Genomic DNA, 56,101 nt, shown 5'->3' with positions numbered 1-56,101 from the left:
AAGGTCTCCGGCAGGCTGGCCGGCCCGATCTCCACGACACTCTTGATGCCCGGACCCATCAGCGCCAGCCTGCGTCCGCCGTCGAGTTCGGGAAGTTCGATGACAACAGTCGTCGAACGGTCGGGATATTCCTGTGTGCCTGATGCAAACAGGCCGAAGGAGCAAAGCGTAATGCCCGCCTCAATGAAGGCAAAATGCGCATCGGCCTTCTCGGCGGTCAGCGGCGCGCCAGTGTGGAAGCCGAGCCACTCCGGCATGGCGGATTTCGCCAGTCCCGTGGTAAGCCAGACCGGCGTGTCGTGGTCGCAAAGCGTGAGCGCGATCGCGCCGGCGGCAATGCCGAGCGGCGCCGGCGGAGCGATATCGGGCTCAATGGTCTGAATGGCGCCGGGACGGGCCATGCCGTCCATCAGCATCTTGAAGACGCTCTGTGCATGGAAAACCGGGTCGGCAAAACCGCCGATCAAAGCTTCTGTCGCAAGACCCATCAGTTGTCTCCCCGCACCATGGTGAAGAAATCGACGCGGGTTGCCGCCGTCTCATCCGCCTTGCGGCGCTCAGTGGCGGCGATGCGCGCGGCAATCGGCAAAAGCAGTGCCTGTTCGACAAAATTCTTGCTCGTCTCCTCCTGCCAGAGCGCGTCGAAGATCGCCGCAAGACGGGCCTTCTCCCGGTCGGTGCCGAGCGCCTGCGCATGACCGATGGAACCGGACTCGAGCCGCACCGTCGCGCGTGTCATCGTCACCTCGCCGAGATTGAAAGGAGCTCCGCCGCCGCCGATGCGGCCGCGCACCATTACAAGTCCGGTCTCCGGTCCGCGCACCGGATAAGCCACGGGCTTTTGCGGCAATGCGTCCCAGACTGCCTGGAGTTCGCTCCGTTCCGCTCGCGCCAACAGATCGGCGGCGCGTTTGCGCTCCGAGACCGTTTGCGACGCGGCGTCTTCCTTGTCCGCTGATATCATCGCTGCTTTCCTCGAAATGTCTATTGATATAGACAACCATACAAGTTATACCTAGCCTTAAATCGGTGTCGTGACAAGCGTGTGACATCGTGGGGCAAGGCAGGGGCAGAATGGCAGGACTGAAGCAGGTGCAGAGGCAGACAGGTGTGGCGCTCTGGCGTCAGATCGCCGATCGAATTCGCGAGGCGATCGGCAACGGAGCCTATGACGAAACGAGAATGGTGCCGCCGGAAACGGTGCTGGCGCTGCAATTCGGCGTTAACAGGCATACGGTGCGCAGTGCGCTGGCGGCGCTGGCGCAGGAGGGGATCGTGCGCGCGGTGCAAGGCCGCGGCACGCTGATCGAGCGCAAGCAGCGGCTGAACTTCCCGATCACCCGGCGCACGCGCTTCACTGCCGGCATCGGCGATCAGGCGCGCGAGACGCGTGGTCTTCTGCTCGATGAGGCGCAGGAGGAGGCGAGCGCCGAGGTTGCCCGCTGGTTGGGTGTGAAACAGGGCGAGCAAGTGATCCGGCTGGAAACATTGCGCCATGCCGACAGGCGGCCGGTTTCAAAAGCGACGAGCTGGTTTCCCGCCGAACGTTTCGCCGGGATCGGCGAGGCCTACCGCAAGCATGAATCGATCACCAAGGCTTTCGCCGAGCTTGGCGTGGCGGATTATGTCCGCGCGACAACCGAGGTGACGGCTGCCCATGCCGGGACAGCCGACCTTGCCGACCTGGAACTCACCCCCGGCGCGATCCTGCTGATCGCCAAGGCAATGAACACCGATCTCGACGGCGTGCCGGTGCAATATTCGATCAGCCGTTTCGCCGCCGACCGGGTGCAGTTCACGATCGAGAACTGAGGCCAATAGTTGAGGCAGGCGTGCCGACCGCTTCCGGCGGCACGCCTCACCGAATTAGTGTGCACCGGACATATCGCCCAGAACTTCCTTTGAAGCCACGGTTGAATCCGCCTTCAGCTTGTAGACCATTGGAACGCCGGTCGCGAGATTGAGGGCGAGCACGCCTTCTTTGGTCAGCTTGTCGAGCACCATGACCAGCGAGCGCAGCGAATTGCCGTGGGCGGCGACCAGCACCTTTTCGCCGCGCAGCACGCGCGGCAGGATTTCCGTGAGGTAGTAAGGCCAGACACGGGCGCCGGTGTCGCGCAGGCTCTCGCCGCCCGGCGGCGGCACGTCATAGGAACGGCGCCAGATATGAACCTGTTCCTCGCCCCATTTGGCACGCGCGTCATCCTTGTTGAGGCCGGAGAGATCGCCGTAGTCGCGCTCGTTCAGCGCCTGGTCGCGGATCGTCTCGAGGTCGGGCTGGCCGACCTTGTCGAGGATGAGCTTCAGCGTGTGCTGCGCGCGCACCAGCGCCGAGGTATAGGCGACGTCGAATTTGATCCCGTATTCGGCAAGTGCGGCGCCGCCGGCGTTGGCTTCCTGGATGCCGAGCTCCGTCAGATCCGGGTCCTTCCAGCCGGTGAAGAGATTCTTCAGGTTCCAGTCACTCTGGCCGTGGCGAACGAGGACGAGGGTACCGCTCATGAATATGCCTCCGATATGTCGTTATTGGGAAGAAAGCCCGAGCACGTCGAGCATGGAATAGAAACCTGGCTTCTTGTCGCGCGCCCAGAGCGCCGCCTTGATCGCGCCGCGCGCGAAGATCGAGCGGTCTGCCGCGCTGTGCGACAGGGTGACGATTTCGCCTTCTCCGGCAAAAAGCACGGAATGCTCGCCGATGACCGAGCCGCCGCGCAGCGTCGCAAAACCGATCGTGCCGACTTCGCGCGCGCCGGTGTGGCCGTCGCGGACCCTCACCGATTTTGAGGCAAGATCGATACTGCGGCCCTTGGCTGCCGCTTCGCCGAAGAGAAGGGCGGTGCCGGAAGGAGCATCGACTTTGTGCTTGTGGTGCATTTCCAGGATTTCGATGTCCCAGTCCGCCGGATCGAGCGCTCGTGCCGCCTGCTCGGCCAGAACGCTGAGCAGATTGACGCCGAGGCTCATATTGCCAGACTTGACGACGCGGGCATGGCGTGCCGCGGCGGCGATCTTCGCGTTGTCCTCGGTCGAGCAGCCTGTCGTGCCGATGACATGGACGATGCGGGCCTGAGCGGCGAGACCGGAAAACTCCACCGTGGCGGCAGGCGCGGTGAAATCGAGCACGCCTTCGGCATGCAGGAAAGCCTGGAGCGGATCGTCGCCGATGATGACGCCGGTCGGGCCGAGCCCGGCAATTTCACCGGCATCCTTGCCGACGAAGGGCGAGCCGGCACGTTCGACGGCGGCATGCAGCATCACGCCTTCCATGGAATGAATGAGCCGGATCAGCGTCTGCCCCATGCGTCCCGCTGCGCCGACCACCACCAGTTTCATCGCAGCATCGCTCATGTCAGTCTCGCCAGCTTAGTATGAATCCGAGGCCGAGGGCCTCTGCAGATTGTTGAGGCGAGCGTAAAGACCGTCGCTGACCTTCGCAAGCGTCTCATGATTGCCCTCCTCGACGACCCGGCCCTGCTGCATGACGACGATCTTGTCGGCGCGCACCACGGTCGATAGCCGATGGGCGATCACCACCACGGTGCGCCCGGTCATCGCCTCGTCGAGCGCCTTCTGCACGGCGGCCTCGGATTCGGTGTCGAGGGCGGAGGTCGCCTCGTCGAGCAGCAGGATCGGTGCATTGCGCACCAAAGCGCGCGCGATGGAAAGTCGCTGGCGCTGGCCGCCTGAAAGCGTCACGCCGTTTTCGCCGACAGGCGTATCGTAACCCTGCGGCTGCGCTGAGATGAAGTCATGCGCATAGGCAAGCCGGGCGGCCTCTTCCACCTCGGCATCGGTCGCTTCCGGCCGGCCGTAGCGGATATTGTCGCGGATCGTGCCCTCGAACAGGTAGGGCTGCTGCGAGACATAGGCGAGCTGCTGGCGCAGCGACTTCTTGGTGATGTGGGCGATATCCTGCCCGTCGATCAGGATCTCGCCTTCGCGAGGGTCGTAGAAGCGCGGAATGAGGCTGATGACGGTGGATTTGCCCGCTCCAGAGGGGCCGACAAGCGCCGTGGTCGTCCCGCCCTCGGCGACGAAGCTGACACTGTTCAGCACGCTTTCACTGCCGTAGGCGAAGGAAACATTGCGGAATTCGATGCGCGCCTGCGTCACCGTCAGCGGCCGGGCATCCGGCAGGTCGCGCTGGCGCGGCTCCATGTCCAGCAATTCGTAGATCATCCGTGCATTGACGACGGCGCGTTCCATCTGCACCTGCAGGCGGGCAAGGCGGCGGGCCGGGTCATAGGCAAGCAGCAGCGCCGTCACGAAGGAGAAGAAGGCGCCCGGGGCCACATTGTAATAGATCGAGCGATAGGCGGCATAGGCAAGCACGCTGGCGACGGCAAAGCCTGCGAAGCTCTCCGTCAGCGGCGAGGTGCGCTCGGAAAGCCGGGCAATCCGGTTCGCCCGGTTTTCGGCGGCGGTGATGAGCTTGTTGACCTTGTTCTCCAGCTCCTCTTCCATCGTGAAGGCTTTGACGATGGCAATACCCTGGATCGTCTCCTGCATGGCCCCCAGCACGTGGCTGTTCAGATGCACGGCCTCGCGGGTTGCCGAGCGAAGACGTTTGGAAACATAACGCAGCGCATAGAGCAGTGGCGGCGCCATGATGAACACGGCGAGGCTCAGCAGCGGGTCCTGGAGGACCATCACGCCGATCAGCGAAACGAATGTCAGGAGGTCGCGCACCGTCGAGGTGATCGTCAGGTTGAGCACGTCACGGATGCCGCTAACGTTCTGGCTGACTTGCGCGGCGATATGAGCCGAGCGCGCCTCGCTGAAAAAGCCGACTGAAAGCGTCATCAGATGGGCATAGAGGCGGCGCTGATAGCGGGCGACGATATTGTTGCCGACCTTGGAAAGCGCCACCGCCTGGCCGTAGCTGGCAAAGCCGCGCAGCACGAAGGCAATGAAGATCGAAAGACAGATGATCCAGACGACGTCGGCGCGGCGGTTGGCGAAGGCCTCGTCGATGATCGCCCGCATGATCCAGGCGGTGAACGCCGTCGAAAGTGCCACGACCACGAGGCAGACGATAGCGAAGACATAACCCCAGAGATGGTCGCGGCCGTTTTCAGCGATGATGCGCTTCAGGATGCCGGTGACGGTATCGCTGCTGACGCTCTGCTTTCTGCTTTCCACGGCTTCCAAATATCAAGCTTCCTGTCCGAGACTGAGCGCGTCGTGAATGTGGCGCGCACTTTGGCCGGCTCTATAAAGAGTTGGGACTGGTTTGGCTAGACCGCGGCGCGTCCCGGAGGGACGCGCCCTGGGCTCAGCGCCGCCAGCGGCGGCCTTCCGTCGATACGCCGAAATTGGCCGGCATCCGCGCATAGGACGAAAGTCCGGCGAGCGCCGCCAGCGGATGCGTCACCACATAGGTCGGGATGGTGCGAAGCAGCGCACTATGTGGCGCCTTGTCCTCGAAAGCCTGCCGGAATTCCGGTTTCTTCAGCGCCGGGAGGATCTTCTGCGAGATGCCGCCGGAGAGGTAGACGCCGCCACGCGCCATGAACACCATCGCCATGTCGCCGGCCACGCGGCCGAGATAGGTGGCAAACAGCGAAACGGTCTCGACGGCGGTCTTATCGCTGCCGGCAAGCGCATGCGAGGTGATCTCGGCCGGATCCTTCATCGTCGGCTGGCTCCCGTCGACTACGCAAATGGCGTTGTAGAGATTGACGAGGCCGCGTCCGCAGAGGATCTGTTCGGCCGAAATACGACCTTCGATCGTCTCGATATGCGGAAAGATTTCATAGTCGCGCTTGCTGCGCGGCCCGAGATCGACATGGCCGCCTTCGCCGGGAACCGGAATCCAAGTATGCTGGGCATGCACGAGTCCGCCGACGCCGAGGCCGGTGCCGGGTCCGAGCACGACGCGCGAGGCGACCATGTCGCCGGTGGCGCTGCCGATACGTTCGCGGTTTTCATCAGACAGGGCGGCAATCGCCAGCGCCTGCGCCTCGAAATCGTTGACGACGAGCACGTCCTCGATGCCGAGGCCCTCGATCATCGTCTTTGGCCGCACCACCCAGTCGCAATTGGTCAGGGAGATCTCGTCGTCGTTGATCGGGCCGGCGACGGCGAGGATCGCCGAGCGCGGCTGCACCGCTGTCTTGTCGCGCACGCCCTTTTGGATCGCTTCGTCAATCGTGGCGAAATCCGCCGTGCGCACGTTCGGAAACTGCTTCGGTTCGGCATAGGCGTCGGTCAGGATGGAGAAGCGGGCATTGGTGCCGCCAATATCGCCGATCAGGATCGGGAAGGGAAGCGGAGCGGTGCTGTGATTGGATTTGGGCATGGCCGGTTCCGTGCTGATCAGGCTTCGAGTGTGGGAAGGAGCTTTATAGCGGTCGCGTGGTTGAGCGCCATCGGAATGTCGTAGACAATCGCCAGCCGCATCAGCGCCTTCACGTCGACATCATGCGGCATCGGTGTCAGCGGGTCGACGAAGAAAATCAGCGCGTCGACTTCGCCGGTCGAGATCAGCGCGCCGATCTGCTGGTCGCCGCCGAGCGGCCCGCTTTTCAGTCTGGTGACGTCGAGACCGGGAGCGGCGTCGAGCACGCGACCGCCGGTGGTACCTGTCGCGACGATCTTCCAGCGCGAGAGAAGGTCCTGATTGGCGCGGGCGAAAGCCGCCATGTCGTCCTTCTTCTGGTCATGCGCGATCAGCGCAAGGCACTTGCTGCCGGCCATGAAAGGAATCTCCGCCCCAACAATTCAATCGATTTGATCGCTTTATACCAAGAATTTGCGATTTGAAAGACAACGCGTCCGCCCATTCATTGGATCGCCGGCTTGTCGTTCGGAACCGGGCCGACATCCGGCAACCCCTCGTCATCATCAGCCGGCGCGGCTGCCGGAGCGGCGGCGAACGCGCTTACGGCGGAAGGCCCGCCATAGGTGGCGGCCTGCATCGAAGCGACAGAAGCGGCATCGAGCACGGCAGAGCAGGCCTTCGGCAGGTCGGTGATCATCATCTCACGCGGCGGCTTCGGGGGCTTGGCGCCGGGTTTGGGCGGTTTGGGCGGTGCCCAAGGCGCCGGGGTGAACCAATAAGCGAGCGACTTGTCGCAGCCGTCTCCTGAGGCGACGGGAGCTTGCGGCGTGCATCCGGCAGCACCGGGCGGGCATTTGATGCGGATGTGGAAATGCGAGTCATGGCCGTATATCGGCCGCAGCTTACCAAGGTTGGTGCGGTCGCCGGTCCAGGTGTCGCACATCTTCTTCTTGATCGCCGGATTGACGAAGATGCGCTCCACTTCGGGATAGCTCGCCGCCAGCATCAAAAGCCGCGCCCGCGATTCCGTCCACACCTTCGGGTCGACGGTGAGGAACTTGTCCTTCTGCAGCATGCTGGTGAAGGGCAGGTCCTCGCGCTCCTCAGCCGTCATGCGGCGCGCCGGCATCGGGGTGAACCAGATATCGGCATCGAGACCGATCTGATGTGAGGAATGGCCGTTGAGCATCGGCCCGCCGCGCGGCTGCGCGACATCGCCGACCAGGATGCCCGGCCAGCCGGCATATTTGACCGCATCCTGCGAAAACCGTTCCAGAAGCGCAATCATCGCCGGGTTGCCCCAGCGGCGGTTGCGTGAAAGCCGCATTGCCTGCCAAGTCGGCCCGTCGGTCGGCAGCGCCACCGCGCCGGTCATGCAGCCCTTTGCATAGAAGCCGATCGGCTGCGCCGGCCCCTGCGTCGGCAGGCTGGCGCCTGCGAATAGCGCCTTGGCGCTGCCCGGGCTTGGCGTTTTCTGCTCTGCGCCGACGTCGCCGGCGGCAAGGCTTGCCCCGATTGCGCCGGCAAGCGTCAATTTGCCAAAAGTCCTGAAAGCCTGGGCGAAGCCGAAAGCCATGCTGTTCCCTTACGTCGATGCCGAAGTGATTTGCACTCGAATCTATCGTGAAAAGCAATTTTGGTGAATCGATGATTTGGCGGAGCGGCGCAGGAGGAGCCGGCGACGGATCGCCGCAGCATCACCGCAGCTGCCCTTTGACAGAAAAGCTCAAAATTCCGCGAGCTCGGCAAAAACCAAACTCTCTCCTGTTTTTCGCCCCTATTTCTCGTATTGTCGAATCCGCAATATTCAGGGGAAATGGGAATGACGGCATCGTGGTCGAAAATCGGTGTTATTCTGGCACTTGCTGGTGTTTTGATGCCATTGACGGCAATGGGTGAAGAGCAGCCGTTTCAGATCGGAAGCTCGGTCATCAGCGAAATGAAATACAAGCCGGGCTTTGCGCATTTCGATTACGTCAATCCCGATGCTCCCAAGGGCGGGGATCTGCGCCTTTCCGCAAGTGGCGCCTTCGACACCTTCAACCCGCTGCTTGCCAAGGGACAGACGGCGGTCGGCCTGACGCTCGTGTACGACACCTTGATGAAGCCCGCCGATGACGAGCTCCTTGTCTCCTACGGCCTGCTTGCCGAAGGACTTTCCTTTCCTTCTGACGTTTCCAGCGCGACCTTCCGCCTGCGCAAAGAGGCGAAATGGGCGGACGGTCAGCCGGTAACTCCGGAAGACGTCATTTTCAGCCTGGACAAGACTAAGGAATTGAACCCCGTCGCCGGGAACTACTACCATCACGTCGTCAAAGCGGAAAAGACCGGCGATCGGGATGTGACCTTCACCTTTGATGAGAAGAACAACCGCGAATTGCCCAACATTCTCGGCCAGTTAATGATTGTGCCGAAACATTGGTGGGAAGCACCCGGAGCGGATGGCAAGCCGCGTGACATTACCAAAACGACGCTGGAGCCCGTAATGGGGTCCGGGCCTTACAAGATTGCTTCTTTCTCGCCCGGCGCAACCATCCGTTATGAACTGCGTGACGATTACTGGGGCAAGAATCTCAATGTGAATGTCGGCCAGAACAATTTCCGCAATGTCATCTACACCTATTTCGGTGACCGCGATGTTGAGTTCGAAGCCTTTCGCGCCGGCAATAGCGACTATTGGCAGGAGACAACGGCTGCCCGCTGGGCGACGGGATACGATTTTCCTGCAGTGAAGGAAGGACGCGTCAAGAAGGAAGAGGTTGCAAATCCTCTGCGCTCCACCGGCATTCTGCAGGCTCTTGTGCCGAATATGCGGCGTGACCTCTTCAAGGATATAAGGGTCCGCGAGGCGCTGAACTACGGCCTCGATTTCGAGGAGTTGAACCGCACCGTTGCCTTTAACAGTTACAAGCGCATCGACAGCTATTTCTGGAATACCGAGCTCGCCTCCTCCGGTCTGCCGCAGGGGCGGGAGCTGGAAATTCTGCAAGGCCTGAAGGACAAGGTTCCGCCCGAGGTCTTCACGACGCCGTACACCAATCCTGTTGGCGGCGATCCGCAGAAGAGCCGCGACAACCTCCGAAAGGCGATTGCTCTTCTGAAAGAAGCCGGTTGGGAGCTGAAGGGCAGTCGCATGGTCAATACCAAGACCGGCCAGCCAATGAGTTTCGAGATATTATTGTCGAGCCCCATGTTGGAGCGCTGGGCAGTGCCTTATGCCAGCAATCTCAAGAAAATCGGCATAGATGCGCGAGTTCGGACAGTCGACGCTTCGCAAGCTGTCAACCGCGAACGCAGCTTTGACTTCGACATGATCTGGAATGTCTGGGCGGAGACAATGAATCCGGGCAACGAGCAAGCCGACTACTGGGGATCCGGCTCGGTCAACCAGCAGGGTTCTCGCAACTACGCCGGCATTGCCAACCCAGCCGTCGATGAGCTCATCCGCATGATTATCTTCGCGCCGAACCGCGATGAACAGGTCGCTGCGATCAAGGCAATGGACCGGGTCTTGCTGGCAAATCACTATGTTATCCCGCTGTTCTACCGCGATACCGTTAATATCGCCTATTGGAACACAGTCACGCATCCTGCCGAATTTCCGGCCTACAGCCTTGGTTTCCCCGATGCCTGGTGGTCGACCTCGGCAAAATGAGCGGGCTTGCATTAGCGGGGCCCTGGGCTCCAAATGGCACGAGCGAATCACGACAAGCCGGCGGGGCCGGCAAGGGAAGGCTGACGGCTTGAGCGGCATTGGACTGAACGGCGTGCAGACAAGAAATACTTTCCCGGAGGCTGAAGGCTGATGGGTGCCTATGTCATTCGCCGCCTGCTTTTGATGATTCCGACCATTGTCGGCATCATGGCAATTTCCTTCATCGTTGTTCAATTTGCACCCGGCGGCCCGGTCGAGCAGGTGATTGCCCAGCTGACCGGCCAGGCCGACAGCGCCGATCAGCGCCTGTCCGGCGGCGGCGATCTCCTCGGTGGCGGCGGCAGCGACGAAGGTTCGAAATATCGCGGCGCTCAGGGGCTCGATCCGGAGCTGATCGCCAAGCTCGAAAAACAGTTCGGCTTTGACAAGCCGCCGCTGACGCGCTTTGGTGAGATGATGTGGAATTACATCCGCTTCGATTTCGGCGAGAGTTTCTTCCGCAACACCTCCGTGCTCGACCTCATCAAGGAGAAGCTGCCGGTGTCGATTTCGCTCGGCATCTGGATCCTGATCTTCTCCTATGCGATCTCCATCCCGCTCGGCATCCGCAAGGCGGTCAAGGACGGGTCGACCTTCGACGTCTGGACCTCGGGCGTCATCGTTATCGGTTATGCCGTTCCGAGCTTTCTCTTCGGCATCCTGCTGATCGTGCTTTTCGCCGGCGGCTCCTTCTACGACTGGTTCCCGCTGCGCGGCCTCGTTTCCGACAATTTCGGTGAGCTCGCCTGGTGGCAGAAGCCGCTCGACTATTTCTGGCACCTCACTTTGCCGCTGATCTCGCTTTCGCTAGCCGCCTTCGCCACCACGACGCTCTTGACCAAGAATTCCTTCATCGAGGAGATCAAGAAGCAATATGTCGTCACCGCCCGCGCCAAGGGTCTGAATGACCGGCAGGTGCTCTACGGCCATGTGTTCCGCAACGCCATGCTGATCATCATCGCCGGTTTTCCCGGCGCCTTCATATCCGCCTTCTTCACCGGCTCGCTGCTGATCGAGAACATCTTTTCGCTCGATGGCCTCGGCCGCCTCGGCTATCTCTCGGTGGTCAACCGGGATTATCCGATCGTCTTCGCGACACTCTATATCTTCTCGCTGCTCGGTCTCTTCGTCAGCCTGATTTCCGACCTGATCTACACCTGGATCGATCCGCGCATCGATTTTGAGCGGAGGGATGTCTGATGGACGCCGCCGCAAATCCCGCCACCGCAACCCCGGTCAAGCCGCCGCGCAAGGGCCTGCTGTCGCCGACCAACATCCGTCGCTGGCAGAATTTCCGGGCGAACGGCCGCGGCTACTGGTCGCTGTGGCTGTTCCTGCTGCTGTTCTTGCTCAGCCTCTTTGCCGAGTTCCTCGCCAACGACCGGCCGATCATCGCCTCCTACAAGGGCGAAATCCTGTTTCCCGTGCTGATCGACTATCCCGAGGAGAAATTCGGCGGCTTCCTCGCCGAAACCGACTACCGCTCCTCGGTGATATCGGACGAGATCAACGCCAATGGCTGGATGATCTGGCCGCCGATCCGCTATTCCTACCGCTCGGTCAACTCGAACATTCCGCATTCGGCGCCAACCGCGCCCTTCTGGCTGATGACGAAAGAGGAGCGTTGCTCCGGCTATCCGCAAGGGGTGAATGATCCCGGCTGCACGCTTGGCAATCTCAACTGGCTCGGCACTGATGACCAGGCGCGCGATGTGCTGGCGCGTGTCATCTATGGCTTTCGCATATCGGTGCTGTTCGGCCTGGCGCTGACCATCTGCTCGGCAATCATCGGCGTCACGGCAGGGGCGGTGCAGGGCTATTTCGGCGGCTTGACCGATCTCCTGCTGCAGCGCTTCATCGAGATCTGGTCGTCGATGCCGGTGCTCTACATCCTGCTGATCATCGCCGCGATCCTGCCGCCCGGCTTCTTCGTGCTGCTCGGCATCATGCTGCTCTTCTCCTGGGTCAGCTTCGTCGGCGTGGTGCGAGCCGAATTCCTGCGCGCCCGCAATTTCGAATATGTCCGCGCCGCTCGCGCGCTCGGCGTCAACAACCGCACCATCATGTGGCGCCACCTGCTGCCGAACGCCATGGTGGCAACACTCACCTTCCTGCCCTTCATCCTCTCCGGCTCGATCACGACGCTGACCTCGCTCGATTTCCTCGGCTTCGGCATGCCGCCCGGCTCCCCTTCGCTCGGCGAAATGATCGCGCAGGGCAAGACCAACCTGCAGGCGCCCTGGCTGGGGCTGACGGCCTTCTTCGCCATGTCGATCATGCTTTCCCTATTGATCTTCATCGGCGAAGCCGTGCGCGACGCCTTCGACCCGAGGAAGACCTTTCAATGAGTGACATGACAGAACCGCTCCTTTCCGTCCGCGATCTCTCGGTTGCCTTTCACCAGGGCGGCGAAGCCTCCCTTGCCGTCGATCGCGTCGCCTTCGATATCGCCAGAGGCGAGGTCGTGGCGCTCGTCGGCGAATCCGGCTCCGGCAAATCGGTCTCGGCCAATTCGATCCTGAAGCTTCTGCCCTATCCGACCGCAAGCCATCCCTCTGGCGAGATCCTGTTCAAGGGCAAGGATCTCCTGAAAGCCTCGGAGCGGGCGCTGCGCGAGGTGCGCGGCAACGACATCACCATGATCTTCCAGGAGCCGATGACCTCGCTCAATCCGCTTCATACGATCGAGAAGCAGATCGCCGAGATCCTCGCCCTGCACCAGGGCATCACCGGCCAGCCGGCGCGCCAGCGCGTGTTGGAATTGTTGAACCAGGTCGGCATCCGCGAGCCGGAAAAGCGGTTGAAGGCCTATCCGCACGAACTGTCCGGCGGCCAGCGCCAGCGCGTCATGATCGCCATGGCGCTCGCCAACCGGCCGGAATTGCTGATCGCCGACGAGCCGACCACGGCGCTCGACGTCACCGTGCAGGCGCAGATCCTCGAACTGCTGCGGCAATTGAAGGCAGCGCACGGCATGTCGATGCTGTTCATCACCCATGATCTCGGCATTGTGCGCAAATTCGCCGACCGCGTCTGCGTCATGACCAAGGGCAGGATCGTCGAGGCAGGAACGGTCGAGGAGGTCTTCGCCAATCCGAAGCACGATTATACCCGCCACCTCCTGGCCTCCGAGCCGCGCGGCGAGCCACCGCTCGCCGATCCGTCGAAGCCGGTGGTGATGGAAGGTTCGGATATCCGCGTCTGGTTCCCGATCAAGGCGGGGCTGATGCGCCGCGTCGTCGATCATGTGAAGGCGGTCGACGGCATCGATCTTTCGCTGCGCGCCGGCCAGACGCTCGGCGTCGTCGGCGAGTCCGGTTCGGGCAAGACCACGCTCGGCCTGGCGCTCACCCGGCTGATCTCTTCACAGGGACGGATCGCCTTCGTCGGCAAGGATATAGCCGGCTATTCGTTCAATGAGATGCGACCGCTGCGCAATCAGCTGCAGATCGTCTTCCAGGATCCCTATGGTTCGCTCAGCCCCCGCATGTCGGTGGGCGATATCATCGCCGAAGGGCTGAAGGTGCATGAGCGCGCATTGACGGCAGAGGAGCGCGACCAGCGCGTCTGCTGGGCGCTGGAGGAGGTCGGCCTCGATCCGCTGACCCGCTGGCGCTATCCGCATGAATTCTCCGGCGGCCAGCGCCAGCGCATCGCCATCGCCCGGGCCATGGTGCTGAAGCCGCGTTTCGTCATGCTCGACGAACCGACCTCCGCGCTCGACATGAGCGTACAGGCGCAGGTGGTCGACCTGCTGCGCGACCTGCAGAGGAAACACGACCTCGCCTATCTCTTCATCAGCCACGACCTGAAGGTGGTGAAGGCGCTTGCCAACGACGTCATCGTCATGCGGTTCGGCAAGGTGGTGGAGCAGGGACCGTCCGCGGAAATCTTCCGTGCGCCCAAGGACGATTACACCAAGGCGCTGATGGCGGCCGCCTTCAACATCGAGGCGGTGCCGACGCCCGCCGTGCAGCAGTAAAAGAAGATCATGTCCGCACTTTCTCCCGTTCTCGTCGATCTCAAATTCAACCCCGAAGGCATTGCCAATGCGCTGAAGACGGCTTTTGCCGATCGCGGCTGCATCAATCTCGCCGATCCGGCTGATGCCGCGCATGATCTGCGTGCCGTCGAGTATGCTCTTCTCTGGAGGCCGGATGCCGATCTTTTCAGCCGGGCGCCAAATCTCAAGGTCATCTTCTCGGGCGGCGCCGGTGTCGATCACATCATCGGCATGGCCGGTCTGCCCGACATTCCGATCGTCCGTTTCGTCGACCGCAGCCTGACAACCCGCATGAGCGAATGGGTCGTCATGCAGTGCCTGATGCATCTGCGGGGGCAATATGCCCATGACATCAAGCAGCGGCGGCGCGAATGGGCCAAGTTGATCGCGCCGGAAGCGGCGGAGGTGACCGTCGGCGTCATGGGGCTCGGCATTCTGGGCCAGGATGCGGTCGCCAAGCTGAAAGTGATGGGTTTCAACGTCATCGGCTGGTCGCGCACCCGCAAAACAATCGAGGGCGTCGAGACCTTCGACGCGGGCGAACTGGACCGGTTCCTCGCCAAGACCGACATTCTGGTCGGCCTCTTGCCGCTGACGCCTGAGACGACCGGCTTCTATGATAGCGGGCTATTTAAGAAGCTCCGCCGCGACGGTGCGCTCGGGCAGCCTGTCTTCATCAATGCCGGCCGCGGCAAGAGCCAGATCGAGAGCGACATCGTCTCGGCGGTCAGGGAGGGGATCCTCGGCGGCGCTTCTCTCGACGTTTTCGAAGTGGAGCCGCTCGCCACCGACAGCCCGTTGTGGGAATTGGAGAATGTCTTCATCACCCCGCATGACGCGGCGGTCTCCGAAGAGAACGCGCTGTTCCGCCATGTCGAGATGCAGATCGCCCGTTTTGAGCGCGGCGAGCCGCTGCAGTTCGTGATCGATCGCGACGCCGGCTATTAGCGGAATCTCGCGCCAAAACCACTGCCGAGGTTTGGTTATTCCCAAGACCGCGGCAGGTATGAGCCCGGAACCTTCCAGACGGCCACCCGTTTTCCTTGCGAAGTTCTTTGCGGCCAAATCGGCCGCCAAGGCAGCGAAGGAGACGATGATGGCGCATCAGACCGAAACACGCTGGGAAAAATCCGACGGAAAGCTTCACAAGGAACAGCAAATCCCGCCGGTCGAGGCAAAGCAGGGGCGTATGGGTTATCGTATCCTCACCGTGCTGCTCGTGGCGCTGATCCTCGCTTTCGTGGTCTGGATTCCAGTCGAGATCTGGGGCCGCCGCGAGGCGAACGAGGTGGCGCCGCATCAGCCCGGCCAACAGCTCCAGCAGCAGCAGTCGGACGCAGCACCCGCGCCGACGATCCAGAATGGCAATGCGGTCCCGACCGAGACGCCGCAAACGGCGCGGGCCCCGGATACCGCTCCTGCGACCCCGGCTCAACCTCCGGCCCAATAGGCGTTCGACGGATGATCTCCCGCATCCCGTCGCCACGATCCGGCGGGATGTTTATGTTTTGTCTGGACTTTCTCCGCCGATTTTTCGATAAGAAGGCGCACGAGCCGGTTTCGTGCGCCGGCCCGGAACTTGGCAGCACCTGGGAATTTGGCAGCACCTGACCGGAGTGGACAGGGGCAGGAATCTCATGGCCAAGACCGATATCGCGAGACGCGTCTACAATCACGCCTGGAAACTCGACCCGATCATCCGGAGCCTGATCGATACCGACTTCTATAAGCTGCTGATGCTGCAGATGATCTGGAAGCTCTATCCTGATGTGAACGCCTCCTTCACCCTGATCAACCGCACCAAGCGCGTCCATCTCGCCGAAGAGATCGATGAGGGCGAATTGCGCGAACAGCTCGATCACGCCCGCACGCTGCGGCTCTCCAAGAAGGAGATGATCTGGCTGGCGGGTAACAGTTTCTACGGCCGTGCGCAGATCTTCGAGCCGGAATTCCTCGCCTGGCTGTCCAATTTCCAGCTCCCTGAATATGAGCTGTCGAAGAAGGACGGGCAATATGTGCTGGACTTCCATGGGTCCTGGAAGGAAACCACGATGTGGGAGATCCCGGCGCTCGCCATCGTCAACGAGCTGCGTTCGCGCTCGGCGATGAGGGCGCTCGGTCCCTTCACGCTGGATGTGCTCTACGCCCGCGCCAAGGCAAAGATGTGGTCGAAGGTCGAGCGGCTGAGGGAGTTGCCGGGCCTGCGCATCTCCGATTTCGGCACCCGCCGCCGCCACAGCTTTCTCTGGCAGCGCTGGTGCGTCGAGGCGCTGAAGGAAGGCATCGGTCCGGCCTTCACCGGCACCAGCAATGTATTGCTGGCGATGGATTCCGATCTCGAGGCGGTCGGCACCAATGCCCACGAGCTGCCGATGGTGGCAGCCGCCCTGGCGCAGACCGATGAGCAACTGCGCAATGCCCCTTACAAGATCCTGCGCGACTGGAACAAGCTCTATGGCGGCAACCTGCTGATCGTCCTGCCGGACGCCTTCGGCACCGCGGCCTTCCTGCGTGACGCCCCCGAATGGGTCGCCGACTGGACCGGCTTCCGTCCGGACAGCGCGCCGCCGATCGAAGGCGGAGAAAAGATCATCGACTGGTGGAAGAAGATGGGCCGCGATCCGCGCCAGAAGCTGTTGATCTTCTCCGACGGCCTCGATGTCGACGCCATCATCGACACTTACCGGCATTTCGAAGGCCGTGTGCGCATGAGCTTCGGCTGGGGCACCAACCTGACGAATGATTTTGCCGGCTGCGCGCCGACGGAAATATCAGGCCTCAATCCGATCTCGATCGTCTGCAAGGTCAGCGACGCCAACGGCCGTCCAGCGGTAAAACTCTCTGACAATCCGCAGAAGGCGACGGGAGACCCGGCGGAGGTCGAGCGTTACCTGAAATTCTTCGGCGCCGAGGATCGGGTCGATCAGACTGTCCTGGTATAGGCACGAGGTGAGGCGCGGCCATGACGGGGCGCATCGATATGCCCCGCCATCGCATCCTCGATCGACCAGCCGAAGCGCCAGGCGTCGAACATCGAGTACCATTCCTGAAAATCGGTGATCGGCAGCACATCCGGCTTCGACATCGGATTGTCCGCCAAGCTGCGGCCACGAGCACGGTCGCGCACGCCACGCTCCTGCATCTCAAGCAGATTCTCGAACATCATCACCCCGGCCTCCCGTTCCATGGGTTTATGCAATCATGCTAATGAAGCATTGTCGAGTCTAGATGTGAGCATTCCGGTTTTTCACAGGATTAGCCCCATTTCGCTATTTCAAGGCAATCGCAGCCGACCTCGGATTGATCTGGCGAAACGGATTGGGCGTGACGGGGAGGCCCGGCTTCGTGGCTGGGGTCCGCCACCGAGCCTCCCGGCTGACCGAATCTCTGAAAGCGGCAGCGCTGACAATTGCCGCGTTCTGCTCCGGCCGATCCAACTGTGATGAAGGTGAGGGTTAGCCCGTGGTTAATATCCACCGGCCCCGTCTCAATCCGGCGCAATTTCCAGCCGGGCCCACGGGTTTCAGGCGGCCAGTCTGCGAAACCGCGTCCTGATCCGGTCGAGATAATAATGTCCGGGAGACGGCGCCGCCGTCATCGCATGCGCTTCCGAGGAGGGCACGCCTTCGAACAGGCGCTCTTCACCGTTCTTGAAACAGATCCTGAGCCTTCCGTCTTCCTGACTGAAATAGACGGATTTGATGATCTTCGACTTCACCGAAAGTTCTTGCACCTGTTTTACCTCTGTTCTTGGTTTGGCAGAACCCTAAACCCAAACTTGCAAAGACACGGTGAAGCAGCGTGGTAAAAAATCTCCAATTCGGGACATGCCGAACTCGGTTCCCCCGGGGATGTCTGAAGGAGATGCAAGAGGGAAAGCGAAATGGCGGACAGGGAGGGATTCGAACCCTCGGTACGCTTTCACGTACACACGCGTTCCAGGCGTGCGCCTTAAACCACTCGGCCACCTGTCCTTTGGCGTTCGCGCCCGGATAGGAGCAAATCGTCGGAACGGCGCGATATATACCGATGAATTTTTGCCGATCAACCCAAATCTAACAGTTTTTTGACTTCTTCCGATAAAACTCCCCTTGGCCCATCCCATTGTGCTTCACCTCATCGATGACTATGTAATTCTCAAGGTGGAGAATGGCGCGGGCTCGCCGGAATTGTCCGGCATATTGAAGCGTCGGAGGGATTGATGCGTTTCCTGTTGCGTCTGGCGAGTCTTGTCGCGCTTGCGGCAGCCGTTATTGCCGGAACCATCGATTCGATCCAGTCGGTTGCCGCCTCCGCCGTGATCATGACGCCGATGTCGGATGCCTGGCAGGATGTCAGCCCAGACACGCTGACGTCGCTGCAATCCGCGCTTTCCTACTATATCCACCCGCGCTTCTATGCCTTCATCTTTCAGTGGCTGATGCTGCAGCCGGCCTTTGCGGTTTTTCTGGTGATCGCGCTGCTTCTTTGGATGATCGGCTACAAGAAACCGCAAGTGTCAGGCCGCTTCATCGCGTAGCCGATCGGTTTGAGCCGGTGCGCTGCGGCGAAGGCCGGTTATGGCCCTCCGCGGCTTCGGCATCTGCCGGCGGATTGGCTAGAAAAACTGCAGCATCGATGGGGAAATGTCCAAAAATCAGCCGGGAAGAACTGATTTTCAGCAATCGCTGCAAATCTTTACCGCCTGAAAAATTTCTGGTGAATTTTTCCGTGAGCCATGCAAGGATGCGCGCAGCCAGGCCTCCGGGGGGAGGTCGGTGGTTCCGCAGACATGTCCGAAAAGGGCTTGCGGGAGGACCCCAAACGAATAGCAACAACAGGGCTGCACAATGAAAAAATCCCTTCTCACTCTCCTTGCCGTGGCTGCCATGTCGACGACGGCGCTGGCCGCCGATGTCAAGCCGGCGCTGGTTTACGGCACCGGCGGGAAGTTCGATAAGTCTTTCAACGAAGCGGCCTATAACGGCGCCGAGAAGTTCAAGGCCGAGACCGGCATCGCCTATCGCGACTTCGAGCCGACGGGCGACACGCAGGGCGAACAGGCCATCCGCAACTTCGCAAGCCGCGGTTTCAATCCGGTGGTGGCCGTTTCCTTCGCCTGGACTTCGGCAATCGAGAAGGTCGCAGCCGAATTCCCGGATACCAAATTCATCATCGTCGACTCCGTCGTCGATAAGCCGAACGTCCGCTCCGTCGTCTACAAGGAAGAAGAAGGCTCCTACCTCGTCGGCATTCTCGCCGGCATGGCATCGAAGACCGGCAAGGTCGGTTTTGTCGGCGGCATGGACATTCCGCTGATCCGCAAGTTCGAATGTGGCTATGAGCAGGGCGCCCGCGCCGCCAAGGCCGATATCGAGGTGTTCCAGAACATGACCGGCACCACGGGTGCTGCCTGGAACGACCCGGTTCGCGGCGGCGAGCTCACCAAGAACCAGATCGATCAGGGCGCCGACGTTATTTACGCGGCTGCCGGCGCCACCGGTCTCGGCGTTCTCCAGACCGCCGCCGACAACAAGAAGCTGTCGATCGGCGTCGATTCCAACCAGAACCATCTGCATCCGGGCTCGGTCCTGACCTCGATGGTCAAGCGCGTCGACCTCGCCGTCTACAACGCCTACACCGATACCAAGAACGACAAGTTCACCGCTGGCGTTCAGGCTCTCGGCGTCAAGGAAGACGGTGTCGGCGCCGCGATCGACGACAACAACAAGTCGCTGATCACGCCGGAAATGCAGGCTGCCGTCGACAAGGCCAAGGCCGATATCATCGCCGGAACCGTCAAGGTTCACGATTACACCTCGGACAACGCTTGCCCGAAGTGATCAGCGCCCTGATGTAATATCGAGATCGGGCGTATGGCGGAGGGGATTTTCGCCATACGCCCTTTTCTTATTTGGAGCCTGCAGTGACAGATAAGCCCGCTATCGAGCTTGTCGGCATCGATAAGAAATTCGGTGCCGTCCATGCCAACAAGGACATTAACCTCACCGTTGCCAAGGGGACGATCCACGGCATCATCGGTGAAAACGGCGCCGGCAAATCGACGCTGATGTCGATCATCTACGGTTTCTATCATGCCGACAGCGGCGAGATCCGCGTCAACGGCAATCCGGTCACCATCCGTGACAGCCAGGCGGCCATCGCCGCCGGCATCGGCATGGTGCACCAGCATTTCATGCTGGTCGACAATTTCACCGTGCTCGAGAACATCATGCTCGGCGCCGAAGGCGGCTCGCTGCTGGCCAGGGGCGTCGCATCGGCCCGCGCCGAGCTCAAGCGGCTGGAAACCGAATACGGCCTTGAGGTCAATCCGGACGCACTGATCGAAGAGCTGCCGGTCGGCTTGCAGCAGCGCGTCGAAATCCTGAAAGCCATGTATCGCGGCGCCGAGATCCTGATCCTCGACGAACCCACAGGTGTGCTGACGCCAGCTGAAGCGGACCACCTCTTCCGCATCCTCAAGGTGCTGCGCGACCAGGGCAAGACGATCATCCTCATCACCCACAAACTTCGCGAGATCATGGCGATCACCGATACGGTCTCCGTCATGCGCCGCGGCGAGATGGTCGCCACCCGCAAGACGGCGGAAACGACGGTGGAGGAGCTTGCCGAGCTGATGGTCGGCCGTCGCGTGCTGCTGCGCGTGCAGAAGGGCGAAGCCAATCCGGGCGCCGCCGTGCTCTCCGTCCGCAACCTGACGGTCAAGGACAATCGCGGCGTCACCATGGTCGACAACGTCTCCTTCGACGTGCGCGCCGGCGAGATCGTCGGCATTGCCGGTGTTGCCGGCAACGGCCAGTCGGAATTGCTGGAGGCGATTGCCGGAATCCGCAAGCCTGTCTCCGGCGAAATCCTTCTCGATGGCCAGACGATCGACAAGGCCGACCCCGCCTGCCTGCGCGATCTCGGCCTCGCCCACATTCCCGAGGACCGGCACCATATGGGACTGGTGCTGAAGTTCGAGGAATATGAAAACTCCGTCCTCGGCTATCACCGCCGTCCGGACTACAGCAAAGGGCCGCTGCTCGATCTCGAAGCGATCCGCAAGGATGCGATGGAGAAGATCGAAAAATACGATATCCGCCCGCCGAACCCGCGGCTGAAGACGGCGAATTTCTCCGGCGGCAATCAGCAGAAGATCGTCGTCGCCCGCGAAATCGAACGCGATCCGAAGATGCTGATCATCGGCCAGCCGACCCGCGGCGTCGATATCGGCGCCATCGAATTCATTCACCGCCGGATCATCGAAATGCGCGATGCGGGCAAGGCGATCCTGCTCGTCTCCGTCGAACTCGATGAGATCCGCGCCCTTTCAGACCGTATCCTTGTCATGTTCGCCGGCCAGGTCGTCGGCGAGAAGACGCCCGATGCCGGTGAACAGACCCTCGGCCTGATGATGGCCGGCATTGCCGCGTGAGGCCTTTATGAGCACTGCTTCCGTTCCGCTACCAAACTGGATTAATTACGGTCTCATCCCGCTTTTAAACCTCGTCGTCGCCTTCCTGATCTCGGGTTTCGTCGTCTGGCTGATCGGCGAAAGCCCGCTTGCCGCCCTCTCGCTGCTGATCGAGGGCGCCTTCGGCAGCGGCGAAGGCATAGGCTTCACGCTCTACTATGCAACGAGTTTCATCTTCACCGGCCTTTCCGTGGCCGTCGCCATCCATGCCGGTCTCTTTAACATCGGCTCTGAAGGCCAGGCCTATATTGGCGGGCTCGGCTGTGCGCTGGTAGCGCTTGCGCTCGACCATTACGTGCCCTGGTATGTGACGATGCCGATTGCCATTGTCGGCGCCGGGATCTTCGGTGCGGCTTGGGCCTTCATTCCCGCTTTCCTGCAGGCCAAACGCGGCAGCCATATCGTTATCACGACGATCATGTTCAACTACATCGCAGCCGCCCTGATGGTCTATCTGCTGGTGCACGTGCTGATCGTGCCGGGCAAGATGGCGCCGGAAACTCGCACCTTCCTCGAAGGTGGGCAGCTTCCGAAGCTTGGCTGGCTCATGAGCATCTTCGGAGCCAAATTGGGTGCAGCGCCCTTCAACGTCTCCTTCATCATCGCCCTTCTTGCCGCTTGGTTTGTCTGGATCCTCATCTGGCGCACCAAGCTGGGCTTTGAGATGCGTACACTCGGCGTGAGCTCGACCGCGGCTGCCTATGCCGGCATACCCTATGCACGCATCGTTATCATCGCGATGCTGATTTCGGGCGCGCTCGCCGGCATGATGGCGCTCAATCCCGTCATGGGCTCTTCCGCCCGTCTGCAGGTCGAGTTCGTTGGTGGCGCCGGCTTCGTCGGCATTGCAGTGTCGCTGATGGGCCGCAACCATCCGCTCGGCATCATCTTTTCCGCAATCCTTTTCGGCACCCTTTACCAGGGCGGCGACTGGATCTCTTTCGAGATGCCGAATATCACCCGCGAAATGATCCTGGTCATCCAGGGACTGGTGATCCTCTTTGCCGGTGCGCTGGAATACATGTTCCGGCCGGCAATGGTGCACATCTACCAGCAATTGAAGCGAGCCTGAGGAGCGGACGATGGATTATTACGACATCTTCATCAACGTCCTGAGCTCGACGGTCAGGCTCTCTATTCCGCTGATCTTTACCGCGCTCGCAGGACTGTTTTCCGAGCGCGCCGGCATCTTCGATATCGGCCTGGAAGGCAAGATGCTGGGCTCGGCCTTCGCCGCCGCCTGCGTGGCCTATCTCACCGGTTCGGCCTGGCTGGGCCTTGGCGCCGGCGTCGTTTGTTCGGTGGCGCTCAGCCTGGTGCATGGCTTTGCCTCGATCACCAATCGCGGCAACCAGATCGTCTCAGGTGTGGCGATCAACTTCTTCATCGCCGGCATCACCATCGTGCTCGGCCAGGCCTGGTTCGGCCAGGGCGGCCGGACGCCGCAGCTGGCGCCGGAGGCCCGCTTCGCGCCGATCATCCTGCCGGGCGCCGATGCCGTCCACGACATACCGATCATCGGTCCGCTCTATGCAAGCGTGATATCGGGCAACAATATCCTCACCTATCTCGCCTTCCTCGCCGTGCCCTTCTCCTGGTGGGTGCTTTACCGCACGCGCTTCGGCCTCAGGCTGCGCGCCGTCGGCGAAAATCCCGGCGCGGTCGATACGGCAGGCATTTCGGTTTCTTGGCTGCGCTATCGCGCCGTCATGTGCGCCGGCATCCTCTGCGGCTTTTCCGGCACGTACCTCGCGATCGCCCAGTCCGCCGCCTTCATCAAGGACATGTCGGCCGGCAAGGGCTACATCGCGCTGGCGGCGCTAGTTTTCGCCAAGTGGAAGCCGGTACCGGTGATGTTCGCCTGCCTGCTCTTCGGCTTCCTGGATGCTTTGGCGAACTTCATGCAGGGCAAGCAGGTGCCGTTGGTCGGTGAAGTGCCGGTCCAGGTCTTCCAGGCACTGCCCTATATCCTGACCTGCATCCTGCTTGCCGGCTTCATCGGCGTCGCAATACCGCCCAAGGCCGGCGGCGTGCCCTATACGAAGGAGCGTTGATCATGTCCCACGACCTGTTCGAAGCCGCCCGCGGCGCCATGGCCTTTGCCCATGCGCCCTATTCGAAATTCCCGGTCGGCGCGGCGATCCGCGCCGAGGACGGCAAGGTCTATACCGGCGCCAACATCGAAAACCTCTCCTTTCCGCAAGGATGGTGCGCCGAGCCGACGGCGATCAGCGCCATGATCATGGGCGGCGCCAGGAAGATCGTCGAAATGGCCGTCATCGCCGAGAAGCTGCCGCTCTGCCCGCCCTGCGGCGGCTGCCGCCAGAAAATTTCCGAATTCGCCGCCAAGGACACGAAGATCTATCTCTGCGATGAGGCGGGCGTGAAGAAGACCATGACGATGGAAGAGCTCCTTCCTTTCAGCTTCGAGACCGAACTCGGATGAAGGCGACGGTCGAACTGCTTGTCGCCCTGCTCGGCGCGATCAAGCCGCGCCATGGCATCGTGCTCGGCTCTGGCCTCGGCTCCCTCGTTGGCCAGCTGGACGGCGCCGTCCGTATTCCCTATCGCGACCTGCCGGGCTTTCCCGTCAGCGCCGTCTCCGGCCACGCTGGCGAAGTCGTCGCAGGCCGCCTCGGTGGAAAGCCAGTCATCATGCTTTCCGGCCGCGTGCATTATTATGAGAAGGGCGATGCCAACGCCATGCGCCTGCCGATCGAGGTGCTGAAGGCGCTCGGCGTCGAGGCGCTGATCCTGACCAATTCGGCCGGATCGCTGCGCGACGACATGCCGCCCGGTTCGGTGATGCAAATCACCGATCACATCAACTACTCCGGCATGAACCCGCTGATCGGCGAGGAGAGCGACCATCGCTTCGTCGGCATGACCAATGCCTATGATGCCGGCCTCGCCGCGGCGATTCGGAAGGCAGCGGCAAAGCTCAAGATTGAGCTGGCGCAGGGCGTCTATATGTGGTTTTCCGGGCCGAGCTTCGAAACGCCGGCCGAAATCCGCATGGCGCGCATCCTGGGCGCCGATGCCGTCGGCATGTCGACAGTGCCCGAGGTGATCATCGCAAGAATGCTGGGTCTGAGGGTTGCGGCCGCTTCCGTTATCACCAACTATGGAGCAGGCATGACCGGCAATGAGCTCAGCCATGAAGAAACCAAGGACATGGCGCCCGTCGGCGGCGCCCGTCTCGCCGCCATATTGAAAGAGATGATTGCGGGAGGAAGCGAAAATGACTAGCCATTCTATCCGGGAGACCGCGGCGGTCGCCCTTTCCCTTCTCGACCTCACCAATTTGAAGGACGATTGCACCGAGGCGCAGATCGACACGCTCTGCGCCCGCGCGCAGACGCCCTACGGCAACAGCGCCGCGATCTGCATCTGGCCGCGTTTCGTCGCCCATGCCCGCAATATCCTCGGCGCCGGCCATGCTGTGCGGATCGCAACCGTCGTCAATTTCCCCGCGGGCGATATGGAGGTGGCCGATGTCGCCGCCGAAACCCGGGAGGCGATCGCCGATGGCGCTGACGAGATCGATCTGGTCATTCCCTACCGCAAGTTCATATCAGGCAACGAGAAGGCGGTGACCGACATGGTCAAGGCGGTGCGCGCCGAATGCGCCGGCCCCGTCCTGCTGAAAGTGATCATCGAGACCGGCGAGTTGAAGGATGCGGCCCTGATCCGCCGTGCCTCGGAGCTCGCGATTGAAGCCGGCGCCGATTTCATCAAGACCTCGACCGGCAAGGTCGCCGTCAACGCGACGCTCGAAGCCGCCGACATTATGATCCGGGCCATTCGTGAGAGCGGGCGCAAGGTCGGCTTCAAGCCGGCTGGCGGCATCGGCTCGGTGGCCGATGCGGCGCTCTATCTCAGCCTTGCCGAAACCATCATGGCGCCGGACTGGGCCATGCCCTCGACCTTCCGCTTCGGCGCTTCCGGCCTGCTCGACGACATACTGGCGGTTCTGAGCGGAGCGCAGCCGGCAGCGGCTGCGGCGTCGAGCTATTGAGATGATTCCGCAGGAGATCATCCGGCGTAAACGCGATGGCGAGGAACTCGACCCCGCCGATATCAGCTCCTTCATCGCGGCACTCTCCGACGGGCAGCTGTCCGAAGGACAGATCGGCGCCTTCGCCATGGCCGTCTGGTTCAAGGGCATGTCACGCAAGGAAATCGTCGCCCTCACGCTGGCGATGGCCAATTCCGGCGACAGGCTGCAATGGGCGGATATCGGCCGTCCCATCGCCGACAAACATTCAACCGGCGGCGTCGGCGATAACGTCTCGCTGATGCTGGCGCCGATCGCCGCCGCCTGCGGCCTCGCCGTCCCGATGATCTCGGGGCGCGGCCTCGGCCATACCGGCGGCACGCTCGACAAGCTCGAATCCATTCCCGGCTATGTAATCACCCCTGATTCGGACCTGTTTCACAGGGTCGTGAAAGGGGCGGGATTCGCCATCATCGGCCAGACCGGAAGCTTGGCGCCCGCCGACGGCAGGCTTTATGCCGTGCGCGATGTCACCGCCACCGTCGATTCCATTCCGCTCATCACTGCCTCCATCCTGTCGAAGAAGCTCGCAGCCGGACTTGAGACGCTGGTGCTCGACGTCAAGCTCGGCAACGGCGCCTTCATGGCTGACCGCGGTCAGGCGGAGATGCTGGCGCGTTCCCTGGTCGAGGTGGCGAACGGCGCGGGCGTGAAGACCTCCGCCTTGATCACCGACATGAATGAGCCGCTTGCCGATTGCGCCGGCAATGCCGTCGAGATGCGCAACTGCTTGGACTTCCTGGCGGGCAGGAAGACCGGCACGCGACTCGAGACCGTGGTTTTTGCCTTCGCCGCCGAGATGCTGGTTAAATCAGGCATTGCCTCTTCCTGCGAGGAAGCCGACGCGATGGCGCGTCGAGCGCTGTCGTCGGGACGGGCGGCCGAAAGCTTCGGGCGCATGGTTTCCATGCTCGGCGGACCGGCCGATCTCGTCGAAAATCCCGAGAGATACCTGGCCGGGGCGCCGGTCGAAAGAGAAGTCCCCGCTGCCCGATCCGGCTGGATGGCCGCCTGCGACGCGCGCGGTATCGGCATCAGCGTCATCGATCTCGGCGGCGGCCGCCGCCATCCGTCAGATCGCATCGACCACCGCGTCGGTTTCTCCGGCCTCCTGCCGCTCGGCACGTGGGTCGATGCGGGCGATCCGATCGCTGTCGTTCACGCTGCCTGCGAAGCCGCGGCGGAAAAAGCAGTTGCCGCCCTTGCCGTGCATTATCGCATTGCTGACGACAGGCCGGAATTGGCCCCCGTCATTGCAGGTCGGGTCTGATGCGGTTTACTGTTTGAGGCTGAGCGAGCCGTCGGCGACCGAATAGGAGGCGAGTTTCTGCAGGAAGCTCATGCCGACGAGCGTGGTCGTCAAGGCATCGTCCCTGAGCACGAAGGCTTCGACATTGCGGACGCGGATGCCGCCGATTTCGACGCGGTCAAGGATCACATGCGCGGCCTTCGTCTGGCCGTTCGCCGTGTTCACACCATAGCGGAAGTCAAGCTGATTTGCGGTGTAGCCGAGCCGGCGGGCGAGTGTCTCATTGAGCGCGACATAGGTGGCGCCGGTATCGATCAGCCCTGGCACCGGTTTGCCGTTGATCTTGAAGCTGCCGGTATAGTGCCCCTGCGCATCCGCCTGCAGGCGGATCGTACCATTGCCGGAAGCGGGCGCCGGTGCAGCGGACTGGTGGGCGTCGGCCGAGACGTAATTGGCGGAGAGACCGTCGGCAGGTTGTTGGCTGATACGTCCAACGAGCGAAGGTACCTGTGTGGCCAGCACTGCGGCGACGCTGGCGAAAATGACGGTACGCACGAGCATGAAACAGAAATCCTTCCTGTATAAACCCCGCGTCATGCGGGGCCTCATGCTTCCAGCTTGCTAAGCCTCAAATCCTGAGAACTTGCTAATATCGATAACAAAAAGGCCCGGAGCGAACCTTCCGGGCCATAAAGTCTTGCGATTTGGTAAAGGAAGGCTGAAATTATTTCGTGCCGTACATGCGGTCGCCGGCATCGCCGAGGCCCGGCATAATGTAGCCCTTCTCGTTCAGATGGCTGTCGATCGCCGCGGTGAAGACCGGAACATCCGGATGCGCCGCGCGGAAGTTGCGGATGCCTTCCGGGGCGGCGAGCAGGCAGAGGAAGCGGATATTGTGGGCGCCGCGTTCCTTGAGCTTGTCGATCGCCGCAATCGAGGAATTGCCGGTCGCCAGCATCGGGTCGACGACGATGATCAGGCGCTCGGCCACGTCCTCCGGCGCCTTGAAGTAATACTCGACCGGCTGCAGCGTTTCGTGATCGCGATAGACGCCGATATGCGAGACCCGGGCGGAAGGCACGAGATCGAGCATGCCTTCGAGCAGCCCGTTGCCGGCGCGCAGGATCGAGGCGAAGACCAGCTTCTTGCCCTCGAGGATCGGCGAGTCCATCGTCTGCAGCGGCGTCTCGATCGTCGCCATCGTCAATTCGAGATCGCGGGTGACCTCGTAACAAAGCAGCGTGGAGATTTCGCGCAGCAGGCGCCGGAAACTTCCCGTCGATGTCTCCTTGCGTCGCATGATGGTGAGCTTGTGCTGCACAAGCGGGTGATCGATGACCGTGACGCCGTCCATGGGGAAGCCTTTCATTCTTTCTATCGAATGTTTCTTTCACGGAAATCGGCCCGACCGCAAGAGCGGAGCCGAATTTGCCGCGATCTTCCCCAATGCTTGTCGCCCGGAAGTGTGCAGCGGTTCCGGGATAAGAAGACACTCATCTTCAAAGCCGGGCAAGCAGAGCCTTGCGCGTCTCTTCATCGACGAAAGCTGCCTCGATCGCCGTGCGGGTCATGGCGTCGATCTCTGTGTCGCTGAAGCCGAAGACATCGGCCGCAAGTTCATACTCCCGCTTCAGCGACGTATGGAAAAACGGCGGATCGTCGGAACTGATCGTCACCCGCACGCCCGCTTCCTTCAGTCGCCGCAGCGGATGCGAGGTGAAATCGGGAAACACCCTGAGCGCGATATTGGAGCCTGGGCAGACTTCAAGCACGGTGCCGAGATCGGCAAGTCGCTTCACCAGATCGACATCCTCGATGGCACGCACGCCGTGGCCGATGCGTGCAGGCCGCACGGCATCGAGCGCGTCGGCAACGCTGAAGGCGCCGCAGACCTCGCCGGCATGGATGGTCAAGCCCAGACCGGCATCGCGGGCGATGTCGAAGGCTCTGATATAATCGGCCACACGGCCCATGCGCTCCTCACCGGCTAGATTGAAGCCGGTTATCAGAGGGTTGCCGGCCTTTGCCGCATATTCGGCCGCTCCCATCACGCTCTCCGGACCGAAATGCCGTTCCCCGGTGACGATCAGCCGGGCCTCGATGCCGGTTTTGGCCTTGGCCCGCCGGATGCCTTCACAGACGCCTGCTATATAGGCATCGGCGCCGAGCCCGATACGCTTGCCGTGGTCGGGCGAGACGATGAGTTCGCTGTAGATCGTATGGATGCCGGCAAGTTCGTCTAGATAGGTTTCGGTCAGAAGCGCATAATCCTCCTCCGTCCTGTAGACCTCGGAAACCTTGTCGTAACATTCCAGAAAACTTGCGAAATCGTGCCAGACATAGGCGCCATCGCGCAGCTCGCCGCTGATGTCGACACCGTATTTCCGCGCCTGCGCCTCGGTCAATGCAGGCGGTGCCGCGCCCTCCAGATGGCAGTGCAGCTCGACCTTCTTCAAATGCGATGTCACAAAAAGCTCCTTCCATGCGCGCCGCCCGGGATGCCGAGATGGTGCGCAATGCTTTCGCCGATATCGGCATAGGTGCGGCGAACGCCGATGGAACGCGACCGGATGCCGGGGCCGTAGGCGATGACCGGCACGCGTTCGCGCGTATGATCCGTGCCGCGCCAGGTAGGGTCGCAGCCATGGTCGGCGGTCAGCACGACGAGGTCGCCGGGTTTCAACTTCTTGTGGACCTCAGGCAGACGCGCATCAAAGGCTTCGAGCGCTGCCGCATAACCGGGCACGTCACGACGATGGCCGTAGATCATGTCGAAATCGACGAAATTGGTGAAGACGAGATCGCCGTCCTCGGCCTCGTCGATTGCCGATAGCGACGCATCCATCAGCGCCTCGTTGCCGCTGGCCTTGATGAGCCTGGAAATGCCCTGGTGGGCGAAGATGTCACCGATCTTTCCGACGGCATGCACATGCCGGCGGTGCTCGACGAGCCGGTCGAGCAGTGTCGGCTCCGGCGGCGGCACGGAAAAATCGCGCCGGTTTCCGGTGCGCTGGAAGGTGGAGGACGACTGGCCGATGAAGGGCCGGGCAATGACGCGGCCAATATTGTAGGAATCGAGAAGGGTGCGGGCCGTGCGGCAGAAGGCAAGCAGCCGGTCCAGGCCGAAATGCATTTCGTGCGCCGCGACCTGGAAGACCGAATCCGAGGACGTGTAGCAGATCGGCTTGCCGGCGCGGATATGTTCCTCGCCGAGCCTGGCGATGATTTCGGTTCCCGAGGCGTGGCAATTGCCGAGAATGCCGGGAACGTCGCCCTCCCGGCATAGTGCCTCGATCAGCTCCGGGGGAAAGGCATCGCCTTCCGTCGGAAAATATCCCCAATCGAAATTGACGGGTGTCCCTGCGATCTCCCAATGCCCCGATGGCGTATCCTTGCCGCGGGAGATTTCGCTGGCGGCGCCATAAATGCCGTAGAGCTTTTCCGGCAGGGGCATGCCGGCCGGAAATCGGCCGGAGGCGGCCCGGGCGATGTGCAGAAGCCCGAGTTCCGACATGTTGGGCAGGGAAAGCGGTCCGCTGCGCAGCCCAGCGCGGTCTCCGGCACCGGCCGCGCAGAATTCGGCGATATGGCCGAGCGTGTCGGCGCCCTCGTCGCCATAGGCTGCCGCATCCGGCGCCCCGCCGACGCCGAAGGAATCGAGAACGAAAAGAAAGGCGCGCGCCATTTTACCCCCGAAAGGACCGATCGCCGGCCTCCGGACCGTCGGAGGCTGAAGCCCACGCATATAGTGCCGCGCCTGCCTTGGCAAATTCGAGGTGGGAAGGGGGTCAGCAGTCTCCGCAGGGGATCGAGTCGCCTTGCCGCTGGCGGTAGAAGTAACTGCGGCTGATGGTAATCGTGCGCATCCCATCCGGCATGAAGTTCGGCGCGAACAGGAACATCGTATAGGGGATGCTGAGTTCGGTCCGAACGAGGAAGCTGTTTGCCATCTTCATATCGGCCGGCACGTCGCTCACCGGCGCATTCTTGGCGTAAGGCGCCGTTCCGCCCTGCGCCCAGGACCAGAGCACTTTCGCATTGGCGCCGGCGTCGATTGAAATTCCGGTGATTTTCAGCGTCAGCGATGTTGAATTGTAGGGCACGAACATCGCCGTTGCGACCGACGGCATCTGCGCGAGCGCGCTCTTCGTGACGGATTGCTGCTGGGTGACGAGGTCGGCGATCGAACCAGCGGCGCGTGTCGCGCGTTTGCTGACGCTGAGGCCGATGGTGATCTCGAAAGCGCCGATATAGAGCATGATGAGCACGGGAAAGAGGATCGCGAATTCGATCGCTCCGGCGCCCTTGCGCTCTCGCGCCAGCCGACGCGCCTGCTGTACCAGTCTGGTGAACGGGTTGCGCATCGCCATTATGGATACTGCTCGTTCTGGAAGGCGGAGGTTGCGATGATCAGATATTGCGTCGGCATCGAACCGTCGGACGGACGGATCGTCGTGATATAGGGCCGGACCAGATCCGTGATGATTTCCCATCGATAATAGGCGCGCAGCATGTTGATGGTGCCGGCACCGCCAGGCGTATATTTGAAGGCGGCAGTGTTGATATCGGCATATCGGTCACTGGAAACCTTGGGGATCGTCGTCGGGATGGCCGAGAAGGTGCCGAATGTCTGCACATCCAGGTAAAGCTTGCTCGGCGTGGCGGCTTCGCTGGTCGAGCAGCTGATCAGGATCGAAATCTCATTGCAGAACGCCTGGCGGAATTGCGTCCGGCTCATGTCGGTCGTACGGCCGAGATTGTAGGTGATCTGCCCGGTCCGCATCCGCCGGCTCATCGTATCGACGGCGTTGGAGACGAGTTCTTCGGCAGCGAACGCGATGAAGGTTTCTAGGATCGCGAAGATCACCAGGAAGTACGGGATGGCAAGCAAGGCAAATTCGATCGCCGCTGCGCCGTCGCGCGAGCGGACAACAGCGCGAAACCGGGAGAAACGGTCCGGCGCGAAGGCGCGCTCCCTATCCGTCTTCTGATCAACTACCGTCATTGCCTGGACCCGCGCGACATCTCTGCCTGCCACACTAGGGTCCGTTCGTTGATTTTCCGTTTCAGGCCGATACGACGATTTTAACGAATGGCAGAAGATCCGGGCCGGGCCGATCAGGGTGACGTGGCGCCGGCGGCCGCTTGCTGCGCATGCTGCTCGCAATTGGGCGTGCAGGACAGCACGGAGCGCTCGGTCTGCCGGTAGACGCGCACCGTGTTGCCCTCGTCTATCGACACAAGGATGCGCTCGTCGAGGATCGCGTTGCCGTCGGCGTCCAGAAGGACCAGATTGGTGGTGCCGAAGCTGCGGCCTGTCAGCACGATCGTCTTGGCATCGGCGACGGTCGCGTCGGCGACCTGGGCATTGCCGACGATGACCTTGCTGACGGGGCGGTCGAGCTTCAAGACGCGCGCGTGATCCATATAGACGCGCAGCATGTCATCGTCTGCGGCCGAGGAAACTCCCGAAACACCGGAAACGGCGATCATACCGGCAAAGAAAATGGTTTTGCCGCTCGATGACATTGGGTCCTCTTTCACGATCACAGCGCAATAGGCGCATAGAATGGAAAAAAATGGTGAATGAAGCCTTAAACCCACCATCTTGTTTCGCGGTGAAGCAAGTTGATCTGATTTGGCACTGGATCCAGTCGGTGTCATTGCGGCTCGATACGGCGCCTGTGCTATTACCGGATGAATCCCCTCGTTAACCTCTGAAAACCATTAAATCTTGAGCGAAATGAATAGCGTAAGGCTTACCATACAGGAGCCTCCGACGGCTTTCACATGCTGTTAACTCTTTTTCTTAAGCCGATGGAAACGCCCATTCATTAGATTGCTGTTCATCCGATCAACGGCAACAGTTGGCGGACGTGCTGAACATCAACTGGAGTTAGGAGTACCCATGACCAAGCTTTTTAGCCGTTTTCTGAAGGACGAATCCGGCGCGACCGCAATCGAATACGGCCTGATCGCAGCTCTCATTTCCGTAGCGCTCATCGCCGGCGCCACGACCCTCGGCGAGAAGATCGGCAACACGTTCAACGGTCTGAGCACCAAGATGGATGACGCCACCACGGCGGTCAACTAAGCGAGGCGCCGCGAGGCGGCACCTCCCTGATTCTGGCCGGATCTGACCTGGCTGGTCTATCGAGCGGGCTCACGCGCTGAATGGCCGTGAGCCTTTTCGCATCTTATTATGATCGGGTATACGCATGATCGCAGCTGCAGTCTTTGTAATACTGCCACTCTGCCTCGCCGTGGCGGCCTTCTCGGATCTGTTCACCATGACGATCCCGAACCGCATTTCCCTGATCCTTGTTGTCTCCTTCCTCGCACTGGCGCCGTTTTTTGGTTTCGGCCTGCAGGCGATCGGCATGCATCTTGCCGCCGGCGCGATCGTCTTTACCGCATGCTTTGCTCTTTTTGCCTTTAATGTGATGGGCGGCGGAGACGCAAAGCTGTTGACCGCCACCGCACTCTGGTTCGGCCTGAACGAATCCCTGCTTTTCCTGATGACCGATGTTGCCATTATCGGCGGCCTGATCACCCTGCTCATCCTGCTGCTGAGGGCACAGTCGAACACCATCCTCGCCATCGGCCTGCCGGTGCCGAACTCACTGCTGCTCGCCAAGAAGATTCCCTACGGCATCGCCATCGCGATCGGCGGCTTCATGGCCTTCCCGTCCTCGCCGCTCTTCATCGCCGCGCTGGAAAGCCTGAAATAACCGCATTTTAAATGCCCGTTAACTTAAAATGTAAGCATTCCATTAACCATAATTACACCAATTCCTGAGCATTCTGCAGGGCGAACATATCGTGCCCTGAGGAATGATCGATGAAACCGGCCCGCCTTATAATTCTCGCTGTCGCCGTGGTGGCAGCCGGCCTAGCCGGGCTCCTGGCAATGCGCATGGCCGGCAGCGGTGGCGTCGTCACCCAGGTGCAGTCGGTTATCAAGAAAGAACCCACCGTCAACATCCTCGTTTCGAGCGGCAATCTGCCGGTCGGGGCAAGGCTCGATGAGAAATCGGTGCACTGGATGCCCTGGCCGCAGGGCGGCGTGGTCCAGGGCTTCATCACCGAGGCTGACAAGCCGGACGCGATCAAGGACCTGCAGGGCGCCGTCGTGCGTCTGCCGATCTTCGAAGGCGAGCCGATCCGGCCTGAAAAGGTCGCCGATTCCAGCAGCCGCATCCTGTCCTCGCTGTTGCCGGCCGGCAAACGCGCCGTCGCGACCGAGATCTCTGTGGCAACGGGCGCTGGCGGTTTCATCCTGCCGAACGATCGCGTCGATGTCATCATGGTCCGCAAGGGTACCGAGGCCAACAAGCTGATCACCGAAACCGTGCTGAGCAATGTGCGCGTTCTCGCCATCGACCAGCAGATCCAGGAAAAGGACGATGGTTCGAAGACGGTGGTCGGCACGACCGCAACGCTCGAGTTGACCCCGGACCAGACGAAAGTTCTCGCCGTTGCCCAACAGATGGCTGACCGGCTTTCGCTCGCTCTGCGCTCGGTCGCCGATGCGCAGGAGCAGGATACCAGTGCGGCGGACTATCTGCTGAGCGGCGACAACGGCAGCGCGATCATTCAGGTCATCAAGTCGGGCTCCATCGTGACGGATGCCGGCGCAGCGCCGAAGGCGGAGTAAAAGGACGTGCAAATGGGTAATTCAACGCGGCGCGCCAAACTTCTCCTGACAGGCTGCCTTTCGCTGGCAGTCGGCGCGACCGGCATGGCGCCGGCCTCTTTCGGGCCGCTTTTCGCTGTCCGTGAGGCGCGTGCCGCTGAAAGCCTTGTCCGCATCTCGCAGACCGGCCCCGACGCCCATCGCCGGCTGAAGCTCGGGCTGAACAAGGCCGTCGTCGTCGACCTGCCGGAGGATGCCCATGATATCCTGGTCTCCGATCCGACAATGGCCGATGCCGTTACCCGCACTTCCCGGCGCATCTACCTGTTCGGCAAGAAGGTCGGCCAGACGAATATCTTTGTCTTCGGCGCCGGCGGGCAGGAGGTCGTCAATCTCGACATCGAGATCGAGCGCGACGTCTCCGGCCTTGAAACCAATCTCCGCCGTTTCATTCCCGACTCCAACATCAAAGTCGAAATCGTCTCCGACAATATCGTGCTGACCGGCACCGTGCGCACCCCGCAGGATGCGACGCAGGCGGCCGATCTGGCGCAGGTCTTCCTGAAGGGCGGCGAAGCGACGACGAGAACCGAGACGGCCTCCGGCACCGGCGGCGACAGCTCGGTGGCGCTCTTTGCCGAAGGCCGCCAGACGTCGCAGGTCGTCAACCTCCTGCAGATCCAGGGCGAGGACCAGGTCACCCTCAAGGTGACGATCGCCGAGGTTCGCCGCGAGGTGCTGAAGCAGCTCGGCTTCGACAACCTCGTCTCCAGTTCCTCCGGCATGACGGTCGCTCAGCTTGGCACTCCGAGCGCCGACAGCGCCACAGCCACCGTCGGCGGCGGCCTGGCGGCGCTCTTCAAGAGCTCGATCGGCAAATACGATATTTCGACTTATCTCAATGCGCTGGAGCAGGCCAAGGTCGTCAGGACGCTTGCGGAGCCGACGTTGACGGCGATATCCGGCCAGGCGGCAACCTTCAATTCCGGCGGCCAGCAGCTTTATTCGACGACCGACAATGACGGCAACGTCACGGTCGTTCCCTTCAACTACGGCATCAATCTTGCCTTCAAACCGGTCGTGCTGTCGTCTGGACGCATCAGCCTGGAGATCAAGACGAACGTCTCCGAGCCGGTGGCCGGCAGCGGCAACGCCACCTATCAGCGGCGTTCGGCGGAGACCTCGGTGGAACTGCCTTCTGGCGGCTCGATCGCTCTGGCGGGCCTCATCCGCGACAATGTTTCCCAGACGATGGGCGGCACACCCGGCGTCTCCAAGATCCCGCTGCTCGGCACGCTCTTCCGCCAGAAGGGTTTCGAACGTCAGGAAACCGAACTTGTCATCATCGCGACACCCTATCTGGTGCGCCCGGTGGCGCGGAACCAACTCAACCGGCCGGATGATAATTTCAGCCCTGAGAATGACGGTGCAACCTTCTTCCTCAACCGTGTGAACAAGGTCTATGGCGGCCGCGAGGCGCCCGTGGCCGACGCGCAGTTCCACGGCTCGATCGGGTTCATCTACAAATGAGCGGGGCACGATCGGCAGCAATGGCACAGAACAGAGATCAGGCGATGGCCCAGATGAATGCGACGACACACCGCCTCGGTTGCTCCAGGGCGCTTTTTACCGCGGCGGTCATGTCGCTGGCGATCCTGTCCGGATGCGCCGGTCCGCATGACCAGCTGACGACAGGCGGGATTCCTGACGACTACCGCGCCCGCCATCCGATCATCGTCACGGAGGCGGAGCAGACGGTGGATATACCCGTCGCCTCGACCGACCGCCGCCTGACCATCGCCCAGCGTGATCTCATCCGCGGCTTTGCCGCCAACTACATTTCACGCGCCTCGGGGCCGGTTTATGTCCTGTCGCCGGAAGGTTCGCCCAATTCCGCAGCCGCACATCAGCTGCGCAACCAAGTTCGTGCCGAGCTGACGACAAGAGGGATCGCAAGTTCGAAAATCATCAATACCTCCTATGCCGCTGCCGGCGCCGGCGATGCCGCGCCGATCCGGCTGAGCTTTACCGGCACGACCGCGATCACCACGCAATGCGGCCAGTGGCCGAAGGATATCTCGAACGATCTCGCCAACCAGAACTATTATAATTTTGGCTGCGCCTCGCAGAACAACCTCGCTGCCCAGATCGCTAATCCGGAGGACCTGGTGGCGCCCCGCGGCATGACCCCGATCGATGCACAGCGGCGCAACAACGCAATACAGGAATACCGGACGACGACAACGACGATCGAGGATGTTGCCGGCAGCGACAGCAGCTTCTGAGGCGGAACGGGATGATGAGCGCGATCGAATACGAAATCAGGAACCCCAGCGAACTTCGTCACGCCGAAGAGGCGGTGCGGATGGCGGATCTGGAAAATATGCGGCCATTGCCGCGCATCTCCGTTCACGCCTTCTGCGAGAGCGAGCCCCTGCAGCATGTGATGGAACGCTGCGCCAACGACCGGCGCATGGCGAAGGTGAGCATGCGCATCACCAGCGGCGGCATAGCCGCTGCCGCCAATATGTTCGCCGCAGCGCCGACGCCGAACCTGATCATCCTCGAGACCAAAGCCAATTCCGGAAGCCTGCTCGACGAACTTGCGCCGCTCGCCGCCGTCTGCGACCCCAGCACCAAGGTCGTGATCGTCGGCTACTACAATGATATCGGGCTTTATCGCGAACTCATCCGCAACGGCATTTCCGAATATATGGTTCAGCCGGTCGCCATGCCCGACATTCTGACGGCGATGGCCTCGATCTTCGTTGATCCGGAAGCCGAGCCGCTCGGGCGCAGCATCGCCTTCATCGGCTCGAAAGGCGGCACCGGCGCCTCGACCATCGCGCATAATTGCGCTTTCGGCATTTCCAATCTTTTCTCCACCGAGACGATCCTCGCCGATCTCGACCTGCCCTATGGCACAGCCAATATCGACTTCGATCAGGATCCGGCGCAAGGCATCGCCGAAGCGGTCTTTGCGCCCGATCGGCTCGACGAGGTCTTTCTCGACCGCTTGCTGACGAAATGCTCCGAGCACCTTTCCCTCCTTGCCGCACCCTCGCTGCTCGACCGCGCCTATGATTTCGATGGCCAGGCCTTCCAGCCGGTGCTCGATGTCCTGCAGCGCAGTGCGCCCGTCACCGTGCTAGACGTCCCGCATGCCTGGTCGGAATGGACGCGCTCGGTTCTGGCGAGCGTCGACGAGGTGGTCATCACGGCGGTTCCCGACCTTGCCAACCTGCGCAACACCAAAAACATGCTGGACGCGCTGCGCAAGATGCGGCCGAATGACAAGCCGCCGCATCTGATCCTCAATCAGGTCGGCATGCCGAAACGCCCGGAGATATCGCCGTCGGATTTCTGTGAGCCGCTGGAGGTCGATCCGATCGCGATCATTCCCTTTGACATCAACCTCTTCGGCAACGCCGCCAACAGCGGCCGGATGATCTCGGAAGTCGATCCGAAGTCGCCGACGGCCGAAACCTTTTCGCAGATATCGCACATCGTCACCGGCCGGGTCGCCATCAAGAAGGCGAAGAAGGGCGGCCTGCTCGGCCTCCTGAAGCGGAAGTAGGTGACCAGAATGAAGAGATCGGATTAAGCGGCATGTTTGGAAAACGCGGAAACGATGGTTTCGGAAAGGCCGGAGGCGCGATTGCTCCTCCGCCGCCGGCCCCGGCCGCCGCCCCCGTGGCCTCTTCTCCTGCCGTCCTCGTCGAACCCCAGCGCGAACCCGCGCGCCAGCAGGTGATGCCGCCGCCGATGCAGGCGCCGCAGCGCAAGCGACCGGTTCGCACCGACGAATATTATGATACCAAGCAGCAGGTCTTTTCCGCGCTGATCGACACGATCGATCTCTCGCAGCTTTCCAAGCTCGATGGCGAAAGCGCGCGCGAGGAAATCCGCGACATCGTCAACGACATCATCACCATCAAGAACTTCGCGATGTCGATCTCCGAGCAGGAAGAACTGCTCGAGGATATCTGCAATGACGTTCTGGGCTACGGTCCGCTGGAGCCGTTGCTCGCGCGCGACGACATCGCCGACATCATGGTCAACGGCGCCGGCCAGACCTTCATCGAAGTCGGCGGCAAGACGATCGAATCGGAAATCCGCTTCCGTGACAATGCGCAGCTTCTCTCCATCTGCCAGCGCATTGTCAGCCAGGTCGGCCGCCGCGTCGATGAATCGAGCCCGATCTGCGACGCGCGCCTGCCCGATGGCTCGCGCGTCAACGTCATCGCGCCGCCGCTGTCGATTGACGGGCCGGCGCTGACCATCCGCAAGTTCAAGAAGGACAAGCTGACGCTCGACCAGCTCGTCCGTTTCGGCGCGATCACGCCGGAAGGCGCGACCGTGCTGCAGATTATCGGCCGCGTGCGCTGCAACGTCATCATCTCGGGCGGCACGGGCTCGGGCAAAACGACCCTGCTGAACTGCCTCACCAACTACATCGACCGGGACGAGCGCGTCATCACCTGCGAGGACACGGCCGAACTGCAGCTGCAGCAGCCGCATGTCGTGCGTCTCGAAACGCGCCCGCCGAATATCGAAGGCGAGGGCGAGATCACCATGCGCGACCTCGTCAAGAACTGCCTGCGCATGCGTCCAGAACGCATCATCGTCGGCGAAGTGCGCGGACCTGAAGTCTTCGACTTGCTGCAGGCCATGAACACCGGTCACGACGGCTCGATGGGCACGATCCATGCCAACACGCCGCGCGAATGCCTGAGCCGTATCGAATCGATGATCGCCATGGGCGGCTTCTCGCTGCCGGCAAAGACGGTCCGCGAGATTATCTCCACCTCCGTCGATATCATCATCCAGGCAGCGCGCCTGCGCGACGGTTCGCGCCGCATCACCCAGATCACCGAAGTGATCGGCATGGAAGGCGACGTCATCATCACCCAGGATCTGATGCGCTACGAGATCGAAGGCGAGGATGCTGGCGGCCGACTGGTCGGCCGGCACATGTCGACCGGCGTCGGCAAACCGCATTTCTGGGATCGGGCTCGTTACTTCAACGAGGAAAAGCGCCTGGCCGCCGCCCTCGACGCAATGGAAGCGAAATCGAAGGAATAGGGTGATGTTCGGATTCGATCCGGTAGTCCTGGCAATCGTCGTCCTCGCCGCTGTCTCCGCCGCGGCGGTCGCCTATGCCCTGCTGTTTTCCCGGATCGAGGCCGACAAGAAATCGGCAAGCCGCATCAACCGTGTCAAATCGGCCGAGGTCGACCGTGCCAAGGTCAAGGCTGCCCGCGACCGGGTGCAGGAGATGTCGAAGCGGCGCAAATCGGTGCAGGACAACCTGAAGGATCTGGAAAAGCGCCAGAACGAAAAGACCAAGAAGACCCTATCGATGAAATCGCGGCTGGTGCAGGCCGGGCTGACGGTCACGCTGACGCAGTTCTATCTCTTCAGCGCCATTTTCGCTTCGGTGCTGCTGTTCATGGCCTTTATCATCGGCGCGTCGTGGCTGGTCATGGTCGGCATCGCTTTCGTCGCCGGACTCGGTCTGCCGCGTTGGGTCATTGGTTTCCTGATCAAGCGCCGCCAGAACAAGTTCCTCAACGAGTTCCCCAATGCGCTCGATGTCATCACCCGTTCGATCAAATCGGGATTGCCGCTCAACGATGCGATCCGCCTTATCGCCACCGAAGGCACCGAGCCGGTGAAGAGCGAATTCCGCCGGGTGATCGAAGCCCAGCAAGTTGGCCTCAGCATTCCCGACGCTTGCGCCCGCATGACACTCCAAATGCCGCTCCAGGAAGTTAACTTCTTCGCGATCGTCATCGCCATCCAGTCGCAGGCCGGCGGCAATCTCTCCGAAGCGATCGGCAACCTGTCAAAGGTGCTGCGCGAGCGCAGGAAGATGAAGGCCAAGGTCTCGGCGCTGTCGATGGAAGCCAAGGCGTCCGCCGTCATCATCGGTGCTCTGCCCTTTATCGTCGCGACCCTCGTTTACCTCACGTCGCCGAACTACATGATCGTCCTTTTCACCGATCCGCGCGGCCATTTCATCATGGGCGCCTCGGCGGTCTGGATGTCGATCGGCATCCTCGTCATGCGCAACATGGTCAATTTCGACATCTAGCGGGAGAGAAGCACCATGTCGCAGGATCTTGCCGCAACGCTGACCAATCCGAGCATGCTGATCGCTGTTTTCGTCGCGATCGCCGTCTTCGCGACTTTTTACACGATCGCCATCCCCTTCTTCGAGCGCGGCGATCTCAACAAGCGCATGAAAGCTGTCTCGACCGAGCGCGAGCAGATCCGCGCCCGCGAACGCGCCCGCTTGAACATGGAACCGGGCGCCGGCAAGGCTTCGCTCAGGAACCAGAACAACCGCTCGGTCCGCCAGATCGTCGAACGTTTCAACCTGCGCAAGGCGCTCGTCGACGAAAACACGGTCAACAAGCTGCGCGCCGCCGGTTTTCGCTCGGAAAATGCGCTGAATACCTTTCTGGTCGCGCGCTTCCTGCTGCCATTTCTCTTCCTCGCACTTGCCGCCTTCTGGGTCTTCGGTCTCGGCGGCCTTGCTGGTCGCGGCATGCCCATGCGTATGCTCGCCGTCATCGGCATCGCCTATCTCGGCTTTTATGCGCCGAATATCTATATCTCCAACCGCATGAGCAAGCGTCAGCACTCGATAAAGCGCGCCTGGCCGGATGCGCTGGATCTGATGCTGATCTGCGTCGAATCCGGCGTCTCGATGGAGGCGGCGATGCGTCGCGTGTCGGAGGAGCTCGGCGAGCAGTCGCCGCCGCTTGCCGAGGAGATGGTGTTGACCACCGCCGAACTCTCCTTCCTGCCGGATCGCCGCGTGGCGCTCGATAATCTCGCCGCACGTACGCAGCTCGAGCTGGTGCGTTCGGTGACCCAGGCGCTGATCCAGGCGGACCGCTACGGCACGCCGGTTGCACAGGCCCTGCGCGTTCTGGCCCAGGAAGGACGCGACGAGCGGATGAACGAAGCGGAAAAGAAGGCGGCCGCCCTGCCGCCGAAACTGACGGTGCCGATGATCCTGTTTTTCCTGCCGGTGCTGATCGCCGTCATTCTCGGCCCGGCCGGCATCCAGGTGGCGGATAGATTCTGAACCGCAGGGGCCACTTCGACCCGCGTGACCGACGCTGGCATAGCTGATAAACAGGATGAGGCGGTCGGGAGCACGGAAGTGACCGCCGCTTTCCCAGCGCTATCCGATTCCGAAAGAGGTTCCGATGTCTTCCGCAGGCATTTTCATCAGCATCATGGCAGCCTTGGCCGTCGGCGCGATGAGCCCCGGCCCGAGCTTCGTCGTCGTCTCCAGGATTGCCATCTCGCGTTCGCGGCTGGATGGACTTGCGGCGGCATTCGGCATGGGCGCCGGCGGCGTCGTTTTCGCCGGCCTGGCGCTCGCCGGTCTGACGGCGTTGCTGTCGCAATTCGAATGGCTTTATGTGCTGCTCAAGGTGGCGGGCGGGGCTTATCTCCTCTACATCGCCGTCAATATCTGGAGAGGCGCCGCAAAGCCGATCGAGCTTTCCGATGCCGTCCATGGCCATCGTGCGCCCATGCGCAGCTTCATGACCGCATTGCTGACGCAGCTCAGCAACCCGAAGACCATCATCGTCTACGCCAGCCTCTTTGCGGCGCTTCTGCCGAGGACGGTGCCGCTCGATCTCCTCGTCGCGCTGCCGGTCGGCGTGTTCGCGGTGGAGGCGGGGTGGTATTCGATCGTGGCGCTCGCCTTTTCGGCCCGCCACCCGCGGCGGCTCTATCTCCATGCCAAGGGCTGGATCGACCGCGCCGCCAGTGCGGTGATGGGCGGCCTTGGTCTGCGGCTCATTCTTTCGGGCCTCAGCGTCAGGTAGATCAGGCGGAGAGGGGCCTGGTCATCCGGCAAAAAATGACGAGGTCAGTTGGTGTTGCTGCCATCGGCTGCGCCCGGCGTCTTGTCCTTGGCGGCGAGCTTCTGCCAGGAATTCTGTTGCGAGAGCATGCCCCTGAGATAGGCGACATTGGCATCGGCCTGCTGCGGTGAAAGCTCCCGCCGCGCGATCTGTTCCGCTTCCGCAAAACGCCCTTGCAGGCCGACGACGAGGGCAAGATTCTGCCGGACGCGGCTGTCGGCGGTCGGCTGGCCGGCGGCGGAGCGCAGATAGGTTTCGGCCGTGCGCAGATCGCCGGTCAGCACGTAGGACATGCCGAGGTTGGACAGGATGGAAGGTTCGTTCGGCTGAATGTCGAGTGCGTCGCGGTAGCGCTGCCGGGCCTCGCTTGCCCGGCCCATCTGGTCGAGGATTGCGCCTTCGGCCGAGATCAGCCTCCAGTCGGGGCGATCCGGTGTCTGGGCGCGGCCGATCGTGTCGAGCGCCTGCTGGAACTGCCCAGCCGCCGCCTGCGCCTTGCCATAGGCGGCCAGCACGTTGCGGTCGCCCGGGTTGGCGATCGCCACCTGCTGCATGACGGCGAGCGCCTGAGCGTCGCGGCCGCTCATGCGCAGCAGGTTGGCGTAGTTGACGCCGTTGACGGGATCGCGCGGGTTCTTCTCATAGGCCTGGCCGATTCGGTCCGTCGCCGCGCGCAGTTCGGTCGAATCCATCTCCTCGACCGGTTTGGTAAGCTTCGGCACCGAGCCTGTCGTCATCCGGTCCTTGGCCGTCGTCGAGCAGCCGGCAAGCGCGAGGATGATCAGCGATGCTGCTGCGCCCTGCAGGATGCGATTTAGGGAAATGGTGATGCGCGAGGCAGGCATGTTGCGTTCCTGATTCCGAAATCGGCGCCTGACCTCGAAGCGGAACAGGGAAAGGTTTGACGCAATCTTCGCTCCAGCAATAGTCTGTTAACCCTAACAGACCGTTAAGGAACGATTCCTGGCGACCGCCGAAGGACAATCATGGCCCCCTATCAGTTCATCGAAAGACCGACTCCTTTCAACACGAAGGGCGGCTTGACGCTGCCGATCTTTGCCGTCACCCCTGCCCATATCGAGACCGGCACGATCGATCCGATCGCGCTCGATTGGGCGCGCAAGGCGGGCTACAAGGCCGAAAGCGGCTCGCTCCTGCTGATCCCGACGGCCGATGGCCATCTCGGCGGCGCGCTTTTCGGCTTGGGCACCAACCCGTCGGAACAGCCCTACATCACCGGCAGGCTGGCCCGTGCGCTGCCCGCCGGCGAATGGCACATCGAGACCGCGCCGCTGACGGCAAACCGGCTGGCCCTTGGCTTCGGGCTCGGCAGCTACCGTTTCGATCGCTACAAATCGGAAAAATCGCCGGCAGCGACCTTGATGATCCCCCGCGATGCCGACGGCGCCGATATCAAGCGCCAGCTCGCCGGCGTCTTTCTTGCTCGCGACCTCATCAATACGCCGACGAACGATATGGGGCCGGACCAGCTCGAGGCCGCTTTCCGTGCCCTGGCCGGACATTACAAGGCGGAACTGTCGGTCATCACGGGCGATGAACTGCTCACCCAGAATTTCCCGCTGGTTCACACCGTGGGCCGCGCCAGCGCCGACGCGCCGCGCCTTCTTGAGCTGCGCTGGGGCAAAAAGGGTCATCGCAAGGTGACGCTCGTCGGCAAGGGCGTCTGCTTCGATACCGGCGGTCTCGATATCAAGCCTGCCGCCTCGATGCTGCTGATGAAGAAGGACATGGGCGGCGCCGCGAATGTCATGGGACTCGCCCTGATGATCATGGACGCCAAGCTGAAGGTCGATCTGCGCGTCATTATCCCGGTCGTCGAAAACGCCATCTCCTCCAATGCCTTTCGCCCCGGCGACATTTACCGAAGCCGAAAGGGCCTGACCGTTCAGATCGACAATACCGACGCCGAAGGCCGGTTGATCCTGGCCGACGCGCTGGCCTATGCCGACGAGGAAGAGCCCGAACTCTTGATCGACATGGCGACGCTGACAGGGGCTGCCCGCGTTGCCCTCGGTCCGGATCTTCCGCCCTTCTTCACCGATGATGCCAATCTGGCCCATGACCTGACCGAAGCAAGCCTGGAGACGGACGATCCGATCTGGCGTCTGCCGCTCTATGCCGGCTATGAAAAGGATGTCCGCGCCAAATTCGCCGACCTGACCAATGCCCCGGCCGGCGGCATGGCGGGATCGATCACCGCCGCGCTTTTCCTAAAGCGTTTCGTCAGCAAGTCCAAGAGCTGGGCACATTTCGACATTTACGGCTGGGCTCCGTCCGAACGGCCACATTCGCCGGGCGGCGGCGAAGCACAGGCAATCCGCGCGCTCTTCCATCATATCCGCACCAGCCTGCGCTGACGCCGCCCGGATAATGCTAAGGCGCATCGCATGACCGCCGTCCCGCGCTGCGTCTCGCGGCCGATCGTTAAAATTTTATTCACCCTGCCGGGCGGCAGTTCCCGCCACCTCTTGCATGTCCATTGCAACTGCCGGAAAATGAAACGCTAGCGTAACGATTTTCCGGAGGGGCCGTGCCGATCGAACTGACCGCCTCGCAGGCGCTGGGGCTCTGGCATGGCGTGGCGCTCGATCAGGTTCGCCATGACGACCGCGATTTGACATTGCGCCAGATGGCGATCCTGCTGCATATTTACCTCGTGCCGCCGCCCCACACGGTGCGCGGGCTTGCCGCCACACTCAATGTCACCAAGCCGGTCATTACCCGCGCCTTGGATACGATGGGTGAGATGGGCCTGGTTGATCGCGTGCGCGACGATGCCGATCGCCGCAATGTGATCATCAAACGTACCGTCGGCGGTGCGCTTTACCTGGAAAAGCTCGGCGATCTCGTCCGGGATCAGGGCCGCCGGCTGCCGATCTGAAGGGAACACGAATGACGATGCTCGACCGCCGCCTGCATGCCTATCGGCCGGATCTCGCGGAAGCGGGGCTCCAGGGCAAGGTGGAGGCGTCGCGCTTCGTCGAAGGCGCCGCAGCGCGCGTTGCCCTTCCCGTCGCCGCCCTGCGCCCTGAGCCGGAACTTGCCCGCGGCATCGATACGGAACTGCTCCTCGGCGAGGAGGTGACCGTTTTCGATCGCGCCGACGGCTGGTGCTGGGTAAAAGCTGCCTCCGACGGCTATGTCGGTTATCTCGAGGCAGAGGCGCTCTCCCAGACAGGGCCGGCGCCGACTCACATCGTCACCGTGCCGCGCACCTTCCTTTATCCGGAGCCGGAACTGCGCAAACCGCATCAGGCCATCTTGTCGATGGGAAGCCGCGTTCACGTCGTAGGCGAGGCGGAGGTGCGCGGCAATCACTATGTCGTGCTGACGGACGGCACGGCGATCTTCGCCAGGCACGTGCAGCCGATCGGCGCTCTCGAGGGTGCCGATTATGTCGGTATCGCCGCCCGTTTCCTCGAAACACCCTATCTTTGGGGCGGCCGATCCGGCCTTGGCATCGATTGCTCCGGCCTCGTCCAGCTGGCGATGCTGATGACCGGCAGACTGGCGCCGCGTGATACCGACATGCAGGCGGCCGGACTCGGCGAACCGATCGACCGCTCCGAAATTCGCCGCGGCGACCTGGTGTTCTGGAAGGGCCACGTCGCCATTTTCGAAGATTCCCAAACCATTCTCCACGCCAATGGCCACAGCATGACGGTGGCGCGGGAGAACTTCGAGGCGGCCGTCGAGCGCATCGGCTCGCTGTACCAACGGCCGACCGGCTATCGCCGCCCGTTTAGCTAAGTGATCGGTCGCTGCGGCCAGGATCTCACGCCGCCGGTCCAATCCTCGAAAGCTTTCGACAGTCTCAGCACCCGCATGTCGTCGAAACGCGGCCCAACGATCTGAAGCCCGATCGGCATGCCCGAACGGGAGAAGCCGCAATTGATCGACGCGGCCGGCTGCTCCGACATGTTCCACGGCACGGTGAAGGCGATATGTTCGAACGGCCTCGCCGGATCGTTGGTCGGCGATGCCCATTCGGCCGGATAGGAGACGATCGGGTTGGTCGGCGAAAGCAGGGCGTCGACCGAGGTGAACAGCCGTCCGCAGCTCCTGCGCATTTCGATCGTCTGATTGAAACCCCTGACGGCATCGACGCCATTGATATCGGCGCCGGCCTTGGCCCATTCCCGGATATAGGGCAGGATGCTGTCGCGCCGCTCTTCGTCCAGCCCTGCGATATCGCTCCACAGGCGGGCGCGCCAGAACGTGTCGAGCCCGTCAAGCATCGCGCGCGTCAGCACCGGTTGAACGCAGACGATGGTCGCGCCGGCCTTCTCGAAACGTTTCGCCGCCGATTCGACCGCGACCCTGATCTCATCATCGACAGCAAACCCGCAGCCGGCATCGAGCATTAGGCCGATCTTCATGCCTGACATGTCGACAACGAAATCCATCCAGTCGAAATCGTTGGGCGGCAGGCTGGTCCCGTCACGCCAGTCGGGCCGTGACAGCGTCGCCATGGAAAAAGCGGCGTCCTCGACGGTGCGCGTCATCGGGCCGAGACAGCGCCCGACATAATAGGGATCGGCCGGAATGCGCCCGTGGCTCGGCTTGAAGCCGAAGGTGCCGGTCCAGCCGGCAGGAAGCCGCACCGAACCGCCAATATCCGTGCCGATGTGCAGCGGCCCGTAACCGGCCGCGGCCGCGGCCGCGGCGCCGGCGCTCGATCCGCCGGGATTTTGCGCGATGTTCCAGGGATTGCGGCTGAGAGGATGAAAGCTCGACAGGCCGGAGGAAAGCATGCCGTAATCGGGACAGGTGGTCTTGGCGAAGATCACCGCGCCGTCCTCGCGCAGCCGCGCTGCAGCCGGCGCGTCGGCCTCCGCCGGCTTCAGTTCCACCGCCCTGGAGCCGAGCGGCACCGGCTGGCCCTTCGTCGCGAGCAGTTCTTTCAGCGTGACCGGGATGCCGTCGAGCCTGCCCAGCGTTTGTCCCTTCGCCCAGCGCTCCGTCGAAGCTTTCGCTTGCACGCGCGCCGCCTCTGGGTCGTAGAGGTAGAGTGCTGATATGGACGGCTCCCAGGCGGCGATATGGTCTTCGAGGGAGAGCCAGTATTCGAGCGGCGAGAGGCTCTTATCGGCGAAGCGTCGCCTGAGTTCACGGATTGTAAGATCGGTTTCGGCCATAGGCGTTTTGTTTCGGAGGGACATCAGCGGCTCGCCTCGCGTGGATCGAGAAGATCGCGCAAGCCGTCGCCGAGCATGTTGAAGCCGAGGACGGTGAGCGCGATGGCAAGGCCGGGCAGGATCGCGAGCCAGGGGGCCAGCGCCAGATAGGTTTGCGCATCTGCAAGCATCCGGCCCCATGTCGGCGCTGGCGGCGCCATGCCGAGCCCGAGAAAGCTGAGACCGGCCTCGGTCAGGATCGCCAGACCGAGCTGGATTGTCCCATGCACGATGATCTGGCTGATGATATTCGGCAGCACATGGCGCAGTGAAATGGTCAGGCGCGTATTGCCGATCGCGCGCGCCGCCGTCACATAATCGCGGCTCCAGGCCTGCAGCGAGGTTGCCAGCGTCACCCGCGCAAAGACCGGAATCATGAAGACGGCGATCGCGGTGATCGCGGTGAAGCGCCCCGGCCCGAGAAAGGCGCCGAGCACCATCGCCGACAGGATCGGTGGCAAGGCGAAGATGACGTCGCAGATGCGCATCAGCAGCGTTTCGGCTGGACCGCGGATCGCCGCGGCGGAGATGCCTGATATCGAGCCGAGCGTCCCGCCGATCGCAACCGCGGTGATGGCAATCGACAAAGAGTTCCGGCATCCAGCCATCAGCATCGACGCCACGTCGCGGCCGAACTGATCCGTGCCGAGCAGGCCGAAGGCAAGCGGCGGCTGCAGTTTATGGATGATCTGCATCTTCGCCGGCGGCAAGGGCGTCCAGACGAGCGACAGCAGCGCAACGGCGACCAGCAGGCCAATGATGACCGTGCCCGCGATGAGGTTCATTCGCCGGCTAAGTCTGTCAGTCCTTCGGCGGCGGGCAAAGGCGGAGGATACGATCTGGGCCATGTTTCAGACCGCCTTTCTGATCCTGGGGTCGATCGCCACATAGGAGAGATCGACGACGAAATTCACCACGATGACCAAGCCCGCGAAGAACAGCACGACATCCTGCATGACGATGACATCGCGCTGGGAGAGTGCCTGAAGCGCAAGCCTCCCGAGCCCCGGCAGGTTGAAGACGTTTTCCACCAGCACCGCGCCGGCGACCAGAAAGGTGAACTGCAGTCCGATCATCGTCAGAACCGGGATCAGCGCATTCGGCACGATATGCCGCCACAGCACCGCACTGCTTGACAGCCCCTTGGCCACCGCGGTGCGGGCAAAATCCTCATGCATCGTCTCGAGAACCGCCGAACGTGCGACGCGTGTCAACACGCCCGCCTGCGGCATCGCCAGCGCGACGGCCGGCATGACGAGCGCCTGCAATGCCGGCAGAAGACCGGCGCCCCACCCCGGGAAGCCGCCGGCCGGCATCAGCCCGAGCATCGTCGAAAACAGGATGATCAACAGCAGCGCCACCCAGAAGGCGGGCACGGCGATGCTGATCTGCGAAAACAATGTTGCGATCGTGTCGAAAACGCGGCCGCGGCGCGAGGCGGCCAGAACGCCAAGCGGCAGGGCGATCGCCATCGAAAGCACCATTGCCATCAGCGCCAGCGGCAGCGTCACCGCCAGCCGCTCGACGATCAGTCCGGCAACGGGAACGCCGTAGGTCAGGGAATTGCCGAGGTTGCCGGACAGGAGGCCGGCCAGCCATTGGCCGTAGCGCAGGACGAGCGGCTGGTCGAGGCCGAGCTCGTGACGCAGCGCTGCCAGCGTTTCCGGGCTTGCCGAGGTGCCAAGCATGATCGAGGCTGGATCGCCGGGCAGCAGATCCATGACGGTGAAGATCAGCAGAGAGACGATGACGAGTGTGAGGATGAGGCCGGTGAAGCGGCGAAGGAGAAGCGCGATCATGCATGCCACGCTTTCGAGTTGGCTTTTGGGAGTACGTTGTAGCCTCGGCGCCAAGCTTGTGACAGGAATGAGGGATGGCGAGGGCTGCGGCCTGCATTGAGCGTATCGCTGTCCCGCTTCGCCTTGCTCATCGTGCCTCTCAATCCGCCCGAACCCGCTCGCTCACTCCTCCCAATAAACCCCCGAGAGCACATTCGACGGAATCGGCTCGTTCTCCCACAACCCCTTCAGCTTCCTGTCCCAGACGCCGAGTTTCGGCATGACGAAGAGGTAGAGCGCCGGTACGTCCTCGGCGAGGATCTTTTGCGCTTCGCCGTAAACCGCATTTTGGGTGGCGGGATCCGCGGTCTCCTGGACCTTCTTCATCAGCGCATCGAAGGCCGGGTTCCTGTAGTTGAAATAATAGGGATCGCGTGCGTAGATGTCGATGTCGAGCGGTTCGGCGTGGGCGACGATCGTCATGTCGAAGTTGCGATCCTTCATGACGTCCTGCACCCATTTCGCCGGAAACTCGGTCGGTTCGATGTTCATCGTCACGCCAATTTCGGCAAACATCGCCTGCATCACCTGGGCGCTGCGCGGCGCATAGGCCATCTGCGGCGATTTGATCGTGAACGTGAAGCCGTTGGGGTAGCCGGCCTCAGTCAGCAGTGCCTTTGCCTTTTCGACATCATAGGGCAGCACGCCGGTCATGTCCTTGTAGCCCGGATCGTTCGGCGTGTAGTGGCTGCCGATCGGCGTGCCGAGGCCGGACCACGCCCCGTCGATCACCGTCTGGCGGTCGATCGCCATCATCAGCGCCTGGCGGACGCGCTTGTCGTCAAAGGGCTTCCTGGCATTGTTCATGCCGGCGACGACCTTGAGTTCGGTATTGCCGACCTTGGTGATGAGCCTGGCATCGCCGTCGAAGGAACTCATCAGCTCGGGTGCGGCAAATTCCGGAAAGGCATCGAGATCGCCGGATTTCAGGGCGGCTGCCTGCGCCTGCGGATCGGCGATGAAGCGGAAGGTCACCTTGTCGAGCTTGGCAGACGCATCCTTGTTCCAGTAGTCGCCATTCCTGACGAGTTCGACCCTGTCGCCCTTCGTCCAGCTGGCGAACTTGAAGGGACCGGTGCCGATCGGCATGACCTTGTCGTTGTCGGCCGTCTTCGGGGCGACCATGACAGATGCCGGCCAGGCGAGCCAATAGATCAGGCTGCCGGTCGGGGCCGTGAGATGCAGCACCAGCGTTTCGGCATCCGGCGTATCGATCGAGGCAATCGAGGCGAAGAAGCGTTTTTGCGGATTAACCGAATCCGTACCGCGGGCGCGGTCGAGGGCAAATTTGGCGGCGGCGGCATCGAAGGCCTCGCCGTCATGGAATTTGACGCCGGTCCGCAGCTTGAACATATAGGTCAGGCCATCGCCCGAGATTTCCCAGCTTTTCGCCAGCTGCGGCTGGACCTTGCCGGTCTGATCGATCGTCACCAGCCCCTCGAACACATTCTGCCAGGTGAGCTGGCCGATCGCGACCGGTGCGGCGATCGTCGGGTCGAGGCCTGTTGGTTCGACGCTCATGCCGAGATTGAGGGCGGTCTTGGCCGCTTCCGCCGGTGTCATTGCTGTCACTACGAGACCGGCCGACAACGCAGCACCGAGGGAAAGCCGCTTGATGCAGCGCGCCGAAGACGCAAACGAAACCTTGTTCATCACATCACCCGGCATGATTCGGTCCCCACCAGCTCGTCGAAAATACTTCAGCGCCAGGATCTGCATTCGCGTGTCTCCGCCATTTCACCAGGTTGCGACCCTATTCAATCAACGGCCCTGGGGATAGCGGTCTTGCCATGCTATTTGCCCGCCCTCGGCCGGAAGGGCGCTCGCCATATAGACGCCGCGCGCGATTGCCCGCGCCATGACGATGGTGGCGAGGTGGCAAAGTTCCATCAGGCTTGCCATGTCGTTTCTTGGATGTTTGACGGTCGACGCGGCAAAGACGGTATCGCCGTCGAGCGGCAGGTGTGCCGGCAGCAGCGCTCGGGCAAGGCCGTCATGACCGGCAAGTGAAAGCCGATGCGCTTCCGCCTTCGTCAGCTGCGCGTCGGTGACGACAGCGCCGATCGTCGTTGCCGGCGTGCTCATCCCCTTGAGCCGTATCCTGTGATCGGTGGTCGCAGGCATACCGAGCCCGCCAAATTCGCCGTCCTTCTCGAAGGGCGCCGCCCAGAAATGCGGCCCGTCACCGATCGTTGCCGAACCGAGCGCATTGACGGCGACGATCGCAGCGACGCGATGGCCGGCGCTGCTGACGGCACTGGCCGAGCCGAGCCCGCCCTTGAAAGTGGCCGTCGTCGCCCCGGTGCCGGCGCCGGCGGTGCCGAGCGCAAATACGCCCTTCGTCGCGGTCTTCAATGCCGCATAACCCATCTCACGATAGGGGGAGTGAAGACCCCAATCCTTGTCGCCGCCGTTCAGCAGGTCCATCAGGATCGCTTGCGGCACGATCGGAATCTTGACCGGCCCGACTGCAAAGCCGCGGCCGGCTTCGCGCAAGCCGGCCTGCACGCCCCCGGCCGCATCGAGCCCGAAGGCCGAGCCGCCCGAGAACACAAAGGCATCGACGGTACTGACGGTCATCGACGGGTCGAGCAGGCCGGTATCGCGTCCGCCCGGCGCGCCGCCGAGCACCGTGCCGGAGGCGACCGCCGGCTCGTCGAAGACGATGACCGTGACGCCGGATCCCAGCGAGAGGTCGGTCGCATGGCCGACGGAAACGCCTTCGATGTCGGTGAGCAGATTGAGAAGATCGGGCAAGGGCTGATCCTGGTGGCGCTGATCCGGCCGATAGGACTGCAATTGCCCTCAAAAAACAAGACCGGCCCTTTTGGCAGGACCGGTCACATCAGAAGAGCCGCGAAAGTCGGTAACGGCCGCATGCCGTCAGGCATGAAGCGGCTTCGGATGACGGCGGGTCATCAGGTCGTGGATGGCCAGCCGCACCTCGTCGGGCGAACCGAACCGCTGCTCGTCGAGGTCGTGGACATGGAATTTCACGGCGATGAACTTCAGCCGATCTTCGTCGGGGATAACGATGCCGACGGGAACGCCTGCATATTCGATAACTTGCTTCTTCATAGATAGAACTCCTGCCGCGCGGGCATGCGCAGCCATGGCGAATTGACTTGTCTGGTACCGTTAAAAGGAGGACGAATGTCACATTCGACAGTTCGAGCGGGAGAGGGCGCCCGGACGGTCATTGCCAAGCACAGATCGCCCAAGGAGAGTGGCGAGAATTTCGATGTCTGTCATGTCTCGTTCCTTTCGTTGGCGTTGCGCTCGATGGTCCCGGAAGAGCCCGGGGCCGGTGATGGCTGCGTTCAATATCTACTAACTTAGTAGAGATTATCCGACAGCCTGTCGGAAACATATTCCGAAACGTGTCAAAATATCGACGATCCGAAAAAATTCATTCCATCCTGGGCCGAACTTACAGAAAGAAACATATCAGCTCTTCGTAAAATTCGCATGACAGAATCGAAACTCGTTCGATCGCCGCAGCAGAAATAGGAAGTCTGTCTGATTCCGGCAATGGGCCTTGTCGTTAAAAATCGAGATGCCTCGAAATGACCGATTTGGTTAACGCCCGAAAGCATGGATCACCAGCCTTCCTGGAGCACCTTTTCCAGCATGTCTGCGAAGAAATCCGCGCTTTCGAGACTGAGGCAGAGCGGCGGTTTGATCTTCAGCACATTTTGGTGATCGCCGGTTGGCTGCATGATGATGCCGAGGTCGAGAAGCCGGTCGCAGATCGCCGCCGTCTCTTCCGTCGCCGGCTCCAGCGTCGTTCTGTCGCGGACGAATTCCAGGCCGAGATAGAGGCCCATCCCATGGACGGCGCCGGCGATCGCGTGCCGGTCGATCAGCGCGGCAAGCCGCGCCTTCAGATGATCGCCGACCGTGCGGGCATTTTCCTGCAGCTTCTCCTCAGCCATGATATCGAGCACCGTCATGCCGGCGACGCAGCTGACCGGGCTGCCGCCGGTGGAGGAGAAGAAAGGTCCCTCCTTCTGCAGCGACTGCGCAATCTCCCGTCTGGTGATGACGGCGCCGAGCGGGTGGCCATTGCCCATGCCCTTGGCGATGGTGATGATATCGGGCACGACCCCCTGCTGCTCGAAGCCCCAGAAATAATGGCCGAGCCTGCCGTAACCGACCTGCACCTCATCGGCGATGCAGAGCCCGCCGCGGGCGCGCACCTCGGTATAGATCTCCTTCAGATACCCTTCGGGCAACGGAATGCCGCCGGCATTGCCGTAGACCGATTCGCAGATGAAGCCGGCGAGGCCCTGGCCGCCGGCGTCGATCGTCGCGAGCGTCGGCTTGACGGCGGCCAGATAGCTCGCCGCTGTGTCGGGTCCGCGAAACGCGCCGCGATAGGTATTCGGCGAAACGGCCGCATGCACCCAATCCGGTCGGGTGGTCAGCGCCAGCGGATTGTCGGCGATCGACGTGGAGACGGCATCGCTCGCCGCCGACCAGCCATGATAGGCTTCGAGCAGGCAGAGCATGTTGCGGGCGCCGCTATGGGCCTGCGCCAGCCGAATCGCCAGATCGTTCGCCTCAGAGCCGCTGTTGACGAGGAAGACCGCGTCGAGGCCCTCCGGCGCGAGCGCCGCGAGACGTTCGGAAAACTCCGCAATCGCCGCATAGTGGAAGCGTGAATTCGTATTGAGCCGCAGCCATTGGGCACTGATTGCCGCCGCCAGCCTGGGATGGCCGTGGCCGAGGATCGTGACATTGTTGACCATGTCGAGATAGGCGCGGCCCTCGACATCGAACAGATATTCCCTCCAGCCGCGCTCGATCTGCGGCGGCGCGGCATAATAGTTCTTCTGCGCACTTGCGAGATAGGTCTGCCGCTTGGCGAGCAGTTCTCCGGTCTCCGGTTGCGGCGCATCCGCTCCCGGGCAGAGAAGGGATGAAGGCGAAGGGCAGAGCACCGACCAGGCCGCCGCCTCGCGCGGCATGGCAAAGAGCGGGGGTTCAAGACCCGCGATGCTGCAGAGCTGGAGGCGCAGGCCGCCAAGTGACGACACTTCACCGAAAACAGAACCAAGCGGATCGCCAGCGGCAAGCACGGCGCCATTCTCGACCAAAGGGTCGAGTCCGTCGAGATGCAGGGTCGTGCTGTCGTCCGTCAGTGTCAGATGCTGGTCCTTCCAGCCGATACGGCCGGCAAAGGGCGCTGCGACCGCACTTCCTGCGGCAAGGCAGATGTCGACATGCAGGGCGAAGGTCGCCTGTGCCCTCGCGTTTCCAAGGGCAGCGCGGGAAAGCCGATATTCACCATAGCGCGTCGCCGCCGTGCCGTTTTCGCTTGCGGCCCGGGCAAGCAGCCGCCAGTCCATATCGGCGCTCAGCCAGTTGCCGGCGGAAAAATGCGCGCTCCGCACGCCAAGGTCGACATAGGCGATCGTGGCGGGATCGATATCGGGCAGCAAGGGCAGCCATGCCGATGGCGGCGGAGCGGCGACATCCGCGCCGGCCGCCTTGAGGATCGCAGCTTCCATGAGTTCGAACGGAACCGACATCACCGTATCGAAGATCGCCCGCTCGCGGTCGAGATTGCCACGGACATAATCATTATCGGGATCGATCGACATCTGCTGTTCGCTGCTGGCAACGAGGATGACCGCGCGCGCGACGATCAGCGGCCAGAGCGCCTTCAGCTCCTCGTCGCTCAGCGGATAGATCGCCTGATAGGCGGTGACGGCGGGCAGGATGTGAAAGGGATCGCCATTCGCCTGATGCAGCAGCGAAGCGCAGGTGACGGCGAGGTCGCCGACCAGCCAGCCGCGGATGATGTCGCCGAAATCGATCACCCCGTCGGGGATCGTGTGGCCATGGGCGTCGCGATGGCCGACGACATTGTCGCCGGTGACGTCGTGATGGACCGCCTGGAGCCGAAGCGACGGCGCCAGGGGCTGGATGCGGCGAACGGCCGTCACCATGGTTTTGGCAATCCGGTCACGGGCAGCGCTGTCGGTGATGGCGGACAGCAGCTGTACGGCGACAGGCCCGGCGCGTCGCAAATCCCACTGCAGGCTGCGGTCGAGGCCGGGATGGTCGAAATCGGCAAGCGCCTGCGCCAGCCTCGCGCAGAGCGCGCCAAGCGCCGCGACGGAAGCCGGCGCCAGATATCTCATCTCCGTCAGTCCCTGGCCTTCCAGATATTCCAGCAACCGGACCTGATAGCCCCGCCCGCGCACGGTAAGGACGATAATTTCCCGCCCATCATTCGTGGCGATCACCTTCGGAACGCGTGGCGCGTCCTGCTGGCGCTTGAGATGATGGAGCGCGGCATTTTGCGCCTCGAGCTCGCGGGCCTCGTAGGCGGCATGGCAGATCTTCAGGACGTATCGCCCACGATCGCTGTCGACGCGGTAGTTCCGATCCTGCTGGCTGCCGAGTTCGGCGAGCGTGCCGGACAGGCTGTAATGGGCAAGAAGGATCTCTTCCGCGTCAGCAACGGTGACGTCGGGACGCGGCAGCGTCATGCGATCCACAAGCGCCTCGTCGGTCATGACACCCCTCCCGCAGCATGATTCGATTACCCCTTAAGCGCGATAATCAAATACTTGCCGCTGGCAGGCAACGGGAGATTGTTGTCTGCCGGCAAAAGAGATGCGCGGCCTCGGCCGACTCACCCCATGCGTTCGGAGGCGTAGCTTCCGGGGCTGGCCGGGAAGACGACGGTGCGGTTGCCGTTGATGAAGGTGCGATGATGGATATGGGCGTGGATAGCGCGGGCCAGCACCTGGCTTTCGACGTCGCGGCCGATCGAGACAT

General features: G+C 62.1%; 55 protein-coding genes, 1 tRNA gene and 1 pseudogene (1 of these 57 cut by a window edge). 30 read left to right on the top strand and 27 right to left on the bottom strand.

Going from position 1 to position 56,101, the window contains the following annotated elements:
• Positions 1-488, bottom strand: the 5' portion of a protein-coding gene (phnH, locus tag HJB91_RS25870) for a phosphonate C-P lyase system protein PhnH (RefSeq protein ID WP_221156092.1). 121 nt of this gene lie to the left of the window's left edge; only the first 488 of its 609 coding nucleotides appear in the window; its start codon is at positions 486-488; its stop codon lies off the left edge, out of view.
• On the bottom strand, positions 488-964 hold the full coding sequence (phnG, locus tag HJB91_RS25865) for a phosphonate C-P lyase system protein PhnG (protein WP_210629606.1): 477 nt from the start codon (positions 962-964) through the stop codon (positions 488-490). The genes phnH and phnG overlap by 1 nt, the downstream gene beginning before the upstream one ends.
• Positions 965-1,074: 110 nt before the next feature.
• Between phnG and phnF the strand changes: the two genes are divergently transcribed.
• Positions 1,075-1,812 (top strand): phosphonate metabolism transcriptional regulator PhnF, encoded by a 738-nt coding sequence (phnF, locus tag HJB91_RS25860; RefSeq protein ID WP_221156091.1) that lies wholly within the window; start codon positions 1,075-1,077, stop codon positions 1,810-1,812.
• Between the two features lie 54 nt (positions 1,813-1,866).
• Here the strand turns inward: phnF and HJB91_RS25855 are convergent, their stop codons facing one another.
• The 6 genes from HJB91_RS25855 to mepA form a co-directional block, all read right to left on the bottom strand.
• Positions 1,867-2,502 carry a 2,3-bisphosphoglycerate-dependent phosphoglycerate mutase gene (locus HJB91_RS25855; protein WP_210629604.1) on the bottom strand — a complete coding sequence of 212 codons (636 nt, stop codon included), beginning with the start codon at positions 2,500-2,502 and terminating at the stop codon, positions 1,867-1,869.
• Positions 2,503-2,523: 21 nt separating this feature from the next.
• A complete protein-coding gene (gene dapB / locus HJB91_RS25850; RefSeq protein ID WP_221147678.1) occupies positions 2,524-3,348 on the bottom strand; it encodes a 4-hydroxy-tetrahydrodipicolinate reductase in 825 nt (274 codons plus the stop codon).
• A 15-nt stretch (positions 3,349-3,363) separates the two neighbouring features.
• Complete coding sequence (locus tag HJB91_RS25845) at positions 3,364-5,151, bottom strand: ABC transporter ATP-binding protein (RefSeq protein ID WP_210629602.1); 1,788 nt, start codon at positions 5,149-5,151, stop codon at positions 3,364-3,366.
• A gap of 124 nt (positions 5,152-5,275) precedes the next feature.
• Positions 5,276-6,301, bottom strand: coding sequence for a glucokinase (locus HJB91_RS25840; RefSeq protein ID WP_221156090.1), 1,026 nt, complete (start codon positions 6,299-6,301; stop codon positions 5,276-5,278).
• Between the two features lie 17 nt (positions 6,302-6,318).
• Positions 6,319-6,699 carry a methylglyoxal synthase gene (locus tag HJB91_RS25835; protein WP_210629600.1) on the bottom strand — a complete coding sequence of 127 codons (381 nt, stop codon included), beginning with the start codon at positions 6,697-6,699 and terminating at the stop codon, positions 6,319-6,321.
• Positions 6,700-6,785: 86 nt separating this feature from the next.
• Positions 6,786-7,859 carry a penicillin-insensitive murein endopeptidase gene (gene mepA, locus HJB91_RS25830; protein ID WP_221123533.1) on the bottom strand — a complete coding sequence of 358 codons (1,074 nt, stop codon included), beginning with the start codon at positions 7,857-7,859 and terminating at the stop codon, positions 6,786-6,788.
• Between the two features lie 246 nt (positions 7,860-8,105).
• Here mepA and HJB91_RS25825 point away from each other — a divergent pair, with 246 nt between their 5' ends.
• From HJB91_RS25825 to pncB, 7 genes are all read left to right on the top strand, one after another.
• Positions 8,106-9,938 carry an extracellular solute-binding protein gene (locus HJB91_RS25825; protein ID WP_221123534.1) on the top strand — a complete coding sequence of 611 codons (1,833 nt, stop codon included), beginning with the start codon at positions 8,106-8,108 and terminating at the stop codon, positions 9,936-9,938.
• A gap of 150 nt (positions 9,939-10,088) precedes the next feature.
• The gene (locus HJB91_RS25820; protein WP_210629597.1) at positions 10,089-11,177 is read left to right on the top strand and encodes a microcin C ABC transporter permease YejB; all 1,089 of its coding nucleotides are present in this window, start codon (positions 10,089-10,091) and stop codon (positions 11,175-11,177) included.
• A complete protein-coding gene (locus HJB91_RS25815) occupies positions 11,177-12,325 on the top strand; it encodes an ABC transporter permease (protein ID WP_210629596.1) in 1,149 nt (382 codons plus the stop codon). Before HJB91_RS25820 ends, HJB91_RS25815 begins: the two co-directional genes overlap by 1 nt.
• A complete protein-coding gene (locus HJB91_RS25810) occupies positions 12,322-13,959 on the top strand; it encodes an ABC transporter ATP-binding protein (protein WP_221156089.1) in 1,638 nt (545 codons plus the stop codon). The genes HJB91_RS25815 and HJB91_RS25810 overlap by 4 nt, the downstream gene beginning before the upstream one ends.
• Before the next feature lie 9 nt (positions 13,960-13,968).
• Entirely contained in the window at positions 13,969-14,928 is a 960-nt protein-coding gene (locus HJB91_RS25805) for a glyoxylate/hydroxypyruvate reductase A (RefSeq protein WP_221123535.1), read from the top strand.
• Between the two features lie 145 nt (positions 14,929-15,073).
• The gene (locus tag HJB91_RS25800) at positions 15,074-15,430 is read left to right on the top strand and encodes a hypothetical protein (RefSeq protein WP_221156197.1); all 357 of its coding nucleotides are present in this window, start codon (positions 15,074-15,076) and stop codon (positions 15,428-15,430) included.
• Between the two features lie 187 nt (positions 15,431-15,617).
• A complete protein-coding gene (gene pncB, locus HJB91_RS25795; protein ID WP_210629593.1) occupies positions 15,618-16,922 on the top strand; it encodes a nicotinate phosphoribosyltransferase in 1,305 nt (434 codons plus the stop codon).
• On the opposite strand, the gene HJB91_RS25790 is transcribed toward pncB, so the two are convergent.
• The 3 genes from HJB91_RS25790 to HJB91_RS25780 form a co-directional block, all read right to left on the bottom strand.
• Entirely contained in the window at positions 16,904-17,143 is a 240-nt protein-coding gene (locus tag HJB91_RS25790; RefSeq protein WP_210631711.1) for a CrpP-related protein, read from the bottom strand. The genes pncB and HJB91_RS25790 overlap by 19 nt on opposite strands.
• Before the next feature lie 360 nt (positions 17,144-17,503).
• Positions 17,504-17,713, bottom strand: a complete 210-nt coding sequence (locus HJB91_RS25785; RefSeq protein ID WP_210629592.1) for a KTSC domain-containing protein — start codon at positions 17,711-17,713, stop codon at positions 17,504-17,506.
• A 151-nt stretch (positions 17,714-17,864) separates the two neighbouring features.
• Positions 17,865-17,954: transfer RNA gene (locus tag HJB91_RS25780), tRNA-Ser, on the bottom strand.
• A gap of 227 nt (positions 17,955-18,181) precedes the next feature.
• On the opposite strand from HJB91_RS25780, the gene HJB91_RS25775 reads away from it, so the two are divergent.
• The 9 genes from HJB91_RS25775 (at position 18,182) to deoA (ending at position 26,763) form a co-directional block, all read left to right on the top strand.
• Entirely contained in the window at positions 18,182-18,499 is a 318-nt protein-coding gene (locus HJB91_RS25775) for a hypothetical protein (RefSeq protein WP_184458686.1), read from the top strand.
• A 310-nt stretch (positions 18,500-18,809) separates the two neighbouring features.
• Positions 18,810-19,802 (top strand): BMP family protein, encoded by a 993-nt coding sequence (locus tag HJB91_RS25770; protein WP_085776574.1) that lies wholly within the window; start codon positions 18,810-18,812, stop codon positions 19,800-19,802.
• An 83-nt stretch (positions 19,803-19,885) separates the two neighbouring features.
• Positions 19,886-21,397 (top strand): ABC transporter ATP-binding protein, encoded by a 1,512-nt coding sequence (locus HJB91_RS25765; protein WP_221156088.1) that lies wholly within the window; start codon positions 19,886-19,888, stop codon positions 21,395-21,397.
• Positions 21,398-21,404: 7 nt separating this feature from the next.
• Positions 21,405-22,508: an ABC transporter permease gene (locus HJB91_RS25760; protein ID WP_210629590.1), complete on the top strand. Its 1,104-nt coding sequence runs from the start codon at positions 21,405-21,407 to the stop codon at positions 22,506-22,508.
• 10 nt (positions 22,509-22,518) lie between these two features.
• Positions 22,519-23,490, top strand: coding sequence for an ABC transporter permease (locus tag HJB91_RS25755; RefSeq protein ID WP_210629589.1), 972 nt, complete (start codon positions 22,519-22,521; stop codon positions 23,488-23,490).
• 2 nt (positions 23,491-23,492) lie between these two features.
• On the top strand, positions 23,493-23,882 hold the full coding sequence (locus HJB91_RS25750) for a cytidine deaminase (protein ID WP_064800281.1): 390 nt from the start codon (positions 23,493-23,495) through the stop codon (positions 23,880-23,882).
• Positions 23,879-24,685, top strand: coding sequence for a purine-nucleoside phosphorylase (locus HJB91_RS25745; RefSeq protein ID WP_210629588.1), 807 nt, complete (start codon positions 23,879-23,881; stop codon positions 24,683-24,685). The genes HJB91_RS25750 and HJB91_RS25745 overlap by 4 nt, the downstream gene beginning before the upstream one ends.
• Positions 24,678-25,454 carry a deoxyribose-phosphate aldolase gene (deoC, locus tag HJB91_RS25740; protein ID WP_210629587.1) on the top strand — a complete coding sequence of 259 codons (777 nt, stop codon included), beginning with the start codon at positions 24,678-24,680 and terminating at the stop codon, positions 25,452-25,454. Before HJB91_RS25745 ends, deoC begins: the two co-directional genes overlap by 8 nt.
• A 1-nt stretch (position 25,455) precedes the next feature.
• A complete protein-coding gene (deoA, locus tag HJB91_RS25735; RefSeq protein ID WP_210629586.1) occupies positions 25,456-26,763 on the top strand; it encodes a thymidine phosphorylase in 1,308 nt (435 codons plus the stop codon).
• Between the two features lie 6 nt (positions 26,764-26,769).
• Here deoA and HJB91_RS25730 read toward each other — a convergent pair whose 3' ends face one another.
• The 7 genes from HJB91_RS25730 to HJB91_RS25700 all read right to left on the bottom strand — a co-directional run bounded on the left by HJB91_RS25730 (position 26,770) and on the right by HJB91_RS25700 (position 32,271).
• Positions 26,770-27,339, bottom strand: a complete 570-nt coding sequence (locus HJB91_RS25730; protein ID WP_210629585.1) for a TIGR02281 family clan AA aspartic protease — start codon at positions 27,337-27,339, stop codon at positions 26,770-26,772.
• Between the two features lie 127 nt (positions 27,340-27,466).
• Entirely contained in the window at positions 27,467-28,096 is a 630-nt protein-coding gene (upp, locus tag HJB91_RS25725) for a uracil phosphoribosyltransferase (RefSeq protein ID WP_020920114.1), read from the bottom strand.
• 145 nt (positions 28,097-28,241) lie between these two features.
• On the bottom strand, positions 28,242-29,210 hold the full coding sequence (locus HJB91_RS25720; protein ID WP_221123537.1) for an adenosine deaminase: 969 nt from the start codon (positions 29,208-29,210) through the stop codon (positions 28,242-28,244).
• Complete coding sequence (locus tag HJB91_RS25715) at positions 29,207-30,427, bottom strand: phosphopentomutase (protein ID WP_221156087.1); 1,221 nt, start codon at positions 30,425-30,427, stop codon at positions 29,207-29,209. Before HJB91_RS25715 ends, HJB91_RS25720 begins: the two co-directional genes overlap by 4 nt.
• A gap of 103 nt (positions 30,428-30,530) precedes the next feature.
• The gene (locus tag HJB91_RS25710) at positions 30,531-31,112 is read right to left on the bottom strand and encodes a TadE/TadG family type IV pilus assembly protein (RefSeq protein ID WP_221147682.1); all 582 of its coding nucleotides are present in this window, start codon (positions 31,110-31,112) and stop codon (positions 30,531-30,533) included.
• On the bottom strand, positions 31,112-31,747 hold the full coding sequence (locus tag HJB91_RS25705) for a TadE/TadG family type IV pilus assembly protein (protein WP_210629581.1): 636 nt from the start codon (positions 31,745-31,747) through the stop codon (positions 31,112-31,114). The genes HJB91_RS25710 and HJB91_RS25705 overlap by 1 nt, the downstream gene beginning before the upstream one ends.
• Before the next feature lie 113 nt (positions 31,748-31,860).
• On the bottom strand, positions 31,861-32,271 hold the full coding sequence (locus HJB91_RS25700) for a pilus assembly protein N-terminal domain-containing protein (RefSeq protein WP_210629580.1): 411 nt from the start codon (positions 32,269-32,271) through the stop codon (positions 31,861-31,863).
• Positions 32,272-32,650: 379 nt separating this feature from the next.
• On the opposite strand from HJB91_RS25700, the gene HJB91_RS25695 reads away from it, so the two are divergent.
• From HJB91_RS25695 to HJB91_RS25650, 10 genes are all read left to right on the top strand, one after another.
• Positions 32,651-32,836: a Flp family type IVb pilin gene (locus tag HJB91_RS25695; protein WP_085857806.1), complete on the top strand. Its 186-nt coding sequence runs from the start codon at positions 32,651-32,653 to the stop codon at positions 32,834-32,836.
• Positions 32,837-32,960: 124 nt separating this feature from the next.
• Positions 32,961-33,473 carry a prepilin peptidase gene (locus HJB91_RS25690; RefSeq protein ID WP_221147683.1) on the top strand — a complete coding sequence of 171 codons (513 nt, stop codon included), beginning with the start codon at positions 32,961-32,963 and terminating at the stop codon, positions 33,471-33,473.
• A gap of 110 nt (positions 33,474-33,583) precedes the next feature.
• Positions 33,584-34,399, top strand: coding sequence for a Flp pilus assembly protein CpaB (gene cpaB / locus HJB91_RS25685; RefSeq protein ID WP_210629578.1), 816 nt, complete (start codon positions 33,584-33,586; stop codon positions 34,397-34,399).
• A 12-nt stretch (positions 34,400-34,411) separates the two neighbouring features.
• Positions 34,412-35,908 (top strand): type II and III secretion system protein family protein, encoded by a 1,497-nt coding sequence (locus tag HJB91_RS25680; protein ID WP_210629577.1) that lies wholly within the window; start codon positions 34,412-34,414, stop codon positions 35,906-35,908.
• Positions 35,905-36,663 (top strand): CpaD family pilus assembly lipoprotein, encoded by a 759-nt coding sequence (locus HJB91_RS25675; RefSeq protein WP_210629576.1) that lies wholly within the window; start codon positions 35,905-35,907, stop codon positions 36,661-36,663. Before HJB91_RS25680 ends, HJB91_RS25675 begins: the two co-directional genes overlap by 4 nt.
• A 14-nt stretch (positions 36,664-36,677) precedes the next feature.
• A complete protein-coding gene (locus HJB91_RS25670; protein ID WP_210629575.1) occupies positions 36,678-37,955 on the top strand; it encodes a CpaE family protein in 1,278 nt (425 codons plus the stop codon).
• Positions 37,956-37,987: 32 nt separating this feature from the next.
• Entirely contained in the window at positions 37,988-39,463 is a 1,476-nt protein-coding gene (locus tag HJB91_RS25665; RefSeq protein WP_221147684.1) for a CpaF family protein, read from the top strand.
• A gap of 4 nt (positions 39,464-39,467) precedes the next feature.
• Complete coding sequence (locus HJB91_RS25660) at positions 39,468-40,475, top strand: type II secretion system F family protein (RefSeq protein WP_210629573.1); 1,008 nt, start codon at positions 39,468-39,470, stop codon at positions 40,473-40,475.
• A gap of 15 nt (positions 40,476-40,490) precedes the next feature.
• Entirely contained in the window at positions 40,491-41,477 is a 987-nt protein-coding gene (locus HJB91_RS25655) for a type II secretion system F family protein (RefSeq protein WP_210629572.1), read from the top strand.
• A 124-nt stretch (positions 41,478-41,601) separates the two neighbouring features.
• Positions 41,602-42,234: a LysE family translocator gene (locus HJB91_RS25650; RefSeq protein WP_210629571.1), complete on the top strand. Its 633-nt coding sequence runs from the start codon at positions 41,602-41,604 to the stop codon at positions 42,232-42,234.
• 44 nt (positions 42,235-42,278) lie between these two features.
• Here the strand turns inward: HJB91_RS25650 and HJB91_RS25645 are convergent, their stop codons facing one another.
• Positions 42,279-43,118 (bottom strand): tetratricopeptide repeat protein, encoded by an 840-nt coding sequence (locus HJB91_RS25645; protein ID WP_221156086.1) that lies wholly within the window; start codon positions 43,116-43,118, stop codon positions 42,279-42,281.
• 141 nt (positions 43,119-43,259) lie between these two features.
• On the opposite strand from HJB91_RS25645, the gene HJB91_RS25640 reads away from it, so the two are divergent.
• The 3 genes from HJB91_RS25640 (at position 43,260) to HJB91_RS25630 (ending at position 46,044) form a co-directional block, all read left to right on the top strand.
• On the top strand, positions 43,260-44,651 hold the full coding sequence (locus HJB91_RS25640; RefSeq protein WP_210629569.1) for a M17 family metallopeptidase: 1,392 nt from the start codon (positions 43,260-43,262) through the stop codon (positions 44,649-44,651).
• A gap of 173 nt (positions 44,652-44,824) precedes the next feature.
• Entirely contained in the window at positions 44,825-45,175 is a 351-nt protein-coding gene (locus HJB91_RS25635; RefSeq protein ID WP_011423607.1) for a MarR family transcriptional regulator, read from the top strand.
• Positions 45,176-45,186: 11 nt separating this feature from the next.
• The gene (locus HJB91_RS25630; protein WP_210629568.1) at positions 45,187-46,044 is read left to right on the top strand and encodes an NlpC/P60 family protein; all 858 of its coding nucleotides are present in this window, start codon (positions 45,187-45,189) and stop codon (positions 46,042-46,044) included.
• On the opposite strand, the gene HJB91_RS25625 is transcribed toward HJB91_RS25630, so the two are convergent.
• The 8 genes and pseudogenes from HJB91_RS25625 to purU all read right to left on the bottom strand — a co-directional run.
• Positions 46,041-47,432 (bottom strand): amidase, encoded by a 1,392-nt coding sequence (locus tag HJB91_RS25625; protein WP_210631710.1) that lies wholly within the window; start codon positions 47,430-47,432, stop codon positions 46,041-46,043. The genes HJB91_RS25630 and HJB91_RS25625 overlap by 4 nt on opposite strands.
• Positions 47,433-47,455: 23 nt before the next feature.
• Positions 47,456-48,319, bottom strand: coding sequence for an ABC transporter permease (locus HJB91_RS25620; protein ID WP_210629567.1), 864 nt, complete (start codon positions 48,317-48,319; stop codon positions 47,456-47,458).
• A gap of 3 nt (positions 48,320-48,322) precedes the next feature.
• Positions 48,323-49,270 carry an ABC transporter permease gene (locus HJB91_RS25615; RefSeq protein ID WP_210629566.1) on the bottom strand — a complete coding sequence of 316 codons (948 nt, stop codon included), beginning with the start codon at positions 49,268-49,270 and terminating at the stop codon, positions 48,323-48,325.
• A 162-nt stretch (positions 49,271-49,432) separates the two neighbouring features.
• A complete protein-coding gene (locus tag HJB91_RS25610) occupies positions 49,433-50,962 on the bottom strand; it encodes an ABC transporter substrate-binding protein (RefSeq protein WP_210629565.1) in 1,530 nt (509 codons plus the stop codon).
• Positions 50,963-51,070: 108 nt separating this feature from the next.
• A complete protein-coding gene (locus HJB91_RS25605; protein ID WP_210629564.1) occupies positions 51,071-52,066 on the bottom strand; it encodes a P1 family peptidase in 996 nt (331 codons plus the stop codon).
• Between the two features lie 126 nt (positions 52,067-52,192).
• Positions 52,193-52,387 (bottom strand): hypothetical protein, encoded by a 195-nt coding sequence (locus HJB91_RS25600; RefSeq protein WP_003544544.1) that lies wholly within the window; start codon positions 52,385-52,387, stop codon positions 52,193-52,195.
• A 521-nt stretch (positions 52,388-52,908) separates the two neighbouring features.
• Entirely contained in the window at positions 52,909-55,836 is a 2,928-nt protein-coding gene (locus HJB91_RS25595; protein WP_221156085.1) for an aminotransferase, read from the bottom strand.
• 119 nt (positions 55,837-55,955) lie between these two features.
• A pseudogene (purU, locus tag HJB91_RS25590) lies at positions 55,956-56,101 on the bottom strand (formyltetrahydrofolate deformylase); the annotation flags it as partial.

The sequence above is a fragment of the Rhizobium sp. NLR10b genome (genome assembly GCF_019685435.1).
Taxonomy (GTDB): domain Bacteria; phylum Pseudomonadota; class Alphaproteobacteria; order Rhizobiales; family Rhizobiaceae; genus Rhizobium.
The sequence above is the reverse complement of the archived record's forward strand: the minus strand, read 5'-3'. Positions and strand labels throughout refer to the sequence as shown.

What these genes read in the sequence shown, in the direction of transcription:
- HJB91_RS25840 (WP_221156090.1), bottom strand. Translation starts at nt 6,301, where the DNA reads ATGCCCAAATCCAATCACAGCACCGCTCCGCTTCCCTTCCCGATCCTG.
- HJB91_RS25705 (WP_210629581.1), bottom strand. Translation starts at nt 31,747, where the DNA reads ATGACGGTAGTTGATCAGAAGACGGATAGGGAGCGCGCCTTCGCGCCG.
- HJB91_RS25640 (WP_210629569.1), top strand. Translation starts at nt 43,260, where the DNA reads ATGGCCCCCTATCAGTTCATCGAAAGACCGACTCCTTTCAACACGAAG.
- HJB91_RS25700 (WP_210629580.1), bottom strand. Translation starts at nt 32,271, where the DNA reads ATGTCATCGAGCGGCAAAACCATTTTCTTTGCCGGTATGATCGCCGTT.
- HJB91_RS25810 (WP_221156089.1), top strand. Translation starts at nt 12,322, where the DNA reads ATGAGTGACATGACAGAACCGCTCCTTTCCGTCCGCGATCTCTCGGTT.
- HJB91_RS25665 (WP_221147684.1), top strand. Translation starts at nt 37,988, where the DNA reads ATGTTTGGAAAACGCGGAAACGATGGTTTCGGAAAGGCCGGAGGCGCG.
- HJB91_RS25745 (WP_210629588.1), top strand. Translation starts at nt 23,879, where the DNA reads ATGAAGGCGACGGTCGAACTGCTTGTCGCCCTGCTCGGCGCGATCAAG.
- HJB91_RS25825 (WP_221123534.1), top strand. Translation starts at nt 8,106, where the DNA reads ATGACGGCATCGTGGTCGAAAATCGGTGTTATTCTGGCACTTGCTGGT.
- HJB91_RS25650 (WP_210629571.1), top strand. Translation starts at nt 41,602, where the DNA reads ATGTCTTCCGCAGGCATTTTCATCAGCATCATGGCAGCCTTGGCCGTC.
- pncB (WP_210629593.1), top strand. Translation starts at nt 15,618, where the DNA reads ATGGCCAAGACCGATATCGCGAGACGCGTCTACAATCACGCCTGGAAA.
- cpaB (WP_210629578.1), top strand. Translation starts at nt 33,584, where the DNA reads ATGAAACCGGCCCGCCTTATAATTCTCGCTGTCGCCGTGGTGGCAGCC.
- dapB (WP_221147678.1), bottom strand. Translation starts at nt 3,348, where the DNA reads ATGAGCGATGCTGCGATGAAACTGGTGGTGGTCGGCGCAGCGGGACGC.
- phnF (WP_221156091.1), top strand. Translation starts at nt 1,075, where the DNA reads ATGGCAGGACTGAAGCAGGTGCAGAGGCAGACAGGTGTGGCGCTCTGG.
- HJB91_RS25615 (WP_210629566.1), bottom strand. Translation starts at nt 49,270, where the DNA reads ATGATCGCGCTTCTCCTTCGCCGCTTCACCGGCCTCATCCTCACACTC.
- HJB91_RS25630 (WP_210629568.1), top strand. Translation starts at nt 45,187, where the DNA reads ATGACGATGCTCGACCGCCGCCTGCATGCCTATCGGCCGGATCTCGCG.
- HJB91_RS25715 (WP_221156087.1), bottom strand. Translation starts at nt 30,427, where the DNA reads ATGGCGCGCGCCTTTCTTTTCGTTCTCGATTCCTTCGGCGTCGGCGGG.
- HJB91_RS25770 (WP_085776574.1), top strand. Translation starts at nt 18,810, where the DNA reads ATGAAAAAATCCCTTCTCACTCTCCTTGCCGTGGCTGCCATGTCGACG.
- HJB91_RS25595 (WP_221156085.1), bottom strand. Translation starts at nt 55,836, where the DNA reads ATGACCGACGAGGCGCTTGTGGATCGCATGACGCTGCCGCGTCCCGAC.
- deoC (WP_210629587.1), top strand. Translation starts at nt 24,678, where the DNA reads ATGACTAGCCATTCTATCCGGGAGACCGCGGCGGTCGCCCTTTCCCTT.
- HJB91_RS25660 (WP_210629573.1), top strand. Translation starts at nt 39,468, where the DNA reads ATGTTCGGATTCGATCCGGTAGTCCTGGCAATCGTCGTCCTCGCCGCT.
- HJB91_RS25655 (WP_210629572.1), top strand. Translation starts at nt 40,491, where the DNA reads ATGTCGCAGGATCTTGCCGCAACGCTGACCAATCCGAGCATGCTGATC.
- HJB91_RS25805 (WP_221123535.1), top strand. Translation starts at nt 13,969, where the DNA reads ATGTCCGCACTTTCTCCCGTTCTCGTCGATCTCAAATTCAACCCCGAA.
- HJB91_RS25800 (WP_221156197.1), top strand. Translation starts at nt 15,074, where the DNA reads ATGATGGCGCATCAGACCGAAACACGCTGGGAAAAATCCGACGGAAAG.
- HJB91_RS25690 (WP_221147683.1), top strand. Translation starts at nt 32,961, where the DNA reads ATGATCGCAGCTGCAGTCTTTGTAATACTGCCACTCTGCCTCGCCGTG.
- HJB91_RS25750 (WP_064800281.1), top strand. Translation starts at nt 23,493, where the DNA reads ATGTCCCACGACCTGTTCGAAGCCGCCCGCGGCGCCATGGCCTTTGCC.
- HJB91_RS25695 (WP_085857806.1), top strand. Translation starts at nt 32,651, where the DNA reads ATGACCAAGCTTTTTAGCCGTTTTCTGAAGGACGAATCCGGCGCGACC.
- HJB91_RS25675 (WP_210629576.1), top strand. Translation starts at nt 35,905, where the DNA reads ATGAGCGGGGCACGATCGGCAGCAATGGCACAGAACAGAGATCAGGCG.
- upp (WP_020920114.1), bottom strand. Translation starts at nt 28,096, where the DNA reads ATGGACGGCGTCACGGTCATCGATCACCCGCTTGTGCAGCACAAGCTC.
- mepA (WP_221123533.1), bottom strand. Translation starts at nt 7,859, where the DNA reads ATGGCTTTCGGCTTCGCCCAGGCTTTCAGGACTTTTGGCAAATTGACG.
- HJB91_RS25710 (WP_221147682.1), bottom strand. Translation starts at nt 31,112, where the DNA reads ATGGCGATGCGCAACCCGTTCACCAGACTGGTACAGCAGGCGCGTCGG.
- HJB91_RS25775 (WP_184458686.1), top strand. Translation starts at nt 18,182, where the DNA reads ATGCGTTTCCTGTTGCGTCTGGCGAGTCTTGTCGCGCTTGCGGCAGCC.
- HJB91_RS25820 (WP_210629597.1), top strand. Translation starts at nt 10,089, where the DNA reads ATGGGTGCCTATGTCATTCGCCGCCTGCTTTTGATGATTCCGACCATT.
- HJB91_RS25855 (WP_210629604.1), bottom strand. Translation starts at nt 2,502, where the DNA reads ATGAGCGGTACCCTCGTCCTCGTTCGCCACGGCCAGAGTGACTGGAAC.
- HJB91_RS25755 (WP_210629589.1), top strand. Translation starts at nt 22,519, where the DNA reads ATGGATTATTACGACATCTTCATCAACGTCCTGAGCTCGACGGTCAGG.
- deoA (WP_210629586.1), top strand. Translation starts at nt 25,456, where the DNA reads ATGATTCCGCAGGAGATCATCCGGCGTAAACGCGATGGCGAGGAACTC.
- HJB91_RS25680 (WP_210629577.1), top strand. Translation starts at nt 34,412, where the DNA reads ATGGGTAATTCAACGCGGCGCGCCAAACTTCTCCTGACAGGCTGCCTT.
- HJB91_RS25670 (WP_210629575.1), top strand. Translation starts at nt 36,678, where the DNA reads ATGAGCGCGATCGAATACGAAATCAGGAACCCCAGCGAACTTCGTCAC.
- HJB91_RS25610 (WP_210629565.1), bottom strand. Translation starts at nt 50,962, where the DNA reads ATGAACAAGGTTTCGTTTGCGTCTTCGGCGCGCTGCATCAAGCGGCTT.
- HJB91_RS25600 (WP_003544544.1), bottom strand. Translation starts at nt 52,387, where the DNA reads ATGAAGAAGCAAGTTATCGAATATGCAGGCGTTCCCGTCGGCATCGTT.
- phnG (WP_210629606.1), bottom strand. Translation starts at nt 964, where the DNA reads ATGATATCAGCGGACAAGGAAGACGCCGCGTCGCAAACGGTCTCGGAG.
- HJB91_RS25790 (WP_210631711.1), bottom strand. Translation starts at nt 17,143, where the DNA reads ATGTTCGAGAATCTGCTTGAGATGCAGGAGCGTGGCGTGCGCGACCGT.
- HJB91_RS25730 (WP_210629585.1), bottom strand. Translation starts at nt 27,339, where the DNA reads ATGACGCGGGGTTTATACAGGAAGGATTTCTGTTTCATGCTCGTGCGT.
- HJB91_RS25815 (WP_210629596.1), top strand. Translation starts at nt 11,177, where the DNA reads ATGGACGCCGCCGCAAATCCCGCCACCGCAACCCCGGTCAAGCCGCCG.
- HJB91_RS25620 (WP_210629567.1), bottom strand. Translation starts at nt 48,319, where the DNA reads ATGGCCCAGATCGTATCCTCCGCCTTTGCCCGCCGCCGAAGGACTGAC.
- HJB91_RS25625 (WP_210631710.1), bottom strand. Translation starts at nt 47,432, where the DNA reads ATGGCCGAAACCGATCTTACAATCCGTGAACTCAGGCGACGCTTCGCC.
- HJB91_RS25760 (WP_210629590.1), top strand. Translation starts at nt 21,405, where the DNA reads ATGAGCACTGCTTCCGTTCCGCTACCAAACTGGATTAATTACGGTCTC.
- HJB91_RS25835 (WP_210629600.1), bottom strand. Translation starts at nt 6,699, where the DNA reads ATGGCCGGCAGCAAGTGCCTTGCGCTGATCGCGCATGACCAGAAGAAG.
- HJB91_RS25645 (WP_221156086.1), bottom strand. Translation starts at nt 43,118, where the DNA reads ATGCCTGCCTCGCGCATCACCATTTCCCTAAATCGCATCCTGCAGGGC.